This is a genomic window from Chryseobacterium sp. KLBC 52 (assembly GCF_003347605.1).
Classification (GTDB): Bacteria; Bacteroidota; Bacteroidia; order Flavobacteriales; family Weeksellaceae; genus Chryseobacterium.
Genome location: NZ_QDFZ01000012.1, coordinates 57,672 through 115,342 on the forward strand (window position 1 = coordinate 57,672; position 57,671 = coordinate 115,342).

55 protein-coding genes (2 of these 55 cut by a window edge) are annotated in these 57,671 nt (G+C 36.9%); 25 read left to right on the forward strand and 30 right to left on the reverse strand.

What is annotated here, in order from left to right:
* The 4 genes from DDF69_RS13795 to DDF69_RS13810 form a co-directional block, all read left to right on the forward strand.
* Positions 1-559, forward strand: the 3' portion of a protein-coding gene (locus DDF69_RS13795) for a PH domain-containing protein (RefSeq protein ID WP_114821298.1). It extends 290 nt beyond the left edge of the window; only the last 559 of its 849 coding nucleotides appear in the window; the start codon falls outside the window, past its left edge; its stop codon occupies positions 557-559.
* An 18-nt stretch (positions 560-577) separates the two neighbouring features.
* Complete coding sequence (locus tag DDF69_RS13800) at positions 578-1,225, forward strand: GNAT family N-acetyltransferase (RefSeq protein WP_114821299.1); 648 nt, start codon at positions 578-580, stop codon at positions 1,223-1,225.
* A 64-nt stretch (positions 1,226-1,289) separates the two neighbouring features.
* Complete coding sequence (locus DDF69_RS13805) at positions 1,290-1,826, forward strand: PH domain-containing protein (protein ID WP_114821300.1); 537 nt, start codon at positions 1,290-1,292, stop codon at positions 1,824-1,826.
* Positions 1,827-1,875: 49 nt separating this feature from the next.
* Entirely contained in the window at positions 1,876-2,667 is a 792-nt protein-coding gene (locus DDF69_RS13810; protein ID WP_114821301.1) for a class I SAM-dependent methyltransferase, read from the forward strand.
* 145 nt (positions 2,668-2,812) lie between these two features.
* Here DDF69_RS13810 and DDF69_RS13815 read toward each other — a convergent pair whose 3' ends face one another.
* From DDF69_RS13815 to DDF69_RS13825, 3 genes are all read right to left on the reverse strand, one after another.
* Positions 2,813-3,049 (reverse strand): YtxH domain-containing protein, encoded by a 237-nt coding sequence (locus tag DDF69_RS13815; RefSeq protein WP_034695510.1) that lies wholly within the window; start codon positions 3,047-3,049, stop codon positions 2,813-2,815.
* Positions 3,050-3,148: 99 nt separating this feature from the next.
* Positions 3,149-3,991: an isoaspartyl peptidase/L-asparaginase gene (locus DDF69_RS13820; RefSeq protein WP_114821302.1), complete on the reverse strand. Its 843-nt coding sequence runs from the start codon at positions 3,989-3,991 to the stop codon at positions 3,149-3,151.
* A 276-nt stretch (positions 3,992-4,267) separates the two neighbouring features.
* On the reverse strand, positions 4,268-5,155 hold the full coding sequence (locus DDF69_RS13825; protein WP_114821373.1) for a cyanophycinase: 888 nt from the start codon (positions 5,153-5,155) through the stop codon (positions 4,268-4,270).
* Positions 5,156-5,356: 201 nt separating this feature from the next.
* Between DDF69_RS13825 and cphA the strand changes: the two genes are divergently transcribed.
* Positions 5,357-7,987: a cyanophycin synthetase gene (cphA, locus tag DDF69_RS13830; protein ID WP_114821303.1), complete on the forward strand. Its 2,631-nt coding sequence runs from the start codon at positions 5,357-5,359 to the stop codon at positions 7,985-7,987.
* A gap of 379 nt (positions 7,988-8,366) precedes the next feature.
* Here cphA and DDF69_RS13835 read toward each other — a convergent pair whose 3' ends face one another.
* On the reverse strand, positions 8,367-8,576 hold the full coding sequence (locus DDF69_RS13835) for a hypothetical protein (RefSeq protein WP_162800934.1): 210 nt from the start codon (positions 8,574-8,576) through the stop codon (positions 8,367-8,369).
* A gap of 272 nt (positions 8,577-8,848) precedes the next feature.
* On the opposite strand from DDF69_RS13835, the gene DDF69_RS13840 reads away from it, so the two are divergent.
* Both DDF69_RS13840 and DDF69_RS13845 read left to right on the forward strand, forming a co-directional pair.
* Positions 8,849-8,998 (forward strand): bacteriocin-like protein, encoded by a 150-nt coding sequence (locus DDF69_RS13840; RefSeq protein ID WP_162800935.1) that lies wholly within the window; start codon positions 8,849-8,851, stop codon positions 8,996-8,998.
* Positions 8,999-9,226: 228 nt separating this feature from the next.
* Positions 9,227-9,637, forward strand: a complete 411-nt coding sequence (locus DDF69_RS13845) for an N-acetylmuramoyl-L-alanine amidase (protein ID WP_185144351.1) — start codon at positions 9,227-9,229, stop codon at positions 9,635-9,637.
* A gap of 245 nt (positions 9,638-9,882) precedes the next feature.
* Here the strand turns inward: DDF69_RS13845 and DDF69_RS13850 are convergent, their stop codons facing one another.
* The 9 genes from DDF69_RS13850 to DDF69_RS13890 all read right to left on the reverse strand — a co-directional run bounded on the left by DDF69_RS13850 (position 9,883) and on the right by DDF69_RS13890 (position 19,567).
* On the reverse strand, positions 9,883-10,341 hold the full coding sequence (locus DDF69_RS13850; RefSeq protein WP_114821307.1) for a hypothetical protein: 459 nt from the start codon (positions 10,339-10,341) through the stop codon (positions 9,883-9,885).
* Positions 10,342-10,364: 23 nt separating this feature from the next.
* Positions 10,365-11,543, reverse strand: a complete 1,179-nt coding sequence (locus tag DDF69_RS13855; protein WP_114821308.1) for a hypothetical protein — start codon at positions 11,541-11,543, stop codon at positions 10,365-10,367.
* Between the two features lie 207 nt (positions 11,544-11,750).
* The gene (locus DDF69_RS13860; protein WP_228412000.1) at positions 11,751-12,572 is read right to left on the reverse strand and encodes a type 1 glutamine amidotransferase; all 822 of its coding nucleotides are present in this window, start codon (positions 12,570-12,572) and stop codon (positions 11,751-11,753) included.
* Between the two features lie 32 nt (positions 12,573-12,604).
* Complete coding sequence (locus tag DDF69_RS13865) at positions 12,605-13,726, reverse strand: carboxylate-amine ligase (protein WP_114821309.1); 1,122 nt, start codon at positions 13,724-13,726, stop codon at positions 12,605-12,607.
* A 31-nt stretch (positions 13,727-13,757) separates the two neighbouring features.
* Positions 13,758-14,711 carry a RimK family alpha-L-glutamate ligase gene (locus tag DDF69_RS13870; RefSeq protein WP_079241894.1) on the reverse strand — a complete coding sequence of 318 codons (954 nt, stop codon included), beginning with the start codon at positions 14,709-14,711 and terminating at the stop codon, positions 13,758-13,760.
* A gap of 53 nt (positions 14,712-14,764) precedes the next feature.
* Complete coding sequence (locus DDF69_RS13875) at positions 14,765-15,478, reverse strand: alpha/beta hydrolase-fold protein (RefSeq protein ID WP_114821310.1); 714 nt, start codon at positions 15,476-15,478, stop codon at positions 14,765-14,767.
* Between the two features lie 112 nt (positions 15,479-15,590).
* Positions 15,591-16,805, reverse strand: coding sequence for an acetyl-CoA carboxylase biotin carboxylase subunit family protein (locus DDF69_RS13880; RefSeq protein ID WP_114821311.1), 1,215 nt, complete (start codon positions 16,803-16,805; stop codon positions 15,591-15,593).
* Positions 16,806-16,946: 141 nt separating this feature from the next.
* On the reverse strand, positions 16,947-18,362 hold the full coding sequence (locus DDF69_RS13885; RefSeq protein ID WP_114821312.1) for a leucyl aminopeptidase family protein: 1,416 nt from the start codon (positions 18,360-18,362) through the stop codon (positions 16,947-16,949).
* Between the two features lie 83 nt (positions 18,363-18,445).
* The gene (locus DDF69_RS13890; RefSeq protein WP_114821313.1) at positions 18,446-19,567 is read right to left on the reverse strand and encodes an alpha/beta hydrolase; all 1,122 of its coding nucleotides are present in this window, start codon (positions 19,565-19,567) and stop codon (positions 18,446-18,448) included.
* Between the two features lie 199 nt (positions 19,568-19,766).
* Between DDF69_RS13890 and glgB the strand changes: the two genes are divergently transcribed.
* From glgB to DDF69_RS13905, 3 genes are all read left to right on the forward strand, one after another.
* Positions 19,767-21,713 carry a 1,4-alpha-glucan branching protein GlgB gene (glgB, locus tag DDF69_RS13895; RefSeq protein WP_185144352.1) on the forward strand — a complete coding sequence of 649 codons (1,947 nt, stop codon included), beginning with the start codon at positions 19,767-19,769 and terminating at the stop codon, positions 21,711-21,713.
* A 3-nt stretch (positions 21,714-21,716) separates the two neighbouring features.
* Positions 21,717-23,123: a glycogen synthase gene (locus DDF69_RS13900; RefSeq protein WP_114821315.1), complete on the forward strand. Its 1,407-nt coding sequence runs from the start codon at positions 21,717-21,719 to the stop codon at positions 23,121-23,123.
* 94 nt (positions 23,124-23,217) lie between these two features.
* Positions 23,218-24,486 carry a glucose-1-phosphate adenylyltransferase gene (locus DDF69_RS13905; protein WP_114821316.1) on the forward strand — a complete coding sequence of 423 codons (1,269 nt, stop codon included), beginning with the start codon at positions 23,218-23,220 and terminating at the stop codon, positions 24,484-24,486.
* 116 nt (positions 24,487-24,602) lie between these two features.
* Here DDF69_RS13905 and DDF69_RS13910 read toward each other — a convergent pair whose 3' ends face one another.
* On the reverse strand, positions 24,603-26,063 hold the full coding sequence (locus DDF69_RS13910) for a S41 family peptidase (RefSeq protein WP_114821317.1): 1,461 nt from the start codon (positions 26,061-26,063) through the stop codon (positions 24,603-24,605).
* A gap of 157 nt (positions 26,064-26,220) precedes the next feature.
* On the opposite strand from DDF69_RS13910, the gene DDF69_RS13915 reads away from it, so the two are divergent.
* The 4 genes from DDF69_RS13915 to apaG all read left to right on the forward strand — a co-directional run bounded on the left by DDF69_RS13915 (position 26,221) and on the right by apaG (position 31,966).
* Positions 26,221-27,261: an SRPBCC domain-containing protein gene (locus tag DDF69_RS13915; protein WP_114821318.1), complete on the forward strand. Its 1,041-nt coding sequence runs from the start codon at positions 26,221-26,223 to the stop codon at positions 27,259-27,261.
* Positions 27,262-27,386: 125 nt separating this feature from the next.
* Entirely contained in the window at positions 27,387-30,203 is a 2,817-nt protein-coding gene (locus DDF69_RS13920) for a 2-oxoglutarate dehydrogenase E1 component (protein ID WP_114821319.1), read from the forward strand.
* 39 nt (positions 30,204-30,242) lie between these two features.
* Complete coding sequence (odhB, locus tag DDF69_RS13925) at positions 30,243-31,496, forward strand: 2-oxoglutarate dehydrogenase complex dihydrolipoyllysine-residue succinyltransferase (protein WP_114821320.1); 1,254 nt, start codon at positions 30,243-30,245, stop codon at positions 31,494-31,496.
* Between the two features lie 95 nt (positions 31,497-31,591).
* Positions 31,592-31,966: a Co2+/Mg2+ efflux protein ApaG gene (gene apaG, locus DDF69_RS13930; protein WP_228412001.1), complete on the forward strand. Its 375-nt coding sequence runs from the start codon at positions 31,592-31,594 to the stop codon at positions 31,964-31,966.
* Between the two features lie 68 nt (positions 31,967-32,034).
* Here the strand turns inward: apaG and DDF69_RS13935 are convergent, their stop codons facing one another.
* The 3 genes from DDF69_RS13935 to DDF69_RS13945 all read right to left on the reverse strand — a co-directional run bounded on the left by DDF69_RS13935 (position 32,035) and on the right by DDF69_RS13945 (position 34,666).
* Positions 32,035-32,589: a 3'-5' exonuclease gene (locus tag DDF69_RS13935; RefSeq protein WP_114821321.1), complete on the reverse strand. Its 555-nt coding sequence runs from the start codon at positions 32,587-32,589 to the stop codon at positions 32,035-32,037.
* 208 nt (positions 32,590-32,797) lie between these two features.
* Positions 32,798-33,775: a glycosyltransferase family 2 protein gene (locus DDF69_RS13940; RefSeq protein ID WP_114821322.1), complete on the reverse strand. Its 978-nt coding sequence runs from the start codon at positions 33,773-33,775 to the stop codon at positions 32,798-32,800.
* A 6-nt stretch (positions 33,776-33,781) separates the two neighbouring features.
* Positions 33,782-34,666, reverse strand: coding sequence for a lysophospholipid acyltransferase family protein (locus DDF69_RS13945; RefSeq protein WP_114821323.1), 885 nt, complete (start codon positions 34,664-34,666; stop codon positions 33,782-33,784).
* Between the two features lie 81 nt (positions 34,667-34,747).
* On the opposite strand from DDF69_RS13945, the gene DDF69_RS13950 reads away from it, so the two are divergent.
* Entirely contained in the window at positions 34,748-35,314 is a 567-nt protein-coding gene (locus DDF69_RS13950; RefSeq protein ID WP_114821324.1) for a thioredoxin family protein, read from the forward strand.
* Positions 35,315-35,356: 42 nt separating this feature from the next.
* Here the strand turns inward: DDF69_RS13950 and DDF69_RS22530 are convergent, their stop codons facing one another.
* Together DDF69_RS22530 and DDF69_RS13955 are read right to left on the reverse strand one after the other, a co-directional pair.
* Complete coding sequence (locus DDF69_RS22530; RefSeq protein WP_410494291.1) at positions 35,357-35,554, reverse strand: bacteriocin-like protein; 198 nt, start codon at positions 35,552-35,554, stop codon at positions 35,357-35,359.
* A gap of 69 nt (positions 35,555-35,623) precedes the next feature.
* The gene (locus tag DDF69_RS13955) at positions 35,624-36,985 is read right to left on the reverse strand and encodes an aldehyde dehydrogenase (protein ID WP_114821325.1); all 1,362 of its coding nucleotides are present in this window, start codon (positions 36,983-36,985) and stop codon (positions 35,624-35,626) included.
* A gap of 190 nt (positions 36,986-37,175) precedes the next feature.
* Here DDF69_RS13955 and DDF69_RS13960 point away from each other — a divergent pair, with 190 nt between their 5' ends.
* Together DDF69_RS13960 and DDF69_RS13965 are read left to right on the forward strand one after the other, a co-directional pair.
* Positions 37,176-38,855 (forward strand): hypothetical protein, encoded by a 1,680-nt coding sequence (locus tag DDF69_RS13960; RefSeq protein WP_162800936.1) that lies wholly within the window; start codon positions 37,176-37,178, stop codon positions 38,853-38,855.
* Between the two features lie 17 nt (positions 38,856-38,872).
* Positions 38,873-39,382, forward strand: coding sequence for a hypothetical protein (locus tag DDF69_RS13965; protein WP_114821327.1), 510 nt, complete (start codon positions 38,873-38,875; stop codon positions 39,380-39,382).
* 2 nt (positions 39,383-39,384) lie between these two features.
* On the opposite strand, the gene DDF69_RS13970 is transcribed toward DDF69_RS13965, so the two are convergent.
* The 3 genes from DDF69_RS13970 to DDF69_RS13980 form a co-directional block, all read right to left on the reverse strand.
* Entirely contained in the window at positions 39,385-40,947 is a 1,563-nt protein-coding gene (locus DDF69_RS13970; RefSeq protein WP_162800937.1) for an MFS transporter, read from the reverse strand.
* 297 nt (positions 40,948-41,244) lie between these two features.
* Positions 41,245-42,291 carry an HlyD family secretion protein gene (locus tag DDF69_RS13975; protein ID WP_114821329.1) on the reverse strand — a complete coding sequence of 349 codons (1,047 nt, stop codon included), beginning with the start codon at positions 42,289-42,291 and terminating at the stop codon, positions 41,245-41,247.
* Between the two features lie 5 nt (positions 42,292-42,296).
* Positions 42,297-43,553 carry a TolC family protein gene (locus DDF69_RS13980; protein ID WP_114821330.1) on the reverse strand — a complete coding sequence of 419 codons (1,257 nt, stop codon included), beginning with the start codon at positions 43,551-43,553 and terminating at the stop codon, positions 42,297-42,299.
* 214 nt (positions 43,554-43,767) lie between these two features.
* On the opposite strand from DDF69_RS13980, the gene DDF69_RS13985 reads away from it, so the two are divergent.
* A complete protein-coding gene (locus DDF69_RS13985; RefSeq protein ID WP_114821331.1) occupies positions 43,768-44,571 on the forward strand; it encodes a helix-turn-helix domain-containing protein in 804 nt (267 codons plus the stop codon).
* 302 nt (positions 44,572-44,873) lie between these two features.
* On the opposite strand, the gene rplI is transcribed toward DDF69_RS13985, so the two are convergent.
* The 7 genes from rplI to DDF69_RS14020 form a co-directional block, all read right to left on the reverse strand.
* The gene (gene rplI, locus DDF69_RS13990; protein WP_047429787.1) at positions 44,874-45,371 is read right to left on the reverse strand and encodes a 50S ribosomal protein L9; all 498 of its coding nucleotides are present in this window, start codon (positions 45,369-45,371) and stop codon (positions 44,874-44,876) included.
* A gap of 110 nt (positions 45,372-45,481) precedes the next feature.
* Complete coding sequence (rpsR, locus tag DDF69_RS13995) at positions 45,482-45,784, reverse strand: 30S ribosomal protein S18 (RefSeq protein WP_002979091.1); 303 nt, start codon at positions 45,782-45,784, stop codon at positions 45,482-45,484.
* Between the two features lie 32 nt (positions 45,785-45,816).
* The gene (gene rpsF / locus DDF69_RS14000; protein ID WP_034695444.1) at positions 45,817-46,158 is read right to left on the reverse strand and encodes a 30S ribosomal protein S6; all 342 of its coding nucleotides are present in this window, start codon (positions 46,156-46,158) and stop codon (positions 45,817-45,819) included.
* A 113-nt stretch (positions 46,159-46,271) separates the two neighbouring features.
* Entirely contained in the window at positions 46,272-47,645 is a 1,374-nt protein-coding gene (locus DDF69_RS14005; protein ID WP_114821332.1) for a chloride channel protein, read from the reverse strand.
* Positions 47,646-47,686: 41 nt separating this feature from the next.
* Complete coding sequence (locus DDF69_RS14010) at positions 47,687-48,310, reverse strand: hypothetical protein (RefSeq protein WP_114821333.1); 624 nt, start codon at positions 48,308-48,310, stop codon at positions 47,687-47,689.
* Positions 48,311-48,581: 271 nt separating this feature from the next.
* Positions 48,582-49,889 (reverse strand): dihydrolipoamide acetyltransferase family protein, encoded by a 1,308-nt coding sequence (locus DDF69_RS14015; RefSeq protein ID WP_114821334.1) that lies wholly within the window; start codon positions 49,887-49,889, stop codon positions 48,582-48,584.
* Between the two features lie 63 nt (positions 49,890-49,952).
* A complete protein-coding gene (locus DDF69_RS14020; protein ID WP_114821335.1) occupies positions 49,953-50,780 on the reverse strand; it encodes an S-adenosyl-l-methionine hydroxide adenosyltransferase family protein in 828 nt (275 codons plus the stop codon).
* A gap of 133 nt (positions 50,781-50,913) precedes the next feature.
* Between DDF69_RS14020 and DDF69_RS14025 the strand changes: the two genes are divergently transcribed.
* The 6 genes from DDF69_RS14025 to DDF69_RS14050 all read left to right on the forward strand — a co-directional run bounded on the left by DDF69_RS14025 (position 50,914) and on the right by DDF69_RS14050 (position 55,859).
* Positions 50,914-51,873 carry a PhoH family protein gene (locus tag DDF69_RS14025; protein ID WP_002979097.1) on the forward strand — a complete coding sequence of 320 codons (960 nt, stop codon included), beginning with the start codon at positions 50,914-50,916 and terminating at the stop codon, positions 51,871-51,873.
* A gap of 119 nt (positions 51,874-51,992) precedes the next feature.
* The gene (locus DDF69_RS14030) at positions 51,993-52,655 is read left to right on the forward strand and encodes a porin family protein (protein ID WP_114821336.1); all 663 of its coding nucleotides are present in this window, start codon (positions 51,993-51,995) and stop codon (positions 52,653-52,655) included.
* 132 nt (positions 52,656-52,787) lie between these two features.
* Entirely contained in the window at positions 52,788-53,288 is a 501-nt protein-coding gene (locus DDF69_RS14035; protein WP_114821337.1) for a hypothetical protein, read from the forward strand.
* 459 nt (positions 53,289-53,747) lie between these two features.
* Positions 53,748-54,404 (forward strand): outer membrane protein, encoded by a 657-nt coding sequence (locus DDF69_RS14040; RefSeq protein WP_114821338.1) that lies wholly within the window; start codon positions 53,748-53,750, stop codon positions 54,402-54,404.
* Positions 54,405-54,479: 75 nt separating this feature from the next.
* Entirely contained in the window at positions 54,480-55,142 is a 663-nt protein-coding gene (locus tag DDF69_RS14045) for an outer membrane beta-barrel protein (RefSeq protein WP_114821339.1), read from the forward strand.
* 63 nt (positions 55,143-55,205) lie between these two features.
* Positions 55,206-55,859 (forward strand): porin family protein, encoded by a 654-nt coding sequence (locus tag DDF69_RS14050; RefSeq protein WP_114821340.1) that lies wholly within the window; start codon positions 55,206-55,208, stop codon positions 55,857-55,859.
* A 71-nt stretch (positions 55,860-55,930) separates the two neighbouring features.
* Here the strand turns inward: DDF69_RS14050 and ffh are convergent, their stop codons facing one another.
* On the reverse strand, positions 55,931-57,292 hold the full coding sequence (gene ffh, locus DDF69_RS14055) for a signal recognition particle protein (RefSeq protein ID WP_114821341.1): 1,362 nt from the start codon (positions 57,290-57,292) through the stop codon (positions 55,931-55,933).
* 176 nt (positions 57,293-57,468) lie between these two features.
* Between ffh and DDF69_RS14060 the strand changes: the two genes are divergently transcribed.
* Positions 57,469-57,671, forward strand: the 5' portion of a protein-coding gene (locus DDF69_RS14060) for a hypothetical protein (RefSeq protein WP_034695426.1). The gene runs 169 nt beyond the window's last position; only the first 203 of its 372 coding nucleotides appear in the window; the start codon lies at positions 57,469-57,471; its stop codon lies off the right edge, out of view.

Below are 57,671 nucleotides of genomic sequence, written 5' to 3' on the forward strand. Positions count from 1 at the left end.
AAGACATCAGAAAATAAAGAATGAGCTGGAAATGCTTCATGCTAATCTGTCCATGTTTACCAAAGGAGAAATCAAAGAGCTTCCTTATCTGATTTCAGAAGATGAACAGATCACAGCAATTACCGATGCTCAGTTTGTCAATACATTGGATGCCGGAGTGTTGGTGGCAACACCCAAAAGGATGATTTCTGTATCAAAAGGAATGTTTGGTGCCGCAAAGATTAATATTTACCCTAATGAAAACATACAGTCTGTGAGCTTTGTAACCCATCCTAGATCTCCTATTATTAAACTTCATCTGGAAGAAAGAATAGTGGAGTTTGAATGCTATATGGATAAGGAAGACGCAGAGAAGTTCTATGATACCATAAAAAATATTTACAACAATTCTCAGGAAGAGTCTCCAAAACAAATCGGTACAGCAGGCAAAAGTGTTTCGGTTTCATCAGAAGAAGTTTTTAATCAGCTTGAAAAATTAGGAAAGCTGAGAGAGAACGGAATTTTAACCGATGCGGAATTTGCAGAGCAAAAAAAGAAATTATTGGAGCAATTAAAATAAAACCTTTAACACCAAATTATGAAGGATAAAGTATCTTCAAAAATTGTAGAAAGCTGGCTGAAAGGATGGTGCCTGTCAAGAGAAGTGTCTTTTCCTGTACTCTATAAATCCGGATTTCATGTGAACGTAGGAGATGAAAATCAGAAAGAACGTTTTGTATTTCCTGAGCTTAATGATGATTTTTTCCAGCTTGCCGAATCCATTGATGAACCCTGGATTTATCTGAAAGTATCCACTTCTCCTGACCAGTTTATAGAGAAAATTCCTGAAAGATGGCAACTGCAGTCACAGGGATATATGATGACCTGCTTTCATCCCATGAAATTTCCGGAAACCAGCCTTGCAGAAGGGTATCATCTTGAGTTTTCTGAATATAATACAACCTTTGTGATCGGAATTGTAGCTGAAAATGGCGAACAGGCTTCCATAGGCCGTGTCTCGCTTATAGATGACTGTGCTATTTATGACAGGATCATTACCGAAAAAAATCATCAAAGGAAAGGACTTGCCCGTTTTTTATTGAAAGAATTGGAGAAAACCGCTTTGTCCAAAGGATTTTCAAATAATCTCTTAGTAGCCACGGAAGAAGGAAAACTATTGTATGAAACCTTAGGCTGGAAGTTGTACAGTCTGCATACTTCCATTGTGATACCCTCAGAAGACTAAATGTTTTTATTGAATTAAATTTTTATTCTTAATAAACAGTAAATTAGACCTATAACCTTATGCTATGAGTGAAAAATCAAGACTTAACGAAATAAGAGAAGAACTTAAAAATCTCGATATCAGTCCTACCATATTTGCCCGGAAAGAAATTCATGAATTGCCGGATATTCTTTCACCGGAGGAAAGAATTGTCTATCTCGTAGAAGGTAGAAACAAACTGAACGACCATCATATTATTTTAGTAGCCACCGACAGACGGTTGATTTTTGTAGATAAGGAATTCATGTACGGATTGAAAGTAGAAGACTTTTCTTACAGTAAAATAAGCTCCATCCAATATGAAAAGGAATTCTTACTCGCCTCTATAGATATTCAGGTTAGTGATGATGTTGTAGAGATTGACGGAGTAGGAAAGTATCATGCTGAGCTGTTTTGTGAAAAAGTAAGAGATTTTATGTCACATCCGGAAACACATTTTGAGAGTAAAGTTGAACCTAGTGTTTTAGATCAGCTGGAACAATTGGGAAGATTAAAAGAAGCAGGGGTTTTAAGCGAAGAAGAATTTCTTGAGCAAAAGAAAAAATTGATGGAAAAATTATGATTGGTGTATACTGAATAATAAAAATCACTAATACATTTAAACTAAAATCATGGAAAATTACTTAGAAATTAATAAAAAATCATGGAACGCTAAAGTAGAACCTCATCTGAAATCGGATTTCTACTTTGTAGATGAATTTTTAAAGGGAAGAACTTCCCTGAACTCAATAGAATTGAATCTTCTTGGAGATATAAAAGGAAAAACCATTCTGCATTTGCAGTGTCATTTCGGACAGGATTCTATCTCCCTGTCCAGAATGGGAGCTGAGGTTACGGGAATAGACCTTTCCGACAAAGCGATTGATGCAGCCAGAGAGCTTGCAAAGCAATGTAGTACGGATACAAGATTTATCTGTTCAGATGTATATGACTTGCCAAATGTTCTTGATCAGAAATTTGATATCGTTTATACAAGTTACGGTACTATTGGTTGGCTTCCAGATCTTGAAAAATGGGCTGGAATTATCAATCATTTTTTAAAACCGGAAGGGCAATTCATTATGGCAGAATTTCATCCTGTTGTCTGGATGTTTGATGATGACTTTACAAAAGTAGCTTACAATTATTTCAATGAGAAGCCGATTGTAGAAACCTATGAAGGTACTTATGCAGATCAGTCTGCTCCCATTATACAGGAATATGTGATGTGGAATCACTCGTTAGCAGAAGTTCTTGATAATTTGATACAAAAAAATTTACAACTGAATGTTTTCCGGGAGTTTGACTGGTCGCCATATCCTTGTTTCAGACACGTAGAAGAATTTGAAACAGGAAAATGGAGAATTCCACAGTTTGGAAATAAAATACCTCTGGTATTTGCACTGGCAGCACAGAAAAGATAAAAGAATCAAAGACTACTCAGGTTTATAAGTCTATTCTGTATCATTTCAATTTATTAACGGTTATATACAATAAAAAGTCATCGCAATTACTATTACGATGACTTTTTCCTATATATGAATGTTAAAAAAAACTGCTCTGTGTTGGTTAGCTTAGGGAATCCTCAGCTTTTGTTTTTACTTCGTCCACTTTATTCTGAACCTGGGAAGCAACATCATTCGCTTTGCTTTTAAGGTCATTTCCCCACTTATTAAGATTGTCTTTTGCAGTATTGATTTTATCTTTTACAGCTTGTTGATCTTCAGGGCTTGAATTCTTATATTTCCAATAAGCTAATGCACCTAATCCTAGTAAAGCTAATAAACCTTTTGTCTTGTTTCCCATGATTTCTATTTTTTTATGTATTAATATTAAAATTTGTTGTTATGAATAATGTAAAATACGTGCCAAAAAAATAACTGGACTTATAAAAAAATGTTAAATTTAAGAAAAGACTTCAATTTTTTCACCATCAAAACTGGCAAAAACCATAGTGGGATACGAGTCCTGATGATAGATATTTCCCTCTTTATCAATAGCAATGGCACCTGCAAACCCATCGATGGTTTTAAGTTCATCAAACGTTTTGGTAAAGGCCTGTTCAAGGCTCATACCGTCAGTAACTCTGGTTACAATTTTTGCAGCAGTAGCATTGCTTACAATGTCTTCACCTACACCGGTACAGCTTACTGCACAAAAGGCATTGGCATAATTTCCGGCCACAGTGGCAGAGTCTGAAATTCTTCCGGGAATTTCAAAACCTTTCCCTCCGGTAGACGTGGCAACAGCCAGTTTTCCTTCGTGATCTATCGCTACACATCCTACAGTTCCTTTCCCTCCATTGGCTAGTTTGGCTTCGTATTCTTTTCTTCTTTGAGGAATTTCTGTAGAAAAATTTTCAAAACCATTTTCCGTAGCATAGAGTTTAGCGCCATTTCCTCCTAAAACTCTGTCATCTTCATTGATGAGGTCTTTAGCAACAAAAATAGGGTTCTGCACATTTTGAATATTAATCACACCGCTTAGTCTCTGAGTATTTCCATTCATAATGGCAGCACTCATACGGATAACACCATCGCTCTGGATTTGAGACCCGATTCCTGCATTGTATAGCGGATCATCTTCTAGTAGAGAAACGGCATAGGCAACGGTATCAAAAGCCGAGTGAGTTTTAAGGTAGTCGAATGCCTTTTGAGCAATTGCTTTTAAAGAATTCTGTTTTGCTGTTTTTACTTCGTGGCTTTGGTCGCTTTCCGAGAAAAAGCCTCCGTGGATGATGATTTTCATAGAATAAGAGTTGATGAATATTTTTACGAAGGTAATTTATTAATAAAAGATAAAAGATAAAAGATAAAAGATAAAAGATAAAAGATAAAAGATAAAAGATAAAAGATAAAGTTGGTAAACAACCATTATGAATCTGGATATCAACATCAATAGAGGTGGGCTTTAGCCCGCCTTACAATAAACAGATTAAATCCATTGGCTTTAGCCAAACTTAAAATATGAATATTAAATAAAAAACGGAACCGAGGTCCCGTTTGTATAGCTGTATTTATTGTTTTATTTATCCTGTGGTATCGGATTAAATTGAGAGTTTTCAATAGTCAATTTCTTTGTTGTAAGATCATAGTGATCGTTCATAGACATCACATGTACCGTTAAGTTATCAATAGAGATCGGTTCTCCCAGATTGATATTCGTAAGATTAGTGTCTTTGATAAATCTTCCGTCTACCAGAATTACAAGACCTGATCCTACAGCAGTCATCACGTCATTATGAATAAAAAGTCCTGTATCTTCACCCAATCCGATTCCCAGGGTTCTTGGATTGTTGACCACCGCCTGGAAGAGACGCCCGATTCTTCCCCGTTGTACAAAGTGCGTATCAATTATGACATTATCAATCAGTCCCAGCCCTTGAGTGGTTTTGATTTCGCCTTTTAATAAAGCTTCAGAGCTGCTTCCCTGATAGATCATATTTTCAGAAGCTGCAGCGGCACCTGCAGAAGTTCCTGAATAGATAAAATCCTGTTCCTGATATTTTAATAAAACCGTATCATGAAATCTTGTTCCTCCAAGAATAGAGGTCAGTCTCAGCTGATCTCCTCCGGTGAACATCATTACATCGGCGGCGTTTGCCCTTGCTACCATAGCATCAGAATTGGCTTCCTCACGGTTGTGGATATCCAGAACATTCACATTTTTTGCTCCCAGGAATTCAAATGCTTTTTTATATTCAAAACCAACGATCTGGGGAATTTGAGAAGCAGTGGTAACGATTTCAATGACAGAATTTTCCTTTAGTTTTGATTCGTTGATGATCTTTCGTAAGATCCCACGTTCAAAAAAATTAAGATTCTTTTCGATATTCTGATCATAATCGGTTTCAGCAAAACTTCCTTTGTTTACAGCGCCTCCGATAACTATTAATTTTCCAACAGGTTTCATCATGGTACAAAATTAAAAAATAATTCACATTCTTTGGCTAATTTCATGCCATCTTTACTTGATTTTTAATGTTTTAGGAATGTTAATTAAAATTAATTTTTTTTTGACGAATCTTTAAATGTGGTATAGTTTCGTTTAGGGTTTTACATTATCTTTGGTTTTGAAAGGAGTTATTGTTAACTGTTAAAATGCCAATAGACTATGAAAATCGAAAAGATTCAGGCACTAAGAGGTCCTAACATCTGGAGTATCAGAAGAAAGAAGCTGATACAGATGAGGTTAGACTTAGAAGAAATGGAGAATTATCCTACCAATAAAATTGAAGGATTCCGGGAAAGGATTGAAAAATTACTTCCCTCATTAATTACACACCGATGCTCGGAAGGAGTGGAAGGAGGCTTTTTCCATAGAGTGGAAACGGGAACCTGGATGGGACACGTCATTGAGCATATTGCTTTGGAAATACAAACCCTGGCAGGAATGGATGTAGGGTTTGGAAGAACCCGTGAAACAAAAACTCCTGGAGTATATAACGTAGTATTTAATTATATTGAAGAAAATGCAGGAATTTATGCTGCAGAAGAATCTGTAAAAATCGCAGAGGCTCTGGTTGAAGGCAGAGAATATGATTTGCATGCATGTATTCATAAATTAAAAGAAATCAGGGAGCGTGTCCGTCTTGGGCCTTCTACCGGAAGTATTGTGGAAGAAGCTGCTTCCAGAAGGATCCCATGGATAAGGTTGGGAACCAACTCATTGGTACAGCTTGGTTATGGTGTGAACCAACAAAGATTTCAGGCTACCATCACCGGAAAAACAAGTTCTATTGCAGTAGATATTGCGTGTAATAAAGAACTGACGAAAAGAATGCTTCACGATGCAGCGATTCCGGTACCGATTGGAGATCTGACGGTTGATGAAGAAGGATTAAATGCCGTGATCAGAAAAATCGGGTATCCTATTGTTATCAAACCTTTGGATGGAAACCATGGAAAAGGTTCTTCTATTAATGTCAACGATTGGGATGCGGCTAAGATCGGCCTTGAGCATGCTCAGAAATATTCAAGAAAAGTAATTGTTGAGAAATACATCACGGGATATGATTTCCGTATCCTGGTGATCAACAATAAAATGGTGGCTGCTGCCAGAAGAGTTCCTGCTCATGTTGTAGGAGATGGAGAAATGAACCTTCAGCAGCTTATAGAGAAAGAAAATAAAGACCCAAGAAGAGGCTATGGCCATGAAAATGTGCTTACCGAAATTGAAGTAGATAAAGACACTTTAGAATTACTTGATAAACTTCAATATAATTTGGAGACGATTCCTCAAAGAGGAGAAGTGGTTTATCTGAAATCCACAGCCAATCTTTCTACCGGTGGGACTTCCATTGATGTAACAGATATGGTACATCCGGAAAATATCACAATGGCAGAAAGAATTTCCAAAATTATCGGATTGGATGTCTGCGGGATTGATGTGATGGCAGAAAACCTTACACAGCCTTTAAAGGAAAGTGGAGGAGCTATTATTGAAGTCAACGCTGCGCCTGGATTCAGAATGCATCTTGCACCAAGTGAAGGACTGCCAAGAAACGTAGCAGCGCCGGTAGTTGATATGCTGTATCCACCGGGAAAGCCTTTTACCATTCCGATTATTGCAGTAACAGGAACCAATGGAAAAACAACCACAACAAGACTTATTTCTCATATTGTAAAAAGTAATGGTTACCGGGTAGGATTTACGACATCAGATGGAATTTATATTCAAAATACCATGCTGTCAAAAGGAGATACAACCGGACCACTTTCCGCAGAGTTTATCTTAAAAGATCCTACCGTAGAATTTGCAGTTCTGGAAACAGCAAGAGGTGGAATTTTACGTTCCGGACTTGGTTTTTCACAATGTGATATCGGAGTTTTAACCAATATTGAGGAAGATCACCTGGGAATGAATGACATTCACAGTTTAAAGGATCTTACCAAAGTAAAACGTGTGGTACTGGATAGCGTGAAAAAGAGCGGCTGGAGTGTTTTGAATGCCGACAATGATTATTCCATGAAGATTGTGAGTGATCTCGACTCTAATGTGGCTATTTTCAGTATGGATGAAAACAATCCTCATATCGTAAAATTTGCCAAAGAAGGAAAAATCACCTGCGTGTATGAAGAAGGTTTTGTCACCATCAAAAAAGGAGACTGGAAAATCAGAATAGGAAAAGCCAAAGACTTCCCGATTACGATGGAAGGAAAGGCCAGATTTATGATCGAAAACGTGCTGGCAGCCAGCTTGGCAAGTTATCTTTACGGATTCGGAATTGAGGATATTTCGAACTCTTTGAGAACCTTTATTCCAAGTGCTCAGCTGACACCAGGAAGACTGAATGTTTTTAAATTCAAAAACTTTAAGGTGCTGATTGACTTTGCTCACAACCCTTCCGGATACGAAGCGATTGAAGATTATCTGAAAAATGTAGAATCTACCAAGAAAATCGGTATTATTTCCGGTGTCGGAGACCGAAGGGATAATGATATCAGAGAGTGCGGAAAAATTGCCGGAAGAATGTTCGATTATATTATTATCCGAAATGAAAAGCATCTTCGCGGAAGAACGGAAGAGGAAATCAACGGATTGATTATTGACGGCATTAATTCTGCTGGCAGAAACGTAAGCTATGAGATCATTCCTAAAGAAATTGAAGCATTGAAACATGCTATTGGAATGGCAGAAGAAGGAACATTTATCACAGCTTTAAGTGATGTTATTTCCAATGCCATCGATCTGGTTCAGGAATACCAGGCCAAGGAATTGCTGGAAGACGATAAAAACTTATAAATACATCCTTATAAAACTTATAAAAATTGCAATACGGAATAAAAAACGTATTGCAATTTTTATTTTTGCTGTGCTGTAGTTGTTTTATCTCAGGAAATATGCACAATTAAATTCTTTTATTACGGTTTCCCGTAGGGTTACCAATATATTCTGTCCTTATATTTACGGAGTTTGTATAAACTAAAAGTACAAGAAGTTTTTTTAATGCCTTCCCTTTTGGGAAGGTTTTTGTTTTTTTATGACTGTAGTCGTATTTCCGAATTGTAGTGCATATTATATTTGAATGCTTGAAAATTTCACATGAAAAAAAAGCCACACATTTCCTCCCGGTGATCCGGGAGGTTTTTCTTTGTATTCGCTGCAGACAAAGTATGGCGGCTTATTTTGGCAGAGTGATTCGGGTAGTGTTTAAAGGTTTAAGATAAGCGATCTTTTTCTCAGCTACCATTTTTTCGAACAGTTTGTTTCTTTCAGGAATGGATAAATTAATTATTTTATCCAGTTCATTGATATCTGAACCGTTCCAACCTCCATTCTTCTTATGATCTTCCCTTATTTTCTCTATTATTTTAGCTTCTATTTCTTCCATGTTTTCCATGGTTCAAATATACTACTTAATAAACATTTGATAAACTAAAACAATCCATCCGAGTCCACATGTCCAGGTAATAAATCCAATCAGCTTCAATTGCCAGTCCGGGCTTTGAAATAGCAGGCAATCTTTAATAAAATCTTTCATCTTTCTAAGATACTTTGATTGAACGTTTTTTGTTTACGGAAATCCGTAACGATTATTTTTTTATGTTAAATCTCTTATTGGAGAATAATATTTATATTTGGTTTCTAACTAAAATCAAAACCATGAAAAATTTAAAAAAAATTTCCAAGGAGAAATTAAGAAGTATTACAGGAAATGGAGGGTGTCCTCCAGGCTGGCATGATTGCCCGCTTCCATGGAATGAAAAAGTGTGCATTCCACATGATAATGAAATGGCATGTCCCGATTTATAAAATGGTCCCTCGCTAAGAGGGATTTTTTGTTCTTATATTTTAAAGTTTAGACATCGTCGCCCAGAATCTATAGACTTCTTGCAGAGATCTACTGTTTTCTAAATAATTTTTATCAGCTTTCCCCGGTTTTCAGGCGTCCTGCTGCTCAATTTAAAATAGGGTGTTTTTCCCTCACTATTTTGGGAGTTACAGATTTAATTTTGCTCAACAATAAATAAAATGAAATCCATGAGAACAATCAATTACATCGTTATACATTGTACAGCAACACAGCCAGATGTTAAAATAGAAAGCATTAAAAGGTATTGGAAGGAAAACCTGAAATGGAAAAATCCAGGGTATCACTATATGATAAAAGCGGATGGAGAAATAGTGAACACTTTGCCCATCGGTCAGGTATCCAATGGAGTTGCAGGCTGGAATTCTCAAATTATCAATATATCATACATTGGAGGTATTGATAAAAGCGGTAATCCAGAAGATACAAGAACGGAAGAGCAAAAAAAATCTATTATCAAACTGTTAAGAGAATTAAAATCAACATTTCCTAAAGCTAAAATTCAAGGACATACAGATTTTCCCAATGTTCATAAAGCTTGTCCTAGTTTTGATGCTAAGAAAGAATATGCTGGGTTATGATAAGGTGAAGTACTGTAAGGCGAATTTTAAATAGCATTACGGGAAACTTAATATACAAACAATTAAAAACCAGTCCTTACGGTTTCCCGTAGTGTATCCCTGCACTATATCCGTATATTTACCATGTTTGTGAAAACACAGCGTACATGTCAATTTTTTTATCCTCCTTCTTGGGGGATTTTTTTATGATGGGAGAGGTCTTCAGGAATAAAAAATAAAACCTCCGGAATTTCGGAGGTTGGTTTCTATAAGTTTTCCCAGGTTTTCTTTATACTCTGCATTTTTTTAAGATAAAAATACAAAGGAATAAGTTCTAATCTAAGGGTGAAGCTGATTGTTGGATTGATGAACGGAATAATAGCCATCATTACAAGACAAATACTAATTCCTATGATTGCATCAATTATTGCTGCCTGTGGTGCCCAATCTTGTTCAAACCAAAGTCCGTAGGCTACAATCCCTTTAAATAAAAACAAGACACAGATCAAAAGTCCGGTCATTGAATAGGGATGATTGGCATTCATTCCGTATAATGATAAAGAGACATGAGTCATCAGAGAGCCTGCCATCAAAAAAATAGCAGCCAGTGCGCCTCCGATTAAAAAGATCCACAAGAAAACTTTAATCCAGGTGGGTAATAAATTTCTTCTTCGTGTTAAAGTGTGGTTTTCAAATTCTGCAAAAGCGGTTGGCTTTTCTTCCATGGAGTATTAGTTTTATAAGGTTTTTATCCGAAAAAAGCATTGGAACTACCGATCCAGATGGCATCTTTTTTATTGAAATCTACATTTACCATGGCGGCTTTTGTCATTCTTCCAAGATTTTCCAATAGGATAGGACGTTCGTCATTTTCCCGCCAAATATACAACAAACGGATCTCTGCTTTTGAAAAATCTCCGTTGATATCTTCAAAAATGGGTTCATAGTACACTTTTCTCTGCAAAATATAATTTTCCTTATCCTGAATAGCCTCTGTAATTTCCTTTGTAGGGTTTAAATTAACACCGCTTCCCGCGAATGAAAATAAAGGCTTTAATACAAAATCATCCAGGTTTTCATGTTCCGGGAATTCGTGCAGGAAATAACTCGTTGGAACAAACTGATGCTTCAGTAAAGGCAAAAGGAACTTTGATATTTTAAAGAACCAATTCGGGTGAGTGATCCATTTGACATCCACTTCCTCGCGGAAATCAAATTCTGTAGTAAGATCAGGAATATTATCCAGTTCATCAAATATAATACGGTTGTAGATTCTTTTGATTTCAGTTAGCTTACCATTATTTTCATAGTATAGCTTTCGTCCTTCTTTCTTTACTTTCGTCAGACATACGGTCTTGATGCCTATTAATTTTTCTGTCAGAGCAAAATCAATAGCCGTTTTCTGTCTTTCCGGAAAAATTTCGAGCAAGATGACATTTTCAGGATTTTCATCTCCTACAATCAGTTCTTTTAAATAGTTTTTAAAAGTTTCATGCGGCATAGGATTTCTGATCTCTGCAAGAAAAGGATAAACTTCACAATAGGTTTCCTCATATACTTTCTGAAAAGCATACAAAGAAGGAAATGCCTGAAGTTCTATCAGCTGAGGTTCTATTACTCCGTCTTTACTTTTACAGACTCCAAAATCTATGGTAAAAAAATGGGGTTGATGGGTATCATTGGGAACTCTACAGTTTTCAGGAATGGCTTTTTGAAGAAGTTCTGCCGGCATTGCCTTAATCTGGCTGATGATACTCTCGCTGGCGTCTATAAGCTTATTCTCAAATTCTTTAGTCAAAAAAATAGGACTTTCTGAAACTCTGAACGTAGGTTCTGTTCCTCCTTTTTCTGCCAGGATACTTTTGAGCTGACTGTATTTTTCCTCCGAAAACTCCTGATTGTACTGTTTTCTGTATTTTGGAATCATATTTTTTTCTTTTGTGGTGTTAAAAAAATCGGACGTTTATGCCCGATTGTTATAGGTAGCTAGAAGCTGTGAGCTGGGAGAGGGAAGTTCTTATAAACATTAAAATATTTACACGATCAGTTCATGAATAAAAGGATATCTAGTAGTCCCAACTCATAATAACTTCCGGCATCCTTCTTCCAGCTTCCAATCTTTTAAGCCAAAGATTCAGCTTTTTTCAAAATGTTTTTTTTTTGCAAACTGAAGGAATCGCGGAAGAATCTGATGTCTGGTCAGAATGATTTTATCTTCATCGTCTATTCTGTCCATGGTTTCAAGATATTTTTCCATTCCGAAGCTTTCAATCATGGCTTCCTTGTTTTTTTCATCCTTCAGGTTTTCGATCAGAGATTCAGGATTGGCTTCAGGGTGAAACTGTGTCCCGAATATTTCCTCCGAAAAACGAACGGCCATTACCGCTCTTTCAAGATTGATATGAGGTCGGAATTTTTCAATTGCCATAATCGTCATTCCCAGTTCTTCAAAACGCTCATGATCCGGTTCAATAAACTGGTAGGCTCTGGAATCTACCGCATAAAAAGGATCCTGAAGATTTTTGAACAAGAATTCTTCTTTACCTTCCTCTGTTTTATGAACAGGCATTACTCCAAAAGAATAAGACTTTCTTTTGCAGATATTTCCCAGATTCCAGTGAATACTTGCCAGCTGGAATGAATGACAGATCAGGAAAAGGTACTTTTTATCTTCATGGTCTTTGTTATGCTCAAAAACAGAGTCCAAAAAATTTGCAAACCGGTCTTCCCAGGCAAAACCTTCACGATGTGGGTTTCCCGGACCGCCTGAAGAAATGAAAATATCAAAATCTCCGATCTCCGGCATTTCATCTTTAAACCTCACGTCAAATGTCCTGATCACCACATTTTCTTCAGAGTTCTGCTGAAATGAGTCAGAAATTTCTTTAATGTTTCTGAAACCTTGATTTACATGATTGTTGTTCATGTCCAGCAGAGCAATTCGAATATCTTTCATTACATCATATTTTTTGCAAAGTTACCAAAATATTATGAAGCAGGTTCACCATGGGTGATGCCATATTCCGTTTCAGAGATCATATAATCAACCACTTTCGTCAGATCGCCTGTTTCCTTAAAGATCTGAAGCTGCCGGTCTGCGCCGGTTCCGTTTTCAAGAATTTTCCAGGCATATTCCACTTCGTGGCGGCATCCCAGATCGTCTACCACATCATCAATAAACTCTAAAAGTTCTTTCAATAAATGAGGATAAGGAACGGATTCCTCTTTCCCAAAATCGATGAGATGGGCTTCTATACCGCTTTTGGAGGCACGCCATTTATTTTCGTTCAACAGGAGTCTTCTGTAGCTTCTGAAACTCAGGTTTTGCTGGTGAAGTTTATAGATTTTGGCAACGAGACTCTGCATGATGGCAGCAAGACATACGGTTTCATCAATTCTTAACGGCATGTCACAGATTCTGAATTCGATTGTTGGATAAAACGGATGTACCCTTAAATCCCACCAGATTTTCTTGGCATTGTCGATGGTTCCTGTTTTTACCAGAAGATCTACATAGCTGTCGAATTCCGCCAGAGAGTTAAAGTAACTCGGAATACCGGTTCTTGGGAATTTTACGAAAATTTCCTGTCTGTACGATTTAAAACCTGTATATCTTCCGATCCAGAAAGGTGAATTGGTAGAAAGGGCATACACGTGAGGCAGGAAATACCTCATTACATTCTGAATTCTTACACCTTCTTCACGGTTGGGAATTCCAATATGAACATGCAGTCCGAAAATAAGATTTTCACGGGCTACATCTCCCATATCATCAACGATTTTAATATATCTTTCTCCCTGAGTGATATTGTTGTCAGACCAATGAGAGAATGGGTGAGTGCCACCTCCGGAAACACGAAGTCCCTGTTCATGGGCGATATTGATGAGGTGACGCCTTAAATTCGTTAATTCTGTTCTGGCTTCCTGGATATTCTGGCAGATTCCCGTTTCCATTTCAATCATGGATTCGTGCATTTCGTGCTTTAAGTTCTCACTTAAAACCGCTTTGCCGCCTTCAATGATTTTTGAAACGTGAGAAACCAGATCTCTGCTTTCAACATCAATGATCTGATATTCTTCTTCAATTCCAATAGTAAACTGATGATGCATTTATTTTGTGTTTTTTAATTCTTTTTCAATGTTATTTTATGGAATCTTTCACAAATGTTCCCCAGGCAATGTTAGGTTTCCCCGGAACATATTCTTTAGCTTTTTCAATAGCCAGTTTGGCAGCGTGCTCTATGATCCATGCAAAATTTTCTTCTCCTACAGAATTGCGGTCTGCGTCAGGAGCAGGATTACAGAAGTCGATAGCATAAGGAATACCGTCTCTTACTGCAAATTCCACGGTGTTGAAATCATATCCCAACGCTTGATTCATTTTAATGGTATAATCATGAATGGTTTTCAATAGCTTTTCAAGTTCTTCACCTTGTGTCTGATGGGTGGTGGCATATCTCAGATGAGGTGCATTTCTCGGCTCATAAGGCATAATGTGGACATATTTTTGGCCCAGACAATACACTCTGTAATAATCATCAAAGATAATTTCCTCCTGTACCATCATCACGAGCTGTTCCGTTTCACCCAGTTTGTTCCAGAGATCATCCGGATTTTCTACTCTGTACACGTTTTTCCAGCCGCCACCGTCGTGAGGTTTCATGTATGCCGGAAACCCTACATAATTGAAGATATATTCCCAGTCATGAGGGAATTTCAGGTTTCTGAATGAAGTTTCTGAAGTATTATCCGGCCTTTCGTGCGATGGAAGCAAAACTGTTTTAGGAAGTGGAATTCCCAGTTTAGACATCAGTGCATTGTTGAAAAACTTCTCATCAGCACTCCACCAGAACGGATTATTGATTACATAAGTACCGTTAAGGGCTGCATTTTTTAAATAAGCTCTGTAAAAGGGAACGTCCTGTGAAATTCTGTCGATAATCACCGCATAACCATAATCTGCACCCTGTTCCAATTTATCAATCGTAACGGGTTCAGCGATGATATCTCCACCTCCCATTTCATTTACTTTGTCTATAAATGCCCAGGGAAATGTGTCTTCCATACCGAAAAGAATTCCTACTTTTTTTGTCATAATTTTTGTTTTTAAGGTGGGTGTATATTTTTTCTATTTGTCTTTTTATTGCTTTAAGAGAAAAAGGCTCCTATAAAAGTTGGGAAGACCATTCTCCACAACGGCCAGTCGTGGCCAATCCATTTTCTTTCATCATACCAGAAATCTATGCCTTTTATCCTTAGTATTTCGGACATTTCAACATTTTTATCCTTGCAGATATCCTGATCGGAAGTACTAAGGACAATGTGCATATGTTTGTATTTCCAGGCTTCATCATTTCTTACAAATTCTCTTGGACAGTTAAAGTATACCAGATCATCAGAATAGCCATCCATAAAATTCCTTATGCTGAAAGCTCCCGAAAGACAAAACAGGTGAGAAACCACATCCGGAAATCTGAAAGCGAAATTAGCAGCATGATATCCTCCGAAACTAGCACCTGCCACAGCAACACGATGGGTCTTGTGAAGTTTTTGAATATAAGGAACAAATTCCTTGATCAGAAACTGTACATACCGTTCGTAGTTTCTTATTCTTTGCTGAGGAGATATGTTGTCATCGTAAAAACTCCAGCTGTCGATGGTCTGTACATTGTAAAGTTTTACTTTTCCCTGTTCTATAAACCAGTTGATACTTCCGTTGAGATGAAAATCATGATTCTGGGTATATTGTCCCTGGGAAGTTGGAAACATGATGATAGGGTGGCCGTAATGTCCGGTCACTTCTACTTTGAGGCTTGTTCCCAAAATATTTGAATAATACTCTGTATGTTCTATATGAGGCATTTTTCCTTATTTGGTTTTATCTTTTCTAAATTACATTTTAGTAGGGAATCTTGGTACAGATTGTATATTATGAATTCAATAACATTTTGAATATCAATGTCTCGGTTCATTGTTAAGAACTTAATTTATTGCTTTTCGGTGGCAGAATGTTCAGCATATCCGCATGAATCATTTCAGCAGCAGAATCCAGTCTGTCCTGTACAACGGAGGCGTCTCCGGATCTATATACAATTCCGACATGATAATCTATGGGAAGAAATTTGACAACTTCTTCGCATTCAAAATTGGTGTAGTTGGGTTCTTTATCTTTAATCAGTGCCACAATTAAGCCTGAATAATAGCCTGTAGGAGGAGAAACACTGTAATCGTGTCCTCTCAGAAGAGCATCTTCAATTTTCGCCCATTCTCTCCAGATATTGATCCCGCTTGAGGCTTCAACCAGGTCTGGAATATGAGCCCCGCCAACTCTTGATGAAGTTTCAAGGAAATACCATTTTCCATCTTCTTTTCCACGGATAAATTCTGTGTGGGTGGCTCCGTTGATCAGTCCGAAATTGGATAATACTTTAGCATTTATTTCCTCCAGTGCTTTAAATTCTTCAGAATATCCTCCTAAAGTTTTGGACCGGAATACTCCGCCTTCATGAGATACCTGCATAGGAGGAGCAAGGTATTTTGAAGCAGAAGTGAATACTATTTTTTTGTTGAAAGTAAGGCTGTCTACATGGTAAACGTCTCCTGATTTAAAGCTTTCCAGTAAAAAAAGATGACGTTCCTCTCCCAGAGTTTCCAGTGCTTCAAGAAGCTGTTCTTTGGAAGTTATTTTTTTGATTCCTGATGCGGATGCTTCGGAACGTGGTTTTAGTACCCATGGAGCAGAAACGCGGTCTGTAAATTCATCCACTTCATGATCATTGAAAACAGCGGTGAATTCAGGGACGCTGATCCCGGAATCTTTTGCTTTTTGGCGCATCGCCAGTTTATCTCTGAAATAGCGGTGGGTAGTCTGTCCCATTCCGGGAATACGGAAGGTCTCTCTGATTAATGCTGCTTTTTCAACATCATAATCATCCAAAGCCACTACGGCATCTACTTTTCTGGTTTTCATCAGGTGGGAAAATCCCTGAATCAAATGTTCCAGATTCCATACGGAAGGCTTTACCTCAGGCATATAGAATGCCTCATCAATAGCATGCCAGGGCCAGTTTTTTTCTTTGAGGTTTTCGGAGGTTACAAGGATGATTTTATTGCCGATCTTCTTCATTTCGTCCATAAAATCGTAGCCTTTGTAATAGCACGAAATACACACAATAGTTTTCTTCTCCATATAATGTTTTTTAATATTTAGTGGATTTTCAAAAATAAAAGCATTTATTTATTATTTTATTAATAGTAAAAAATGAAATATCATGAGTTTTTGAAAATCCACTAATCAATTATACAGAGTTTTTTTGTAAAAAACTAATTTTTAGTGATAATTTTCAATTAAATTCACCAGGAGTTGAACCCCAAAACCGGTAGCTGCTTTTTCTTTAGCATAGCCTACACTTCCAAAGGCTACTCCGGCAATGTCCAGATGAGCCCATTTAGGGTGATTTTCAATGAATTGTTCCAGAAATTTAGCCGCAATAATACAGTCTCCTACAGGTTTCAGAGAGATGTTTTTCATATCGGCTACATCAGACTGAATATCGTCTTTCCAGACATCCCATAAAGGCAGATTCCATACCCTCTGATTGGTCTGATCTCCCGTTTTGATCAGATTATTTTTCAGTTCCTCATTATTGGAGAACATGGCGGCACAAGTGTCACCGAACATTCTTACTGAGCTTCCCGTTAACGTCGCCAGATCAATCAGGAAATCTGTTTTATAGTTCCTGGAAAGATAAGATAAACCGTCTGCAAGAATCAGTCTGCCTTCCGCATCCGTGTCAAGAACTTCAATGGTTTTTCCGTTGTAAGCAGTGATCACATCACTTGGAAGGAGAGCCTTTTCTGAAACAGCATTATCAGTAATAGGAAGAACAGCAACAATGTTTACCGGAAGCTGCATTTCAGCGGCATAGATCAACGTTCCCAAAACAGCGGTCGCTCCACCCATATCAGATTTCATATAATGCAGGTTTGCAGAGCTTTTTATTGATATTCCTCCGGTGTCAAATAAAATACATTTTCCTACCAGTCCGAAAGTTTTGGCGTTTTTAACGGTAGTTTTATATTCTAAAATAGTGAAAGCAGCATCGTAAGCACTTCCTTGGTTTACAGAAAGATAAGCGCCTAATCCAAGTTCTTCACATTTCTTCCTGTTAAAAGCAGTGTACTTTAAGTCATATTTTTTAGCCAGATTTTTAAGGTAGGCACTTAAGATATCCGGTTTTTTCAGATTGGCTGGTTTGTTAAGCCAGTCCTGGCAGGCAGTCTGTCCGTTGACCAGTGCTTCAGCTTTCTGATTGATATGGTCTAGTTTTTTCTGGCTTAAATTTTCAAAATGCAACTCAAATTTTGCATTCCAGAACACATGTTTTTTATCAAAAGGATAGTTATACGTTCCAATCAAAAGTCCTTTTACAAATTCTTCGAACTGTTTTTCGTTCATGAAATCGGCAAGAGCCAACGTAGGCACTGCCTGCAGCTTTTCTTTCTGTGTCTGTGAAAACTTAGCTGCTACCTGCTGAATTTCGAAATTTTGTAAAGTAGATTTCCCTAATCCAATGAAATAAGTAATTCCTTCTTCATGAGCATTGACAAAAACTTCATGTTTCTTTCCTGTAAAAAAAGTGGAAATGTTTTTATTGAAATTTTTACTGGTTTTTGTCCATTCTTCCTCGGTAAACAGGTGGAGAACCTGAGTGTAATTTTTGTTTTTTTTATTGATTAGTTTCATAAATAGAGGTTATATTTTCTAAATTCATAAACATTGCTGTCTTCATTGGGTTCTGTCTGAAATTTTCTACAGCCATTTTAGATTTAGTTTTTTATGCTTTGTTGTTGTGGTTTTACTTCAACCGGATTTTCTGTATTATCATAGAAGAGCCATTCTATAGCCCTTGGAAACTCCTGTGACCAGTAAAATTCATTGTGAGTGCCTTCAGGATTGATATTGGTTTTAAATTCAAAATCAAAAAGTTTTTTCTCTTCCCATCGCTTCAGATATTCTTCAAAAATATGAATTCTTTTGACCATTTTAGAGCCTTCCTGACCTCCGCCGTAGAGATAAATTTTGGTTTTAAACGGAACTCTGAAATTCATCATCGGAAAGTTATTATTCGGTTCTACCCAAAGAGAAGGCGAGAAGATCAATAATTTGGAATACACTTCAGGATAAAGAAATCCACTGTATATGCTAATAAGTGCGCCCAATGAACTGCCCCCGATTCCGGTATTGTCGCGGTCTTTTTGGGTTCTGTAATTTTCGTCCACAAAAGGTTTTAAAGTGTCTGCAATGAAGCGGATGTATTTTTTTCCTTCAGAACCGTTCGCTACATGATCATTATCAAAAATATATTCTTTGATTCTTTCCTCGCTGCCATGTTCTATCGCAATGATGATAAGATCACCACGTCCGTACTCTGCAAGGATAGACAGTTTTTTATCAATCTCCCAGTTTCCGAAGCCGCTTCCTTCATTGAATAAGTTTTGTGCATCCTGAAGATATAAAACAGGATACCGTTTATCTGTGTTATGATAGTCGTACGGAAGCAGTGCCCAAACCTTACGGTAACGGTCAAGCTGCGGAATGTAAAAATTTTCGGAAATAACTTCTGCTATAGGATAATATTCTTCTTTGAACGGTCCCCAGTTCAATCTCCATTTTTCTACAGAATCTGAAGTTTTACCGGCATTCTTTTTGATTTTCCGGTTGGGCGTGATATTTCCATACTGATCCAGTTCTACATTCTCCCATCCGCCTTTTGTAAATTTATATTCAATATCCTCAGGAAGTACCTGATCTTCGATTTCTATACAATAATTGGAAGCATCAAGTTGTTGAAGCTGGAAATTATAATCTTTAGGGTTCCATATATTGAAATTTCCGGTAATAAATACCGGTCTGTCGTCTTTTTCTTCTGTATAAAGTTCAAACCTCATCGTTGTGTTTAATAAAATATTGATGTTAAATGTATAAAAAAAGATTGTTTTGAAATCATAAAAATGTGCGGTAAAAAATGATATATTTGATAGATAGACAAAACACGGAATGATGTTGACAATTATTTGATGAATAATTCATCGCTATTGTCAGTATTTTTCGTAGTTTCAGGGAAAATATAAATATAAACTGATCTTGATGAATTCTGTTAAGACCTACACGCTTTTCACCGATCATGATGTGTACCTTTTCAAAGAAGGCAGACATTATAAGCTGTATGGTAAATTTGGAGCACATTCTGCAGAAAAAGAGGGCGTAAAGGGCGTATATTTTTCCGTTTGGGCACCCAATGCAAAGAAAGTTTCCGTGATCGGAAATTTTAACAACTGGAATCACAAAGATCATATTTTGTTTCCGAGATGGGATGAATCAGGAATTTGGGAAGGGTTTATTGAAGGATTAACCTGGGGAACACTATACAAATATGCTATTGAAACCCAAGGGGGCGAAATTCTGGAAAAAAGTGATCCTTATGCGGTAAGCTGGGAACAGAATATTCAGGCCGCTTCTCTGGTTTCCACCACCTGGTACGAATGGAATGATCAGAAGTGGATGGATAGCCGCTGGGAAAAAAACAGGCTGGAAGCTCCGCTATCGGTATATGAACTGCATTTGGGTTCCTGGGTAAGAGAAGAAGATCAGCCCCAACGTTTTTTAAACTACAGAGATATTGCTAAAAAACTGGTCCCTTATATCAAAGAAATGGGGTTTACCCATGTGGAATTCATGCCCGTGATGGAATATCCTTACGAACCGAGCTGGGGATATCAGATTACCGGTTTTTATGCAGCAACTTCACGTTTTGGTTCACCACAGGATCTGATGTTTCTTATTGATGAACTTCATAACAATGACATAGGCGTTATTCTGGATTGGGTTCCATCGCATTTTCCCGGAGATGCTAACGGACTACACCGTTTTGATGGATCCTATCTGTATGAACATGAAGATCCTAGAAAAGGCTTTCATCCCGATTGGAAATCGCATATTTTCAATTATGGACGAAATGAAGTGAAATCCTTTCTGATCTCAAATGCCATGTTCTGGCTGGATCGTTATCATGCAGACGGATTGCGTGTGGATGCGGTCACCTCAATGCTTCATCTTGATTATTCAAGAAACGAAGGCGAGTGGGAACCTAATATCTACGGTGATAATGTAAATCTGGAAGCGAAAGCCTTTCTGCAGGAATTCAATACGGCTGTTTATAAAGAATTTGGGAATACTATCATGACCATAGCAGAAGAAAGTTCAGATTTTCCTATGCTTACAAAGCCTGTACATGACGGTGGTGTTGGATTTGGAATGAAGTGGATGATGGGATGGATGCATGATACGCTGGATTACTTCAAAGAAGATTTTGTTAACCGCAAATTCCATCATCATAAACTGACCTTTGCTTCCATGTATATGTATAATGAAAATTATATGATGCCTTTGTCACATGATGAAGTGGTACACGGAAAAGCAAGCCTTATTTATAAAATGAAAGGCGACGAATGGCAGAAATTTGCCAATCTCCGTACCTTATATGTATATATGTATACCCATCCAGGAGCCAAGCTGCTTTTTATGGGTGATGAATTCGGGCAGACCAGTGAATGGAATTTTACCCGAAGCCTCGACTGGCATTTGCTGAAATATCCTGTTCACAAAGGAATGCAGGAGATGGTAAAAGAACTGAATCACCTGTATAGATCGGAAACCGCTTTTTACGAAAATCAGTTTGACAAACATGGTTTTGAATGGGTAGAAGCGGATGATCTGGAAAACTCAGTGTATATATACCTCAGAAAAGGAAAAAGAAAAGATGATGTCCTGATGGTAGTTTTAAACCTCGCACCAAAAGTATTGGATTATAAAATCGGAATTCCTGCAGGAACCCATTGGGAAGTTGTTTTAAATTCTGATGATGAAAAATACAGTGGAAGTGGAGTAGAACCCGAAATTCTGGAAGAGAAGTATGAAGAATGGAGAAATTATCCAAAAACAATGACCGTGAAATTGCCGCCATTGGCTGGAATTGTTTTACGTCAGAAGAAAGATAAAAAATATAAATTACATAGAATTAAACACAAGAGATAAAGAATGGTTGTTTATCATTTAAGTACAGAATGTTATCCTGTCGCAAAAGTAGGGGGCCTGGCAGATGTGGTGGGAGCATTACCAAAGTATCAGAATAAAATAAAAGGAATAGAAGCTAAGGTCGTGATGCCATGGTACAATAAACCTTTTATTCACGATCACGAATTTGAAATTGTTTTTGATGGATTTATTCATCAGGGAACGAATATGCTGCAGGTTCAGGTGTTGAAAGAAAAGAGCAATGTGTTGGGATTTGAACTGTATATGGTAAGAATTCCGGGATTATTGGACAGGGAAAACCCTTATGGATACCAGGATGAAAACTTCCAGTTTCTGGCATTCCAGCATGGCGTTTTGCATTGGCTTTCTGCGATGAAAATCCGCCCTGATGTACTTCATTGCCATGATTACCATACGGGTCTTGTTCCTTTTATGGTAGAAAACTGCCATGAATTTGAATTCTTAAAAGGAGTAAAAACAATAGGAACGATTCATAATGGCGAATATCAGGGCATGATGAGCTGGACAATGGCACAATATATGCCTTCTTTTGACCATTACAAATGGGGACTGATGGATTGGAACGGATTCATGAATCCTCTGGCGAGTATGATTAAATGTGCCGATGCTTTCACTACTGTTTCGGAAGGATATCTTGAAGAACTTTTCATCAGCTTCCGCGGACTGGAAAGTCTGGTTCGTCAGGAATTCGGAAAAGCATACGGAATTATCAATGGTATTGATACTGAAGTCTGGAATCCTGAAACTGATCCGATGCTGGATTTTAATTTTAACAGCAAAAATGCAGTAGTTCAAAAGAAGAAAAATAAAGAAAAGCTTTGCAAAGAATATGGATTAAAACCTGAGCTTCCTTTATTTGCTTTTATCGGAAGATTTGCTACGGAAAAAGGTGCAGACCTGCTGCCTGATGTGGTGTGGCGAAGCATTAAGCAGAGCTATGGTGCTTTAAATATTATGATTCTCGGATCAGGAAATACCTATATTGAAAATAAACTGAAAGAGTACGACTATACCTACACCAATTTCGCATTGGATCTTGGATATAAAGAACATCTTTCCCATAAGATCTATGCTTCAGCAGATTTTCTTTTGATGCCTTCAAGGGTAGAGCCCTGCGGATTGAATCAGATGTATTCCATGAGATACGGAACCGTTCCTGTGGTAAGATATACGGGAGGTCTCAGAGATACCGTAGAAGATATTTCAACAGGGGGAGCAGGACTTAATTTTACGTATCCCGGTGTAGATGATGTTGTACATGCGATGAACAGGGCGATGGCGATTTATAATCAAAAAGGCGTCATGGATGATCTTATTCATGCCAACATGAATTTTGACTTTGCATGGGAGAAATCTGCAGAAAAATACATAGCTTTATATAATAGCTGATTTGAATGTAATATGAAAACAAAGAATGTTTTAAAGTAGCAGTAAACACTAAGAACAGAACAGTAAACTTAATAAAATAAAACGCAAGATATTTATGAATCGAAATGTAATCTCTATTGTTTTAGGAGGAGGCAGAGGAACAAGATTATTCCCGTTAACGTATACCAGATCAAAACCGGCTGTTCCTATTGCAGGAAAATACAGACTGGTAGATATTCCTATTTCAAACTGTCTGAACTCAGGATTGAATAAAATCCTGGTGTTAACGCAGTTTAATTCTGCTTCCCTCAATTCACATATTAAAAATTCTTATCACTTTGACATCTTCAGCAAAGGCTTTGTTGATATTCTGGCAGCCGAGCAGAATGTGGAAAATGACAGCTGGTATCAGGGAACAGCAGATGCCGTACGCCAGTCGATGAAACATCTTGAAAAATATGATTATGATTATATCCTTATTCTTTCAGGCGATCAGCTCTATCAGATGGATTTCAGGGAAATGCTGGATTTCCATATTGAAAACGGGGGAGACCTTACCATTGCTACCATTCCTGTCAATGCAAAAGATGCCACAGGTTTCGGGATCTTAAAATCCGATGATGAAGGAAATATCACTTCTTTCTATGAAAAACCGGATTTTGATACGCTGTCAGGCCTGAAGTCTGAAGTTTCAGAAGAAAATAAACACACCGGAAAAGAGTTTCTGGCTTCCATGGGAATTTATATTTTCACCAAGAACATCCTTAAAAAGATGTTTGATGAAGGCGCAGGAGATGATTTCGGAAAAGATATCATTCCGAGTTCTATCGGAAAGTACAAGACACTAAGCTATCAGTATGAAGGCTATTGGACGGATATCGGAACCATAGAATCTTTCTACGAAGCAAATCTCGACCTTTGTCTGGATCTGCCACAGTTTAACCTTTTCTCTTCCTCACCGATCTATACCAGAGCCAGAATGCTTCCGCCTTCAAAAATCAACGGTTCCTATGTAAGTAAAGCTGTTTTTGGAGATGGATGCATCATTATGGCAGATAAAATTGAAAATTCCGTGATCGGAAACAGGACCAGAATTGATAAAGGAAGTACCATTGTGAATTCCTACGTCATGGGAGCTGATTTCTACCAAAATACTACTGAAATTGTCATCAATGACAGAGGTGGACGTCCTAATATGGGAATTGGAAAATACTGCTACATAGAAAAAGCAATTCTTGATAAAAACTGTTACATTGGTGACAATGTGAAAATCATCGGCGGAAAACATATTCCGGATGGTGATTATGGAACCTATTCTGTTCAGGATGGGATTGTGGTAGTGAAGAAAGGAGCAGTGATTGCTCCGGGAACACATATTGGGTAAGAATTCTTAATATGAAAATACAGGTATAAATTTGTCTTATAAAATCATACACCTTATAATAAAGTATATGGAAAAAAGAAACCTAACCAGGTTTCTTTTTTTTGTTTATCATGATTTTATTTAGAAAATAAGGTCAATGAATATTCCAGGTCTGGATCTTTGTGTTCTTTTAATGATTGTAAGAAAAATTGGGTGTTCACCGTATGATCAGGAATTACCCCCTTACAGTTAGCAACATTCTCCTTATCATCACTGTTGAAGAATATTTCCGTTCTGGGAATAGAAATAGTGGACTTGGTATGAGGAAGTCTGTACGTAAGAAACCATGCTGCAGTCGTAAAATTGCTGCAGGAACCCGTTTCCTTTCCTACAATTGCGCCTCTTTTTTCACTTTGAAATAGAGAAGCAAAATAGGTGGCTGCAGAAAAAGTACGGTTATTGATCAATAAAACAATTTTTCCGTCAAAAAATGCGCCGTCTCTGGGATAGCTTTTTATATACGTATTATCCAGTCTTGAGTTTCCAAAATAATAATCTCCTTTTTCTGCTTTATCGAACCGCTGTCTCATGAAATTATTCTGGTCGGCAATATCCTTATCAGAATAATAACGGTTGGTCTGGGGATCTACCAGATGATCGTTGTAATTGATGTCAACAACTTTAGTTCCGTATTTGTATTCATTATTGAATGTTTTATCATTAGCAATGAAAGAATACAGTAGGGGAACATTACTGATGGCTCCTCCCGGGTTGTTGCGGATATCCAGAATAAGGTTTTTAATTTTCAGATCTTTTATTTCCTGGAAATATTTCTTTAACCTTTCATAAAAAAAACTTTCATCATAAGAAAACGATTTCACAGATAAATAGTAAGTGTCAGAATCAATTGTATAACCATAAATTCCAGCGTTTTCTGAAATCAGATCAACAGGCAATACAGAATGCCTGCTTTCATAATAGAATCTGGGATATTTAATACCTTTTACTTTCATGGTTTTCTGTTCCCTGCTAGATGTTTTGTATCGTAATGAGAAATCATTCGTACGATTTTTTAAAATAAAAGGAATATAAAAAGACACATCTATATCTTCCACTTTGATATTTCCGTCTGCGGCTTTAGGAACGGCCTGTAAAAGTTCTTTAGAGCTTATACCATTAATCTCCATAATCTCACTGCCTACTTCAATAGCGTAAGGATTGGATCCGTTTACAAATAGTTGCCCATTCTGTACATAAATCTGCAAAGGAAAAAAATGTAGGGAGCTTAAAATATTTTCAAAATAATTGGAATCTGCACTGAAGGAACTGTGTCCGTCCCCAATGATTCTAGTAGGATTGTTCATAAGCAGGCTGATATAGCTTGGATCTTTTTTAACAATATTACGGAGAGAATCTATTTTTTTTGCAATGATTTCCTTGCTGTGGAATCTGTAAGGATTGGGATGCTGTTTCTGAATGATATCAACTGCAATATCGAAGTCTTTCAGGTATCCATCCTGTGGGATTTCAGAAATTGAGTATTGGGAAAATACAATTGATGATAACAAAACCAATGGAAATGTACATAACTTCTTCATAAAAATAAAATTAAGTTGTTCCAAAAAACAATATGCATACCATATATACCACAGATTATTTGATATTAATCATTAAATCAATATTTTTTAATGCATTATTTTTTTTCAAAACAATCTGTATATTGTTCACTCTTTTTATTTGTATTATTTTTGTGCGATGCGTATTTTTAAAATCTTAGCGGTAATCATTATTCTTTTGGGGGGAGCTTATGCTGCGTCCATGTATTATTTTGTGGATGAAAGTAAAAACTTTACGATTGAAAAAGAGATCGATTATCCCGTGGATAAGGTTTTTTCCCAGTTTAATAACCTTCAGAATTTTACGAGATGGAATAACTTTTTTACCAGCTCACCATCCATAGATATTGATTATTATACGCCGTATGAAGGGCAGGGAAGTGCCATCAGCTATGTAGATCCTAAAAATGATACCGATGGAGAAATGTTCATCAGGTACGAGAACCTCAATAAAACATTGAAATATCAGCTTTTTGAGGATGAAAATGAAAATCCGACATTGGTTGACGTTAAATTCAAACCGGTTTCCGCTGAAAAAACAAAGATTACCTGGTATGTTCATACCCCGAAACTGTCTGTCTGGAAAAGAGTGGAAAACTTCTGGACTGAAGACCGTTTTGCGGAAAATATCAATAAAAGTATGGTAAATCTTAAAAACTCTTTAGGAAATAAAGTGGAAAAAGATAACCAGATGGCAGCCATCAAATATGACAGTTTAATAGTGGAGAATGAAGAAGATAAACTGTTATTGGGAATCAATGTAAGTACCTCAAACAAAAAAGATGCGCTGTACAAAAATATCGTGATGAATTATAACAAAGTCTATAATTTCGTGACGATGGACCTTGGGAAAAGAGATGATGAATTCGGATATCCGGTCTTGATTACGGACGCCGATAATTACAAAGACAAGGAGGTTTCTTATTTCCTCGGAATTCCACTTTCTAAAAAGATTGGAGTTTCTGACAATAATTTCAATTTTAGGTCCGTAAATCCGTCTCAAAATTACGTAATGTACTACAAAGGGAACTACGAGGGACGAATTCGGGCAATTCAGCAGCTTATTCAGAAAGCCAAAAAAGACGAGATGCGCTTCGGAGATATCCGTGAGACCTTTATTGAACGTCCGATGGAAGGTCAGGAGGTGAACGTTAAGCTCTCATTATCAGTGTATAAGTAAATTTTTTTTATTTTATTTTTTCTTAAGTTTTTTTAACGGTTTCAGACTGTTCTAACTCGGTTTTTTTTATTAAATTTGAAGATTAATTCTACAAATAAATTTTAATAAATAGATAAACTGTAATAATGGACAGATTTTCATTCCTAAACGCAGCTCATTCTCAGTTAATTGAGGATTTATACCAACAGTACTTAAAATTCCCGGACTCTTTAGAACCATCATGGAAAGCTTTCTTTCAAGGCTTCGATTTTGCTTTGGAGAACTACGGAGATGACGATAACACCCAGTTTATTCAGGCTTCAGCCAACGCTGCCCCGGCAGTTCAACAACAGATTTCTCAGGCAGTATCCAACGGAGAAGTTCCTGAGCATATCAAGAAAGAATTTAAAGTAGTAAACCTTATCGAGGCTTACAGAACAAGAGGACACCTTTTCACAAAGACTAACCCGGTTAGAGAAAGAAGACATTATACCCCTACTTTAGACATCGAAAATTTCGGTCTTTCTAAAGAAGATTTAAATACAAAATTCAACTGTGCTGTTGAAACAGGAATGAAAGAACCTGCTACTTTGGCAGATTTGATCAAGCACCTTGAAAGCATCTACTGTGATTCTATCGGAGTAGAATATATGCACATCAACAATGTTGAAGAAAAAGATTTCATCAAAAGATGGCTTCAGGTAAACGAAAACCACCCAAGTCTTTCTGCGAACGAAAAAACAGAAATCTTATTAAAATTAAACCAGGCGGTTGCTTTTGAAAACTACCTTCACACAAAATTTGTAGGACAAAAAAGATTCTCATTAGAAGGTGGTGAAACATTAATTCCTGCTTTGGATCAATTGATCTCAAGATCTTCTCAGCTAGGAGTAGATGAAGTAGTACTAGGGATGGCTCACAGAGGTAGACTGAATGTTTTGACTAACATTTTCGGAAAATCTTACAAGCAGATTTTCTCAGAATTTGAAGGAAAAGAATTCGAAGAAGATGTATTCTCTGGTGACGTTAAATATCACTTAGGATCTTCTAAAAAGATCAAAACAGCTTCCGGAGAAGAAGTTTGTATCAACCTTACACCAAACCCGTCTCACCTTGAAACGGTGGCTGCTTTGGTAGAAGGTATCTGCCGTGCAAAAGTAGACGACAAATACAAAGATTATTCTAAAGTATTGCCAATCATCATCCACGGTGATGGTGCTATTGCCGGACAGGGTATCGCTTATGAAGTGGCTCAGATGATGACTCTGGAAGGATACAGAACAGGAGGTACAGTTCATATAGTTGTGAATAACCAGGTTTCATTTACAACGAACTATATGGATGCAAGATCTTCAACATACTGTACAGACATTGCTAAAGTTACAGAATCTCCTGTAATGCACGTCAATGCTGACGATGCTGAAGCAGTTGTTCACGCTATCCACTTTGCGGCTGACTTCAGAGCAAAATTCGGAAAAGACGTTTATATCGACCTTTTAGGTTACAGAAAATATGGTCACAACGAAGGGGATGAGCCAAGATTCACCCAGCCTAACCTTTATAAGACTATTTCAAAACACCCGAACCCAAGAGAAATTTATAAAGATAAATTGCTTAAAGACAGCGTTACTTCAAACGACGTAATTGCTAAAATGGAAACAGAATTCAAAGCTCTTCTGGATAAAGATTTTGACGCTTCTAAAGAGATTGAGAAAAACGTAATGGATGTGTTCATGGCTGAAGATTGGGTAAACTATCCAATTGGTAAGAGAGGAGCAGTTCAGTTACCGGTAGATACAAAATATGACCTGGCGAAGCTGAAAGAATTGGCGCTTAAGATGTCAACACTTCCTGCAGACAAAAAGTTCATCAATAAAATTACAAGACTTTTCGATAACCGTATCAAAGCGATTGAAGGAAACTCATTAGACTGGGCGTTAGGAGAGTGGTTAGCATATGCAACCCTACTTGTAGAAGGTCATAATGTAAGAATTTCCGGAGAAGATGTGGAAAGAGGAACATTCTCTCACAGACATGCTGTGGTAAAAACTGAAGATACAGAAGAAGAATACATCCCGTTAAGACATGTTTCTGAAAACAGATTTGATGTATTCAACTCTCACCTTTCAGAATATGGTGTTCTAGGTTTCGATTACGGATATGCAATGGCGTCTCCAAATACATTAACCATCTGGGAAGCTCAGTTCGGAGATTTCGTGAACGGTGCTCAGATTATTGTTGACCAGTATTTAGCTGCTGCAGAAGAAAAATGGAAAATTCAGGACGGATTGGTAATGTTATTGCCTCACGGTTCGGAAGGACAAGGAGCAGAGCACTCTTCGGCAAGATTGGAGAGATTCCTTACTCTTTGTGCTAACGAAAACATGGTAGTAGCTAATATTACTTCTCCTGCCAACTACTTCCACTTATTGAGAAGACAGTTGAAATGGGCGTTCAGAAAACCATTGATCGTAATGAGCCCTAAATCTTTATTGAGACATCCTAAAGTGGTTTCTCCGCTTGAAGATTTCGCAACAGGTTCATTCCAGCCAATCTTGGACGATCCTACTGCAGATCCTAAAAAAGTAGAAAAAGTAGTTCTTTGTTCAGGTAAACTGTACTTCGAATTACTGGCGAAGAAAGAAGAACTGAACTGTGAAAACATTGCTTTAGTAAGATTTGAGCAGTTATATCCGCTTCAGACAGATGCTATCGAAGCCATCTTCAACAAATATGAAAACAGAAAACAACTCGTGTGGGCTCAGGAAGAACCTGAAAATATGGGGGCTTGGTCTTATATCCTGAGAAACTTCAGAGATACAGGAATCCAGGTAGTAGCTCCGGTACCAAGCGGTGCACCAGCTCCAGGTAGCCACAAAATGTTTGAGAAAAACCAAAATGCAGTGATCAACAGAGTTTTCGACAGAGATGATGCTCCTGCAAAAAGACCCGTTACAGCTTAATTTAAATAATAATCAATTAAAAAATAAAAAATACTCGATATGTCAGTTTTAGAAATGAAAGTTCCTTCACCGGGCGAATCAATTACAGAAGTTGAAATTGCAACTTGGCTTGTAAAAGATGGTGATTATGTAGAAAAAGATCAACCTATCGCCGAAGTGGATTCAGATAAAGCAACTCTTGAATTGCCTGCAGAACAAAGTGGTGTGATCACTTTGAAGGCAGAAGAAGGTGATGTAGTACAAGTAGGTCAGGTAGTTTGTTTAATTGATATGGATGCTGCAAGACCAGAAGGTGCTGCACCTGCTGCTGAAGCTCCAAAACAGGAAGAAGCTCCGAAAGCTGCTGAGCCTGCTAAACAAGAAGCTCCAAAACCAGCTGCTCCGGTAGCTGCTCCACAAACTTATGCAACAGGAGCTCCATCTCCGGCTGCTAAGAAAATCCTTGACGAGAAAGGAATGGATGCTGCTCAGGTTTCAGGAACAGGAAGAGATGGAAGAATCACTAAAACTGATGCTGAATTAGCGGCAGTTCCTGCATTAGGAGGAAGCCCTATGACTGCTACAGGTGCAAGAACTACCACTACCACTAAACTTTCAGTTTTAAGAAGAAAAATCGCTCAGAGATTGGTTTCTGTGAAGAACGAAACAGCAATGCTGACGACTTTCAACGAAGTGGATATGTCTGAAATCTTCAGATTAAGAAAGCAATATAAAGAAGAATTTGCTCAAAAACACGGAGTAGGACTTGGTTTCATGTCTTTCTTTACAAAAGCAGTAACAAGAGCACTACAAATGTATCCGGATGTAAACGCATCTATCGACGGAGACTTCAAAGTAAACTATGATTTCTGCGATATTTCAATTGCCGTTTCAGGTCCTAAAGGATTAATGGTTCCGGTATTGAGAAATGCTGAAAATATGTCTTTTGCAGGTGTTGAAGCCAACATTAAAGATCTTGCTACTAAAGTAAGAGACGGTAAAATTACGGTTGACGAAATGACTGGTGGTACTTTCACCATTACAAACGGAGGTACTTTCGGATCTATGATGTCTACACCAATCATCAACCCTCCACAATCTGCAATCTTGGGAATGCACAACATTATCCAGAGACCAGTAGCGGTGGACGGACAGGTAGTAATCAGACCAATGATGTACGTTGCCATGTCTTATGACCACAGAATTATCGACGGTAAAGAGTCTGTAGGATTCCTTGTAGCGGTAAAAGAAGGTATCGACAATCCTGTTGAAATTCTAATGGGAGGTGACGAAAGAAAAGGCCTTGGATTATAGTTTTTGATAAAATTATAACATAATATATGATCTCGCCTTAAAAAAGGCGAGATTTTTGTATTTATTAAGAAAATACTACAATGATGTTTTCAAAAATGACTTCTAATATCAAAGTTTCAGTAATACCTGAATATGATAGTAAAAACAGTTATCCTTCCGAAAACCGTTACGTTTTTAAATACAATATCACGATAGAAAATGACGGAAGCTTTCCTATCAAAGTATTGAAAAGAAAATGGTTGATCTTCGATGTCGGATTCGGATACACAGAAATTATAGGCGACGGAGTGATTGGATTGACTCCCGAGATAGGAACCAATGAAAATTTTGCTTATTTTTCCAATGTAATGCTTCGTTCCGGAGTAGGAAATATGAGCGGAAAATACCTGGTTAAAAACATGGAGACACAGGAAACTTTTGAGATTGATATTCCAAAATTCAATCTGTTGTCTGAAGTGTTGAGTAATTAATAACAGATGTTCTGTACCAAGTACAGGTTTTTACAAAGGAACCCGGGTTCTGTTTGTTTGTAAGATGACTAAAGCTTTTTAATTTTTGCTTTCATATACTCATTTACTTCATCATTGCTGGTGAGGAAGAGCTTTTCAAATGCCAGTAAAGATATTTTAGCACAAACTTCTGCATCAGCTCCTGCTCTGTGATGGGTAAAATCAATTTGATGATATTCTGCTAATGGCTTAAGCCCGTATTTCGGAAGGTAGTTCCATGATTTCTTGGCAAGCTGAATACTGCACAGATAGTTCAATTTTGGGGTAAACATTCCGTAGTGCTCCAGACATCCTCTTAAAACAGAAGCATCAAATCCCGCATTGTGAGCAATCATAAGACTGCCATACATCATATCCTGAGCTTCATACCAGATTTCATCAAAGGTAGGGGCATCTTTTACATCTTCCGGCTGAATTCCGTGTACAGCAATATTGAATTTACTGAAATAAGGAAAACTCGGAGGTTTGATCAGCCAGGTCTTTGTTTCTACAATTTTAGAATCCTGTACCACACAAATTCCCATCTCACAAGCGGAACTTTTCTCATGAGTGGCCGTTTCAAAATCTATTGCACAGAAATCCATTGTTTTTTATTATAAGTTGTTGGTTGTTATTCAGTTGCTGGTTCTATAGTTTAGAGTTTAATGTTCAGGGTTTAAAGTTTAAGGTTTAAGGTTTTGAATTTAAGATTAATTGAAGTTATAAATTTTTACCCTAATGAATCCTTAGTTCATGATAAGTAAAGAAAGTTGTAGTTTTCCGTAATCCCTATTACCTGCAACCTATTACCTATCATCTGCCACCCAAAAAATGTTTAAAAATCAGCCATTTCGATTGGTAGAACTGACTCTTCTGATGTTTCTGGCGAAGTTTCCATGTTCCGGGAAGCTGGGCATAAAATCCAAAATGGGCTCTTACTACAGCCCACAGATGGGGGAAACCTTGCTTTAAACCGAAATAAATTCCGGCAATTCCATCCAGACATAATCTGAAAAATATCAGGAAGATCAAGCGGGGGAAAGGAAGATTTTTAAACATCATAGAAAGATTATTTCTGATGTTTAAATACGTTTTCTGTGCACTCTGCTTGTTGAGCGTTCCACCTCCTACATGATAAACTTTGGATTTCCCGGTGTAATAAATCTTTTTTCCTGAATTGATAAGCCTCCAGCAAAGGTCAATCTCCTCCTGGTGAGCAAAAAATCTTGCATCAAAACCATTCTGTTCCCAGAAATCTTTTGAACGGATGAAAAAGCAGCATCCTGATGCCCAGAAAATCTCCGTTTCGTCATTATATTGGCCTTTATCTTCTTCCAGATCATCAAAAACCCTTCCCCTGCAATAAGGATATCCAAGATTATCTATCAAGCCCCCGGCAGCACCTGCAAACTCGAAATAACTTTTTTTATGATAAGATAAAATTTTAGGCTGTACCGCTGAAATAGAAGGATTTTTTTCCAACAGTTCCAATACAGGTTCTGTCCAGTTCTCAGTAACTTCTACATCGGAGTTCAGAAGACAGTAATATTCATTGGGAATGGATTTCAATCCTTCATTATACCCCCCTGCAAACCCATAGTTCTGATCATTTTGAATAATATGTACGGTGGGAAAATTCCTTTGTAAAAACGCAATGGAATCATCCGTAGAAAGATTGTCTATCACATAGATATCCGCACTCTGAGAAAATTGTACCACACCCGGAAGAAATTTCTCAAGCCAATTTCTGCCATTCCAGTTTAAGATGGCAATTGCCAGTTTTTTCTGCATGTCAATCTATTTTTTTTCAGAATCAAAATTCTTAATGGAATCCTGATATTTCCATTTTCTGTGTGACCAAAGATAGTTGTCAGGATATTTGTGCAAAGTGTTTTCCAATAATTTATGAAATTTTCTCACAACTTCATTTTCTGTAAACTTTTCACCATCCGGATATATTCTGTGATAATTAACCTGATAATAACCGCGTTTTACCTTTTTCATTTCACAATAGATGAAAACAAGATCCATCCTTGTGGCAAGCCTGTCATAGCCTATAAAAGCTGGAGTACGCTGGTTCAAAAATTCCAGTCCGTAAGTGACATGAGCGTGGTGAGGCGTTTGGTCAGCTACAAACATATACGCTGAATCTCCGTTATTTTTAGATCTGAAAATATTCAGAATAACTTCATTGGCTTCCAGTGCTTCATTTCCAAATTTGTTTCGGACTTTCTTCATCTGATTTTCCCAAAAATCACTGTTTACCTTTCTGTAAACGGGATGGCAGTGCGCCTGAGGAATAATTCTTGCCAGTGCATTGATCCATTCCCAATTGAAAACGTGCCCTGCCAGAAGAATAATATTTTTACCTTCTTCTTTAGCTTCGTGAAATAAATGCTGATTGATATGCTGCATCCTCACCCGGGATTCTGTTTCCGAAATGCTGAAAGATTTGATGGTTTCTACCAGATAATCTGAAAAATTAAGGTAGAATTTTTTTCTGATGTCTTTAATCTCTTCCTCAGATTTATCAGGGAAAGAGTTTTTAAGGTTTTGCGTAATAACCTCTTTTCTGTATCCTACAATATAATAATTCAGGAAGAAGATGACGTCCGAAAAAACATATAATATTTTCAGCGGAAGCTTGGAGATCAGATATAATATTTTGATTAGAAAATTCATAAAACACGCAAATTTAGTGATAATAAAATTATGGTTCTATTTTTGCAGAAGGATATATATTATTTTTTTTACTTTTATATTATGAAAAAATTGATAATATTCGCTTTCCTGGGTTTAAGTACTTTTGCTTTTTCGCAGGATGTAAAGAATTCGACTGATAAAGGAAAACAAAAAGCAGCTCTTATAGTTCCTGCAGAGCAGGCTAAATTAGAGGCTCAGAAAAAGGCAGCTGAAGAAAAGGCTAAGCTTCCTAAACCTTATGATCCAAAAGCTGATGCTCAGGCAGATATTAATAAATTAGTGGCCCAGGCTAAGAAAGAAGGCAAAAATATAATGATCCAGGCGGGTGGAAACTGGTGTATCTGGTGTCTTCGTTTTAATAATTTCGTACAAACTACTCCTGAACTGAAGGAATTAGCAGATAAAAACTATGTATATTACCATCTGAACTATTCTCCAGACAATAAGAATGAAAAAGTTTTTGCTCAATATATCAATATTAAGGAACAACAGTTTTATCCTTTCTTTATCATATTAGATAAGGACGGCAAAAAGCTTCATGTTCAGCAAAGTGAAGTTTTAGAATCAGGAAAAGGCTATAGCAGAGAAAAAGTAAAAGAATTCCTGGAAAAAGGAAAGATTCTTTAAAAAGAAACCCGTTCGTCAGGAACGGGTTTTTGTTTTTTTATATTAAGAAGCAGCACAAAATTCCATGCGTATTACACCTCTTCCATTAGCATCATAGCAAGCTGCGGCGCCTGAATACTGAATACACGAAGTACAAGAACTGATATATACCATACTTCCATCCGAGCAAGATGAAGCACATGATACTCCTCCTGTTAGTTTACTTAATTTCTCTCTTGATAATTTTTTCAAATTTTTCATGGTTATTGATTTTAGTTTTAGGTCGTAAATATATTGTTTTTTTAATTAAAATCCCTTTTCAGGGAGAAATTATAATAATTTTTTAATCCAGTTCAACTTTTTCTCAGAATAGGGAGGATATTTGATATTCGGTTCACCCCATGTTGCTTTTTCAAGAACTGCTTTTTGGTGAGAGAAGGTTTCAAAACCATACTTTCCGTGATAATTTCCTATTCCTGAGTTTCCAACACCTCCAAACGGAAGATTATCATTGCTTAAATGCATCACGGTATCATTGATACATCCTCCTCCAAAAGAAAGCTTTCGGGTAAATTGATCTTTCTCTTCAGCATTTTGGGTGAAAAGATAGGCGGCCAGAGGTTTTTCGAGTTCTACAATGGAGTTGAGTGCTGCATTGTAATTTTGAAAACTGATAACCGGCAGGAGAGGTCCAAAAATTTCCTCCTGCATGATGTCGTCATTCCAGTCTATATGATTCAGAATTGTGGGCTCGATATAGCGTTTTTCTTCATCACAATAACCTCCGGAATAGACTTTTTCTTTATCAATAAGACGTACCAGGCGTTGAAAATTCCTTAGGTTAATAATTCTTGTATACTGTTCAGAATCCTGATCATATTTGGATTCTTTAATATATTTCCTGAGCATTTCCAGAAACTGTTCCTGAATGGTTTCTTCCACCAGGAGATAATCGGGAGCTACACAAGTTTGCCCTGCATTGAGGAATTTACCCCAGACAATTCTTTTAGCTGCCATTTCGAGATGGGCATTTTTCGTGACAATAGCCGGAGATTTCCCGCCGAGTTCAAGGGTTACCGGAGTAAGGTGCTCTGCAGCTGCTTTGTACACAATCTTTCCGACTTTTGTACTTCCGGTAAAGAATATTTTATCAAACCTTAGTTTTAAAAGCGCGGTTGTCTCCTCAATACCTCCTTCATACACATACAGATATTCAGGCGGAAAGTTTTCATTGATGATGGCTGACATTGCTTTCATGGTATTTTCCGCAATTTCACTGGGCTTCAGAATGCAGCAGTTTCCGGCAGCTATTGCCGCAATAATGGGAGAAAGTGATAGTTGATAAGGATAATTCCAGGCTCCAATTACCAGAATACAGCCCAATGGCTCTGAGTAAATTCTGCTGTTTCCCAGCTGATTGACAAGGTTGGTACTTACTTTTTTAGGCCTGGACAGAGATTTTAGGTTCTTGAGATAATAATTAATATCATTCAGAATAAAAGATAATTCCGTAGTGAAAGTATCAAATTTTGATTTTCCAAAATCCTTGTTAATAGCTTCATATAGCATATTTTCATTGGAAATAATAAGGTTTTTAAGCTTTTCAAGATACATTTTCCGAAAAGCAATGCTTTTGGTTTGCTGTGTTTTGAAAAAATCTCTTTGCTTCAGTAGAATGCTCTCAACTTCCATTGGTGACTTTTATAATATTAAACGTTCTTATTTTCAGGATCGTATGGATGGGAAATTTATTAATGATAATTAAATATTGATTTAAATAAAATCATTTTATATTATTTTTTAATTAATTTAATCATAAATATTGTGAAATTCATTGTTTGGTGATAAAAATGTTGTAGTTTTATTTGTATAAATTTTGCGGATGAGAAAATTGTTCTATTTATTTCCCTTATTCTTTTGTTATTTCAGTTACGCACAATGTACAAGCTGCGACGTTCAAAACCCTACAGATCCCAACTATCATTTTCCGGATAATACTACGGTTTGTTTTACTTCGGATATGACATTTAATAATCCGACATTCGGAACAAACGCTAAAATCTGCATTGCTTCCGGTGTTACCCTGCAGTTTCAGAATAATATCAGTGGAGTAATTAATGCTCCGTTGAGTTTTGAAGTTCATGGAACGCTTAATTTTAATCAGACATTGACAGCTGTTGCCGATCTTGATGTACATGTTTATAATACCGGAAATATAACGGTTGGAGGAGGCAATGGTAACCTTACGATGGACGGGCAGGTGAATAACATTATTAATGAAGGACTTATTGAACTTGGCGTTTTACAGTTAGGTGATAACACCAATAATACTATTGATAATTATGGGAATCTGAATATCAACGGAAACCTTAATATGAGCAGTTCTGCAACTACTTTGTTCAGAAATGAAGGAGGCGGACTGATATTGCTCAGTGGAAATTATGGAAATAGTGAACAGAGTGTCTATGTGAATTGTGGAACTATTATTTCTCAGAGCGGATTTAATATTAATGGCGGTAAAATTATTAACACAGGATTTTTTACCGTGGGGGGAGATATTAATTTGTCCGGAAGCAGCAGCGAAATTTACAATTTTGGTCTTTTTACCTCCACGGGAAATATGAATAATGCCCCTGCTGATGCTGTTATTTATAATGAAGGAGAACTGGCACTGAACCAATATCAAGGGGGGAATGCTGCCATTCAGGGACCTGCTTCCTCTACAAAAAAAGGATATATCGTTTTGCAAAATCCTATTCAGGTGGGAAATGTCGTGATTGGTCCTAATCTCGATTTCCGAAGAACTACTGGCGTATCTGATCCAGGCACGGTTTTCATGAACAGTAATCCAAGTTTTCTGACGAATGTTACCTATGATTGTGCTTCTACCAACAACTGTAGTGCACCCTTGATCATCAACCCTGGATTTTGTCCTGCTATTAATGGAGATTTGCCCCCAATGGCGGTAGATGACACCTATACTATTGTTGCAGGAGGATCTTCTGCAGGAATTGTTCTGGATAACGACTTTGAAACGTATGGCGGAGCACAGGCAACCCTTTCCAATGTTATTTTATCTCAGATATCAACATCAAATCCCAATATTTCATTGAATACAAATGACGGACATATTCTGGTAGCTCCGGGAACTCCTCCTGGCAATTATACTTTAGTCTATCAGATCTGCCAGACCGCTTCTCCGTCAAATTGTGATACGGCAACGGTAACTGTTACGATTCAGGGGAATGTACCTTGTTATAAACCTGCAGTGACAGCAGGAACCGTACTTGCTGCGGATTTTGGAATTACTTCATTAAGCAGAGCAGATAAAGGAGGAAGTAACTGGCCGGGAGTAAGAACAGGAGCGTGGGCTGTACTGGAATCAAAGAATAAAGGTTTTGTTCTTAACAGGCTTACCGATGCTCAGGTTGCAGCCATCCCACAGGCAGACCTTAAAGAAGGAATGATCGTTTACAATACGACACAAAATTGTCTGCAGGTTAATATTGACGGAACTGCCACAGGCTGGAAATGTTTCAATACCCAAACCTGTCCGGATTAACAAAAAACTGAATCGTTATGAAAAAAATAGCCTTAATCATTATAATAACAGCTTCCGGAATCTTTAATGCCCAGGTTGCTTTAGGAAAAACGACATTAGAATCAGCTTCATCATCTGTTGAGTTTGGAAATGAAAACCGCGGTATTGTTCTTCCTTGGGTAATAGATACTTCCGGTATTCAAAATGTGGTGAATGGCACATTAATATTTGATACTTCAGATATGAAAGTGAAAGTCTATCAGAATAATGTTTGGAAAGACCTTTCCGTGGATGCTGCAGGCGTTGCTGATACGAGTCTGCAGGATAGTCTGGCAGATCAGCCTGATGCAAAGGTTTCTATAGGAACACCATCATCTGTTTCCGGAATTCTGGTGCTCGAAGACAATAATAAAGCCATGATTTTACCGAAAGTAGCTTCTCCCCATCTCAATATTATTTCTCCTGCCGCGGGTATGATGGTTTATGATACCCAGAAAAAGCAATTGGCAGTTTTCAACGGAACAGTCTGGTCTTTTTGGGGAGAATAATTCTACATGATATTTCTTACCGCAATTTTTACAGGATGATACAACAGCAGTCCAATTGCCGTAACAAGTGCCAGCCAGAATAATCCCGTGAAAATTTCCATATTGGAAAGGAGGATAGACTGAGCGTTTATTTTAGCTTTAAAAGCTCCTGCCGTCATGGATAAAGAATCATTCACTGACAGTTTGGAAATATTAGCTCCGAAAATTTGACTCCATTGATTGTAAAAAACAGGATTGGTATCTGTAAAATTAGCACTGAGGGTATCAGCATGTTTTAATGTTAAAAAAAGCATCAGGTTTTGCATCAATGCATATCCGATAGCGGTTGTCCAGAAACGGGTTGTCGTTCCTAACGCTGTAGCATTGGATACATATTCTTCCGGAGTTCCTGAAATCAGAAAGAAAACAAGGGGGGTAAATAATAAGCCCTGCGCAACTCCCTGCAGAAATAATGGCGGACAGATGGTAGAAAGGGTAGTGTCAGGATAAAAAGTATAGGTAAACCATGCACAATCTATGGCCAGTAACAGAAATCCTGTGAAGAAAACAATCCTTGAAGAAATTCCACGAACCAGGCAGATTCCTGATAATAGTATTCCCAAAAGAGTTCCTGCCACATTCCAGTACTGGATGTTCACAATATAATCCCAGGGCCATTTCCATACGGTAGCCATGATGCTGTAGACATTATTCAACCCGGAACGGATCAGATAAAAAATGAAAAACAGAATCATTCCTGCAATCACATTTTTGGAGCTGAAGACTTCAAAATGGAACAACGGTCTCTTGGAATTTCTTTGTTTCAACATAAATAATCCTCCTGAAAGAAGAAATATAAACAGGCACATAATAATGGTATCAGACTCAAACCACATGAGTCTTTTGCCATAAATAATAGCATAACCGCCAGCCTGGAGACATACCCAAAGCAAAAACCAGCTGGTAATATCCAATTGGTACAAAGGTTTTTTAGGAAAGAATCTGTTTCTGTTGAATAAAGCAATACCAATAATCAGGACAAATACATGGAAATACACCATCATAAGAATCATATGCTGAAAATCGTAATCTTCAATACTTGATTTCAACAGGGAAGTGGTAATCGTTCCTCCGGTAAGCATGATCGTATACATGAAGAGATATGCTAAAACTTTGGCATGTTTTGTTTTTAATTCAGCAATAATTAAAGGCAGAAAAATAGCGCCTTCCAGCAACCCGAAAATTCCTTCTAAAAACCTGATCACCAATATGACATGATAATCATGGGTGACTGATAAAACGTAAAGAATGATTACGGAAATGGAAGCCATCAGCAGTACATAATATTTGACGCTGAAATAGGCCATAAACCGCTGTAAAACTAAAAGGGTAACCACAAATGTCCCGTACATCAAAATCATTAAATACTGGATGTCATCTGAATCTACATCCATAAAAGAAGATGTGAAGGCGCTGTTCGAATGTAAAAGCGACAACAACATCAGGTGGGGAAACAATGCCAGTATAAGAAGAGGCAGTTTCAGCCATTGTGGTACCCATTTATGATAAACTGTATTGTGTTGCATAATTTGTAAGCATTAAGCTTAGAAAAGGATATGGTAAATGAACAAATCGTCATTGAACCGGATTTAAAAATGCGAAAAGACAAAGGGCAAAGGTGTAAATAAGTAAAAGGTAAAATGGCAAATATGCATAAGAAAAAATTGGCAGATTCGCTATTTTGCAGTTTGCCTTTTCGCTAAAAAAATAATTTAATTTGAAAATTTGAAAATGAGAGAATTTGAAAATGATAATAAAACCGGATATTTTTATACTCTAAAACTCTAAAACTCTAAAACCCTAAAACCCTCCCACACTCAAACTCATATCTTCTTCGCACTCACCAGAACATTCATTCCGGAAAGCAGTTTTTCGTTGTCTTTATTGTTTTCCAGAATAATTTTCACAGGAAATCTCTGTTCAATTTTCACAAAATTTCCCGTTGCATTATCAGGTTTTACCAGGGAAAACTGAGAACCTGAAGCTGGAGAAACGGAAAGAATTTTTCCTTTAAACTCAACATCGGGATAAGCATCCGCAGTAATGATTACTTCCTTGCTCTGATCAATCTGTCCAAGCTGTGTTTCTTTATAATTGGCAATGATCCATTTTTCTTTGCTGACAATCTGAACCAGAGCTTGCCCTTCCTTAATCAGTTGCCCTTCCTGAATGGTCTTTTTTCCAACCCACCCGTCATAAGGAGCCGTAATTACAGTATAGGAAAGGTACAGTTTAGCATTATTAAGACTTGCAGAACTCTGCTGGATCTGGCTTTTTACAGGAGCAACTTTGGTTTGTTGTTCGTTCGCTCCGGCTTTTACTGCGTTTTTCTGCTGTTCCAATGCTAAAAGATTGGCTTTTGATTGTTCATAAGAAGCCTTTACATTTTCAAATTCCTGCTCTGTAGCTGCATCTTCTGACAACAGGTTTTTATATCTTTTAAAATCCTGTTCCGTTCTCCATATATCAATTTTTGCAGAAGCAATTTTAGCATCAATAATCTTTGTATCACTTTCTTTGGTGTTAACACCGCTTTCAATAGTACTGATGGTTGCCGTATTGGCATGAAGATTCGCTTCAGCCATATGTACCTGATTCACAAACTCTCTGTTGTCAATGACGATTAATGTATCACCTTTATGTACAAACTGGTTTTCGTTAAACTTTATCGTTTTGATAAACCCTGAAACCTTACTGGATACAGGCGTAATATATTGCTCGATCTGCGCATCATTCGTCGTCACATTTTTTCTCGAAAAAAGATAAAAGCTTACCATTCCTGTGATTCCGCTGATGATCAGGATCCAGGCCAGTAAAGTAATGGACTTGTTGATTCTTTTTTCCTTTTGTGTCAATTGTTTCTGTGCCATAGTTTTTATAAGTTCCCAATAGTATATTGGAGTTGGTAGTATTTAAGTTGTCGGTTAATTTTTACGGAAATAAGATTAGATTCAGCTTCCAGATACGTGTTGTCTGCATCTATCAGTTCAGTGATAAGACTTAGTTTATTGGCGTATTTAGTTCTTACAATACGGTAATTTTCCTTAGCCTGATTAATCGCTTCTTCAGCAATTTTTACCTTCTGGTCTGTCTCTTCAAACTTTTTATACGCTTCGTAAACATTGTGTCTTACATTTTCCTCGTTTTCTTCAATCTGCAGTTTGGCAAGATCAATATTTTCCCTTGCTTCCTGCATTCTGTACTTATTTTTGTACAGATTCTCGATAGGATAGGTAAGGTTTACCCCCACCATTCCCAGGCGATATGCATAGGGTTCAGGAGGAAAGAACATCATATTCGGATATTTTAAAAAATATTCTCCCCCAGCTGTAATTTTGGGTAAATAATTCGCTTTGGTAATCTTTTGATCCAGTTCTTTCAGAGAAAGATTCTTATGGGTGATTTCAACAGACTCATTTTTGCTTAAAGCTGTTTCTGTCAGTTCATCAACATAAGGAATGGCAGCATTATCCGAAATAAGATCTTCTGTATTGACATGCATTTCCTGATTTTCAGGAAGTGAAAGAATCGTTTTCAGTTTATGTTCTGCAATCTGAATATCATTATCCAGTTCTGTCCAGCTCATTTTATGATTGGAAAGCTGTAAAGAAGTTCTTAAGACTTCATTGACCGTTACAACACCATTAGCTTTCAACGCTTTTACCTGCTTGATGTTGACGGAATCTTCCTTCATTTTATCATTAATAAGACTCTGTTGCTCTTTTAAATGATGAATCTGTAGAAAAGCAGTAATGATGGCCATTTTAAGCTGTCTTTCGTCCAGATGGGTTTTTAAAGTTGAAATTTCAGTGTCTATCGCCGCTTTTTTCTCTGTATTTTTAATTTTTCCTCCCATGTATACCGGAATGGAAGCGGATAATGTAAAATCATACATTCCATTAATCACATCGTACTTGGTCGCATTATTAAATACGCCATTCTGATGCTGAAACAGGTTGGTGACCTGATTGTAGCTTGTATGAAATTCAATGTCCGGAAGTTTTTCCATTTTGAGATCTTTCTCTTTGGTAACGGACATTTCCTGTTTCAGATGACTGATCTGGATGTTTTTGTTGTTTTTCAAACCAATCTCTACAGCTTGTTGTAAGCCGAGATGCTGGTAATCGATCATCTGTGAATGTAAAAAGTTGCTCAATAATAAGCACAACGCAATGCACATATACCGGCATGCGTTCAATATGATATTCATAAATTAATTAAAGGATTTTTGCTAAAATGATTTTGATGCAGCAAAGTTACGATGAGAAGCTACAGACCCTATTTGTGAAAACAGAAAAAGATTTGCTCATTTACGCCAATTTAGAAATTCTTCTTACCTTTATGGAATGAACAACAGCCATTTTAAAGAAGTAGAAGAAGATGATACCGAATTTTACGTTTATCACGTCCTTACCGGAAATGTAACCACAGAGATTCATTATCACAGTTCTGCACAGTTAGTCTATGCAGAAGGCGGTATTGTACATGTTTTTACAGATCAGAAACACTGGTATCTTCCTGCCAGGTGTTTTATGTGGATTCCGGCCGGAACTCCTCACTATATTTTTTCTACCAGTCCGAAGGTTGATTTATATAACTTCTATTTTAAAAAGGAAGAAAATGAAAGTGGCTTTTTTGATGAAATTAATATTTATTCCGTAAATAATTTACTTCGGGAAATGATTTTATATACTAAAGAATGGGATGGGAAAATCACAAAAAATGATACGTCTAAATATTTTTTTCTCAAAGCTCTTAAAGGTGTTTTACAGGAGAAAAAACACAAACATCTTGCCTTTCCCATACAACATCCTTTTCCCAAAGATGAAACCTTACTGAAGATTGCAAGATATATCCATGCTAACCTTGAAAAGCCTCTCACGATCGAATCTACGGCAAAAGAATTCGGAATGAGTACAAGAACCCTTTCCAGGAAATTTAAAGAGATTCTGGGCATGAATTACATTCGTTTTCTACGGGCGTTGAGAATTACCCGCTCGCTTGAGCTGATGCTGGAAGGAAAATATAATATGTACGAAATTGCCATGATGGTAGGGTACAACAGCCTGTCGTCTTTCAGTAATATTTTCAAAAAGGTAATTGGTATTGCCCCTACGGAGTATCAGCATAAACTGAGAGGGGATAAGTAGTGAGTGGGAGGGTTTGAGGGTTTGAGATTTGGTTTACGGGGTGCGTGTTACGAGGTAACGGGTTTTATAGTGCGGGATAAACTTTCTTGCCTGTTCCTACGTATAAGGTTGTTAAAAAGCTAATTTAACGAGTAATAGCAGATAAGCTTTCCTATATTCCCCTTCCCTGAAGGGGTGGATTTTTGCAAAGCAAAAAGACGGGGTAGTTCATATCAATCTTACTCCAACGTCACCCTATACAAAAGAAAAACCACCTCAATAAATTGAAGTGGTCTGTATTTTGAGAAATTCTCAGTAGCTTATTAAGCTTCTTCAGTTTTAGCTTCTTCTTTTTTAGGAGCTGCTTCCACTGGAGCATCAGATACGATATCAAACTCGTAGTTGTACTCAACATTTCTGTGAAGTCTGATAAGAGCTGCGAATTTACCAGTTCTTTTGATCGTGTTACCAGGAATCTTGATGTATTTTTTCTCTACAGAAACACCAGCTTTTTCTAAAGCAGCAGATAGATCAGCATTGTTGATAGATCCGAATAATTTGTCACCAGCACCTACTTTTGCAGGGATCGTGATAGAAGTTTTCTTCAATTGCTCAACTACAGCGTTAGCAGCAGCGATTAATTTAGCTTCTTCTTCTTTTCTAGCTTCTAATGTAGCTTCTAAAGCAGCTTTGTTTTTAGGTGTAGCTAAAAGAGCAATTCCTTGAGGAATCAAGAAGTTTCTAGCATAACCTGGCTTTACGTTTACTGTATCAAACTCAAGTCCTAAGTTTTCTACGTCTTTTTTTAGGATAATTTCCATTGTTGTTGTCCTTTTTAAGATTTTAGTTTATATCTAAAATCAAGTTAGAATTAATGATGTATTCAGCAACAAAAGAAGAGGAATACCTCTTCTTTTATTTATTTTTTGTCTTATTTCAATAAGTCAGCTACGTATGGTAGTAAAGCAAGGTGTCTTGCTCTTTTGATAGCAGCAGAAACTTTTCTTTGGTATTTTAAAGAAGTTCCAGTGTATCTTCTTGGTAAAATTTTACCTTGCTCGTTTACAAATTGTAATAAGAAATCAGCATCTTTGTAATCAACGTGCTTAATTCCGTATTTTTTGAATCTACAATATTTCTTTTCAGATTTTGTATTGATATCAAGTGGAGTAAGGAATTTTACTTCTGATTCTCCTCCTGCTGAGGCTTGTTTAGCCATTTCATCTATTGCCATGTCTTGTCTTTTTTAAAAAATAGGGTTAATAATTAAGCTTTAGCTGCTTTTACTTTAGCTCTTCTTGTTACAGCGTACTCTACAGCGTGCTTGTCAAGTTTTGTAGTAAGGTAACGGATTACTCTTTCGTCACGCTTAAATGCTAATTCTAAATCAGCAACTACAGTACCTTCTCCTTTAAATTCGATTAAAGTATAGAACCCATTCTTTTTCAATTGAATTGGGTAAGCTAATTTTTTTAATCCCCAGTTTTCTTTAGCAACGATTTCGCAGTTCTTTTCTTTGATTAGATCTACATACTTGTTCACTGCTTCCTCTACCTGTGCCTCAGATAGAACGGGAGTTAAAATGAAAACAGTTTCGTAATTGTTCATAATGTTAAAAAATTTGTTAATTATTTCGAGGTGCAAAAGTAGAAAATATATTTCTTATATGCAAGAGGATTGGTGAAATAGTTAGCGTTTCCTGAGAATGTCTATTCATCTTTTTATAGATTTCTGGATTCGGTTTCATCTTTGGATCTGATCTCCGTCAGAAAATTCACCTTCAAAACATCATACAAAGAATGTCTGCTTACAAGGATAGAGGCAATAGAAGATACCATTCCGGCAAGCATCAGATGGAATATCAGGGAATGTCTGTCCGTCATCTCCAGTACAATAATGGCGGAAGTAAACGGAGCTCTCGTAATGCCGGTAAGAAAAGCTACCATTCCGCCCAGAATTACCACATTGGTTTCGTTGGGTGTTAAATGAATAGCTCCAGAAATAACAGAGCCTATACTTGCTCCCGCTGTAAGAGCCGGAGCAAAAATTCCGCCGGCACCTCCTGAAGTAAAGGAAAGTGCAGGGCCCAGCATTCTGAGAATGGGAACATACCAGTCTTCATGTTTATCTTTAGTAAAAAGAACACGCTCCATAATTTCTTTTCCCGATCCCAGAACTTCTCTGTTGATGAAATAAGCGATGGAAGCAATAATTAAAGCACAAATGATCAGAAAGATTACATTGGCTTTATCTGTCTTCAGTTTTTTCTTCTTCCAGCTATTGATTGTAAGCATGATAACCGATAACTGACTCGCCAGAATGCCGGCAGTAACCGCAACCAGTACAATCGGAAACATAACCATTAAAGAAACATCATTGGTTTTCGGATATCCCAGATATAAATAAGATCCTGCCAATGTTTGAGCGGTAAGGCCTGCAATAATTACTGCCGTAAACAAAGCCGTTTTAAAGTAATTGATATGGGTTTTTGACAACTCTTCAACCGCAAAAACAATTCCTCCAAGCGGAGTGTTGAATGCTGCTGCCAGTCCGGCTGCCGCTCCTGTCATAATCATGTTTTTCTTTGAAATTTTCGGCCACCATTCGGGAAGGTATTCATTCACTTTTCTGAAAACGGAACCCGCAATCTGAATAGTAGGACCTTCACATCCTACCGCACCTCCTCCGATTACGAGGATCACGGAAGAAAGTATTTTGAAAAAAATAATTTTAATACTTAACAGATTTCGAATCTTTCTATGTTCTTTTGGGTTGGCCAGTTCTACAGCTGCCATCACCTGTGGAATACCACTTCCTTTGGCATTGGGCGCAAATTCTTTCACCAACCACCATGATAATACAAATCCTATAGGAGCAATAATGAAAATCATCCATGCATGCCAGTCGAAAATAAAATTCATGAGATGTTCACCCCATGCAAATACCTGTGCATACATCACAGCAAAAAAGCCTGTAATTACAGATCCTATCCAAAAGGGAATAGCCTGAAGCAGATTGTGTTTCAGTTGTTCATTCCGTATATTATCGAAGGAATTTTTGAGAGATCTTTTTATGAGGGCGAAAATTTTCAGCATCTGCAGATTTTGAGGGATGAAATTACGGTAAAATCTGGAAATTATATTTCATTTAAAAACTTTGAGATGATTTCGGCACTTTCAACCGTAAGAATATCAGGAATACCAAAGCTTAAAATACTGTTTCTCACTTCAAGTTTAAAATTTTCATTGGGAAAACTTTTGATAATTTCTTTTCTCTTTTGAGTTAAAAAATTCATGGTTTTATATTGATCATTTCCTACTACATAAAAATCTTTAAACTCACGGTCTTTAAAATTAATATTGAAACTGCTGAAAATTCCTGCAACCTTATCCATTAATTTCTTTTTATTGAGGGAAATATATCCAAAGTTTTCATCTAATTCTTTTAATCCCCAAAGTTGAATGGTATCATATTTACGTCCTAAACGTGCACCTCGGGAAGTCATGCCAACTTTACTGACAATAAAAAGATAGAAAGTACTTTTTTGGTTTTTGTCTTTTACTAAATAACAGATTTGCGGGATAAATAACGGATACATATCATGAGAGCTGAATCGTTCATAAGGAGATTCTTTATTATCAATCACTGAAATATCATATGACTCAGAAAGGAGATCAAAAACCTCAGTAATTAATTTTTCATCTTCCTCTGTGAAATCAAAAAATCGTGTAATGTCATATTTTCTGTAATCCGGATCCATTTTCGCAAATAATATTTGTTTAAAAATAATGCTAATCAATCTAATTTCCAAAAAAGTTAGCACAGTATATAAATATTTTAAATAATTATTGATTTGATTTATAATTGTTGTTTTTGTTGAATATTTGATATTTATTTGGTAGGATAATTAGTCTTTTGGAGTATTGTTAAGCTTGGTAATGAAAAAACAAAAAAGCCCCCGATTTAATCGAAGGCTTTCATTTTATATGATCAACAATAAGCAAAATTACTTATTACTGATTATTTATTACTTATATTTCTGTGTTCAGATCCCAGTTTTCAAGGTAGTCGTGAACGTGCTTCAGCATCATTCCTCCTAGGGAACCGTCTACCACTCTGTGATCATAAGAGTGAGACATGAACATTAAGTTTCTGATAGCGATTACGTCTCCATCAGCTGTTTCAAGAACTGCAGGCTTCTTAACGATTGCTCCGATGGCTAAAATAGCTACCTGAGGCTGAGGAATGATAGGTGTTCCCATAAGGTTTCCGAAACTTCCTACGTTAGAAATTGTATACGTTGCCCCTTGAGTATCTTCTGGTCTCAATTTCTTGTTTCTTGCTCTGTAAGCCAGGTCATTGATTGCCTTTGCAAGACCTGAAAGAGATAACTGATCAGCATTTTTGATCACAGGAACAATAAGGTTTCCGTCCGGAAGGGCAGTAGCCATACCGATGTTGATGTTTTTCTTTTTGATGATGTTTTCACCATTTACAGAAACATTGATCATTGGGAAATCCTGAATGGCTTTCACTACCGCTTTTACGAAAATAGGCATGAAAGTCAGTTTTTCACCTTCACGTTTTTCGAATACAGCTTTGTTTTTATTTCTCCATTTTACAACGTTGGTAACGTCTGTTTCAATGAAAGAAGTAACGTGTGGGGCAATTTGTTTTGCTTTTACCATGTTTTCAGCGATGATCTTTCTCATTCTGTCCATTGGAATGATCTCATCACCTGCACTTACCGGAATGGTAGCTGCAGGAGCAGATACTGCCGGCTGTGGAGTAGATGCTGCTGGTGCCGGAGCCGCCTGCTGAGCTGGCTTGCTTCCTCTGTTAGCAACATACGCTAATATATCTTCTTTGGTAATTCTTCCTTCTAAACCGCTTCCCTTGATAGTTTTCAGTTCAGTTTCAGAAATGTTTTCCTGTTGTGCGATAGATTTTACGAGTGGAGACAGATAAAGATCTCCTGAGAATTCTACGTTTGAAGCAGCCATTGTTTGTAAAGGCTCTTCAATCGCTTTTAAAGTTTCAGCATCCGGAGTAGCCGCCGGAGTTTCAGTTTTTACTTCTTCTGAAGCTGTGCCTTCTCCTTCAATTTCTAAAATAGCAATGGCTTCACCTACTTTTGCAACTTCATCTTTTTGCTTTAAAATTTTTACAATTTTCCCCGAAACTGGTGTCGGTACGTCTGAATCTACTTTATCTGTTGCAATTTCTACTACGGAGTCATCCTCCTTTACGTTATCACCTTCATTGAATAACCAAGTGATAATTGTCGCTTCCATAACCCCTTCTCCCATGGATGGAAGCAATAATTTGTATTCTGCCATTTTTGATTTTTAGATTTTGACAAATATATAAAAAAAATCGGTTTTTTTAAGAAATATATAATCTTAGCTAAATTCGATATAAATATTTTCGCCTACATTCAGTCCAAACAGGCTTTTAGCACCGTTTTTCTTGCTTCCTTTGTAGATGGTAAGCTCCAATAACTGACTATCATTGAAGATAGCAGCAGACTGCCCGTGGAATTCGGTCTCCCTTTTCCAGTCTGAAACCACCTCTGTGTGGCTTGAAAATATTCGTGAAAGGCTTAAATTTCTGAATTTTATCGTAAAACTGCTATAGCCTTTACTGATGTTTTCAAAAAAATCTTTATTGATATTTGATATTATATTTCCGAAATTGTCAATATAAGTCACTTCACCAATAATCATTCCTTCCGATTCATTATAAACCGCTCTTGGAAACATGAGTTGTTTTGCAGTGTTTATTTTTCTTCCTATAACTTCAGGAAGTCCACCATTGGCAAGATGCACTGCTGCAGGAACAAAAATGTCTGTAGAAGTGAAGTTGATAACGTCATCAAAACGATTGTTCAGTGTAAGCTCGTAGATCGCTTCCGGTTTAATATCAAAAAATATGAGGCTTAAAAGGCCGTTATCTGCCGCCAGGAAGTAAGATCCGTCAGCTTTATAAATAAGATTCTTTCTCGATTTGTTGTAAAAACTGTCTACGGAAAGAATGTGGATGCTTCCTTTGGGAAAATATTTATATGCATTTCTTACAATATACGATGTTTGTATAAGGTTGAATGCCTGGATTTCGTGGGTGATATCAATAATATTAACCTCAGGGTTTAGAGACAGAATTTTGCCTTTCACAGCGGCAACTCTGTAATCTAAATTTCCGAAATCCGAAGTAAGGGTAATAATTGACATGAGCAATTTATAGAATAGTGTAGTATTGCAAAGTTATTTAAAATAAAAAGAAAGCCCGAAAGATTGTTGAAAAGAATTTGATATAAATTTGAAAAAAAGCTTTAATTTTAAAATCTAAAAATAAAAATACTGCATGTTTGAATTAACATATGATTTGGAAGATATCGATGCGAAAATCTTCTATGGAGTTAATAACCAATATTTCAACTTAATAAAATCAAGCTTTCCAACCATTAAAATTACAGGAAGAGATCATTTTATCTTTGCCATGGGAAATCAGGAAGCTTTAGACATACTGAAACAAAAACTGGACGATATTGTCAGTTTTATCTCCAAAAACAATTCAATAGGGCTGAAAGATGTTGAAAATATATTGAATATTAAAGACGAAAATGAGAAGCAACTGGTATTCGATCAGGATATCATTGTAAAAGGAGTTAACGGAAAAGTAATTAAAGCTAAGACGACCAATCTTAAAAAGCTGGTCAAAGAGACGGAGAAAAAGGACATGGTTTTTGCCATTGGGCCTGCAGGTACCGGAAAAACTTATACCAGCGTTGCATTGGCGGCAAGAGCTTTGAGAGATAAAGAGGTGAAAAGAATTATCCTGACAAGACCGGCCGTAGAAGCAGGAGAAAGTCTTGGATTCCTTCCTGGTGACCTTAAAGAAAAGCTGGATCCGTATTTACAGCCTTTATACGATGCGCTTCGTGATATGATTCCGCATGAGAAACTGGAAGGTTTCATGGAGAAGAAAGTGATTGAAGTAGCACCATTGGCTTTCATGAGAGGGCGTACTTTGGATGATGCTTTTGTGATTCTGGATGAAGCACAGAATACCACTCATGCACAGATGAAAATGTTCCTTACCAGAATGGGAATGAATGCTAAGTTCATTATCACAGGAGATCCGAGTCAGATTGATCTTCCTAAGAACCAACAATCCGGACTGAAAGAGGCTATGAGAATTTTAAATGGAGTAAAAGAAATCGGATTTGTGCATCTTACAGAAGAAGATGTAGTAAGACACCCGGTAGTAAGAAAGATTATTCTGGCGTATAACGATGAGGAGAAAAGACTGAGAAACGACTAGTTCTGAATTTGTAAAAGTTTCTGTTAACCTTTTGTTAACTTTAAAATAGTTAGTTAAAATTTGTTAATTTGAAAAAAATAGTTAGTTTTGCAGACCTTAAATGTAAAAACTAACTAAACATGAAAAAACTTTTACTTGTTGCAGCAGTCGCTGCTATGGGAATTTGTGCCAACGCACAGGAATTTCGATTTGGTCCAAAGGCTGGTTTCGCAATGTCTACTATTAAACTAGACGATAAGCAAGATGATCTTGACGGAAGAAAAATGTCTCCTAAATATACCTTCTATATTGGTGGAATGGCTGAGTATAAATTCAATGATAACTTTGCTGTTCAGGGAGAGGTTTTGTATTCACCACTTGGAGCCAAGGAGAAAATTGATGGAGTAAACGCCGGAGGAATGTATTTTGGTGAATCAACTAAAGTAACTTTTGGAACTCTTTTGGTTCCTGTTTCTGCGAAATACTTTATTACAGAAGGTTTCTCTGTAGCTGCAGGTCTTAACGTAGGAATCATTCTTACTGCCAAACAAAAGACTGTAATAGGTTCAGATTTCCTTGACGTAGAAATGGAAGGAGATGCCGGTGATGTAGATATTAAAAAAGATATCAAGTCTTTAAATCTTGCCCCTTTCTTAGGTGTTGAATATATGCTGGAAAACGGACTTTTCTTTGATGCAAGATACAGCTTGGGAGTATCCAACCTATCCAATGACAACAGCGGAGGTACTGTAAAGAATAGCTTTGCTCAGGTAGGTGTAGGCTTTAAATTCGGAGGAAACTAATTCTGAAAAATTTACTTTCAAATGATAATAAAAGCAGGACAAATTTTGTCCTGCTTTTCTGTTATAAGGCAATTTTATTCTAATGATGAAAATAATTAGTATTTTTGCAGGGTAAAATTTAAACTTAAAAAAATGAAAAAACTACTATTACTAGGTGCTTTTGCACTTTTAGGAGGTGCTGCTCAGGCACAGGAAGGTTTTAAATTGGGTGGACATATTGGTGTTCCTGTATCTGACGCAAGTGATGTATCTTCGTTTACATTAGGAGTGGATGCAGCTTATATGTGGAATATTGCTAAAGGTTTTGACCTTGGGGTAACCACAGGATATTCTCATTTCTTTGGAAAAGATCACTTTGATGATTTCGGATTTGTTCCTGTAGCTGTTTCCGGGAAATACAGATTTAAGGGTGCTCCTATTTTTGTAGGGTTAGACCTTGGATATGGTATTTCTACAAAGGATGGAGTAGATGGAGGTTTCTATGCACAGCCTAAATTTGGATATCAGATGTCTAAAGGAGAGTTGTACATCGGTTACCAATCTATCAGTAATAAGCGTGACCTGCCAGGATGGGGAAGATATAGCTGGAATGTAGGAGCGGTTAACCTAGGTTATAATTTCTTTTTGAAATAAGAAAAAACAAGTGCATATGAGAACTCCGGCCGAAGGCCGGAGTTTTTTCATTACTTATATATAAATGTACAGAGTGTTAATCATAAATTTTTAATAGAGTAGATCTGTAACGATTAGAAATACGTGAAAATAGTCTTAAATAATAAACAATTGTTTAAATTTTAAGAGTTAATAACTTTAAAATTAGTAATTTAGGTTAATTAATTTTAGCATTTTTCCAGAATTTATGGGGTTTTGCAAAAAATGGTAAAATTTAAAAAGTTAAATATATTTGTGTCTTGTTGAAAAAAAGTGATTTTTTTATTCATAATATTGTGAAAAACTTAATAAGTCTTCTTAACTAGGATTTATTTTTATAAAACTCCAAATTTTAACAATGATATTAATCACATTAACAAATTTTAATATTAGTGGGGACCACTGTAAATTTGCCCTCAGAAAGTATTAAAATTTTTTACAATGAAAAAAATATTATTAGCGGGTGCTGTTGCACTTTTTGGTTTATCAAACGCTCAGATTGCTAAAGGAACTACATATTTATCAGGATCTGTTGGTTATTCTCAAGTAGAAACGAACAACGGTAACCTTAAAACTGAAAACTTCAACGTATTACCTACAGTTGGATATTTCGTTAACACTAACTTAGCAATCGGATTAGGTGTAGGATACCAAACTGAAAAAACTACAGCTACTACGACTACTACAATCGGAAACGCTACAACTGTAAGCGAAAATGTAGTTAAGCAACCAGCTTTCGTTGTTGCTCCATTCGTAAGAAAATACTGGACTTTGTCTGACAAGTTGTATATCTTCGGACAATTAGCAGTTCCAATGCAGTTCGGAAAAACTGAAACTGAAACTAGCTCTGTAACTACAGCTGGAAATACTACAATTTCTAACTCTACTTCTACTGAAGCTAAATACACTCAAATCGGTGTTACTGTTAAGCCAGGTTTAGATTATTTCTTAAACAAAAACTGGTCTATCGAAGCTACTATCGGTGAGTTCGGTTATAACAACTACAAGCCAAAAGATGGTGATGCTACAAACAACTACAACTTCGGATTGAATTTATCTTCTGTAACTTTCGGAGTTAAATATGTATTTGCAAAATAATAAACAAAGCATATAGCAAGAAAGCCCTGAGAAACCCTTAGGGCTTTTTTTCTATACAAAACTAATATAAAAATCATGAAAAAAATCGTATTGATGGGTGCTGTGGCGCTTTTCGGTTTATCAAATGCACAGATCGCAAAAGGAACTTCTTATCTTTCAGGTCAGGTAGGATATTATCACAATGAGAAAAACGAATTTGAAACCAATAGAAAGGATGACGTGATCAGAATCCTTCCTACGGCAGGGTATTTCGTTACTACTAACCTGGCTGTGGGACTTGGCGTAGGCTATAAAAGCTCTGTTACAAAATATAAATTGGGCAACCCTGCCATAAGTAATGTATTTGAAGTTAAATATACAGATAATGCTTTTGTGGTAGCACCATTCGTGAGAAAATACTGGACTTTATCTGATAAATTATACATCTTCGGGCAGTTACAGGTTCCATTGGAGTTTGGTAAGGAAAAAATGAATGCAAACAGTAATATTAATGATGTGGATCCTTTGCTTACAGCTGCCTTGAACAGAGAAAATAACTATACCAATATTGGAGTGAATATCAAGCCGGGTCTGGATTATTTCGTGACTAAAAACTGGTCAATTGAAGCTACAATTGGGGAATTCGGATACAATACTTACAAAAGAGATATTGATGGGGCAAAAAGAACGGATGATTACAAATTTGGTATCAGTTTAAGTTCCGTGACTTTTGGAGTTAAATATGTATTTGCAAAATAAAATAGATATATTAGTCCTAAGATAGCTATCTTAGGGCTTCTTTATTTTAAAACTATTTTAATCATGAAAAAAATCTTATTAGCATCTGCAATTGCTTTATTTGCAGGATTGAATGCGCAAACTACATTTGGAATAAAGGCAGGTTATGCTTTATCAACATTAAATTCTGATGCAAACAGTGTCGATTTTGGCGGAATTGGAGCAAGTCTTGAATCTAAATCCGGCTTTTATATCGGTGGTTTGGTTGAGCATAAATTGAACAGTAAATTTGCATTACAGGGAGAAGTGGAATACGCTAACCTTGGAGGTAAAGCAGTGGTGAAGGTTTCCGGAGTTACTGTAACGGAAAAACTGCATTTTAACAGAATTGTTATTCCTGTATCCGCAAGATATTATGCAACTCCCGAACTGGGGCTTTATGCCGGCCCATATGTAAGTTTCAGAACCAATACAAAAGCTAAAATTGAAGTGAGCGGAGCTCAGTCGAATCCAGCTGCTATCAACGAAGGTGAAAAATATCTTGAAAACTATTTTGATAATGGACTGAAATCGACAGAATTCGGTTTGTTCCTTGGTGCTGATTATAATGTATATAAAGGACTATTTGTAGATGCCCGTTACAGTTTTGGTCTTACCAATATGATCAAAAATCCTGTAGATGGAGAAAAACTAAAGATGAATTTCTTCCAGTTAGGAGTAGGATACAAGTTTAAATAAACAAATTGTAGTATAAAAACAAAAAACTCTCAGAATTTCTGAGAGTTTTTTTATGAATGATTTTGTCTTTCTTATTTTCCAAACATTCCACCCATTCCAGGCATGTTTGGCATTTTGCTCATCATCTGCATCATTTGCTTTCCTTGAGGTCCTTGCATCATCTTCATCATTTTACCCATCTGATCGAATTGTTTCATCAATTGATTCACGTCTTCGATTTTTCTTCCGGCTCCTTTAGCAATTCTACTTTTTCTCTGTGTATTGATAATGGAAGGCCTTCTTCTTTCTTCAGGAGTCATAGAGTAGATGATCGCTTCAATGTGTTTAAATGCATCATCACTGATTTCTACGTCTTTAATGGCTTTTCCAACTCCAGGAATCATTCCCATCAAATCCTTCATATTACCCATCTTCTTGATTTGATTGATCTGCTTAAGGAAATCATCAAAACCAAACTCGTTTTTAGCAATTTTTTTGTGAAGTTTTTTAGCTTCCTCTTCGTCAAACTGCTCCTGAGCTCTTTCTACTAAGGAAACAACGTCTCCCATTCCCAGGATTCTGTCTGCCATCCTTTCCGGGTAGAAAAGATCTAAAGCTTCCATTTTTTCTCCTGTAGAGATAAATTTGATTGGTTTTTCAACAACAGAACGGATCGTCAGTGCAGCACCCCCTCTTGTATCACCATCCAATTTCGTTAAAACAACCCCGTCAAAGTTCAAAGCATCATTGAATGCTTTTGCTGTATTCACAGCATCCTGACCTGTCATTGAGTCAACAACAAATAGGGTTTCATTTGGTTTAATGAAATAATGTACAGATTTGATTTCGTTCATCATCTGCTCATCAATCGCTAAACGACCAGCTGTATCCACGATTACTACATCATGGTTGTTGGCCTTTGCAAAATTGATCGCGTTTTCAGCAATGGTAGATGGGTTAGTAGCACCTTCTTCAGTGTAAACAGGGACATTAATTTGTCCTCCCAATACTTTCAGCTGGTCAATCGCTGCAGGACGGTAAACGTCACACGCTACCAATAAAGGTTTTTTATTTCTTTTTGTCTGTAAATAATTAGCAAGTTTTCCTGAGAAAGTAGTCTTACCAGATCCCTGAAGACCTGCAATAAGGATTACAGAGGGTTTTCCTGAAAGATTGATTCCTTCCTGAGAACCTCCCATAAGGTCTACCAATTCATCATGAACAATTTTCGTCATCAACTGTCCCGGAGTAAGGGAAGTAAGAACGTTTTCTCCTAATGCTTTATCCTGAACTCTCTTTGTAAGATCTTTCGCAACTTTATAGTTAACGTCGGCATCCACCAATGCTCTACGGATCTCCTTTACGGTTTCCGCCACATTGATTTCAGTAATTTTTCCTCTTCCGGAAATATTGTGTAATGCCTTGTCTAATTTATCCTGTAAACTATTAAACATATTTATTGTAAATTATAGGTTTGCAAAAATAAGGAATTTTTAGCATATCCAAAGTGTTTAATCACGTAATATTATATATATACGTAATATTATTATAGACAAGAAAAATGATAAATATCAAATCATAGTATAATCCGATAGAAAAAGTCTATTTTTGCGATCAATTAAAATATAGAATGAAAATTAATCCCAATATTCTTGTTGTCATTTTATTCTTTCTGACCTTCCTAGTGCATTTCTCCCTTTGGAAATTTGTTTTTCACCTGGATGAAATTGTGATCATTAAATTTTACCTTTTTCTAAGCGTCATGTTTATGATGATGATCACCCTTATTATCTTAATCAATAGAGTAGCGCCGGAATTTTTAGGATTGTCTGT

Coding starts and splice junctions, on each gene's coding strand:
- DDF69_RS13800 (WP_114821299.1), top strand. CDS start 578: ATGAAGGATAAAGTATCTTCAAAAATTGTAGAAAGCTGGCTGAAAGGA.
- DDF69_RS13805 (WP_114821300.1), top strand. CDS start 1,290: ATGAGTGAAAAATCAAGACTTAACGAAATAAGAGAAGAACTTAAAAAT.
- DDF69_RS13810 (WP_114821301.1), top strand. CDS start 1,876: ATGGAAAATTACTTAGAAATTAATAAAAAATCATGGAACGCTAAAGTA.
- DDF69_RS13815 (WP_034695510.1), bottom strand. CDS start 3,049: ATGGGAAACAAGACAAAAGGTTTATTAGCTTTACTAGGATTAGGTGCA.
- DDF69_RS13820 (WP_114821302.1), bottom strand. CDS start 3,991: ATGAAAATCATCATCCACGGAGGCTTTTTCTCGGAAAGCGACCAAAGC.
- DDF69_RS13825 (WP_114821373.1), bottom strand. CDS start 5,155: ATGAAACCTGTTGGAAAATTAATAGTTATCGGAGGCGCTGTAAACAAA.
- cphA (WP_114821303.1), top strand. CDS start 5,357: ATGAAAATCGAAAAGATTCAGGCACTAAGAGGTCCTAACATCTGGAGT.
- DDF69_RS13835 (WP_162800934.1), bottom strand. CDS start 8,576: ATGGAAGAAATAGAAGCTAAAATAATAGAGAAAATAAGGGAAGATCAT.
- DDF69_RS13840 (WP_162800935.1), top strand. CDS start 8,849: ATGAAAAATTTAAAAAAAATTTCCAAGGAGAAATTAAGAAGTATTACA.
- DDF69_RS13845 (WP_185144351.1), top strand. CDS start 9,227: ATGAGAACAATCAATTACATCGTTATACATTGTACAGCAACACAGCCA.
- DDF69_RS13850 (WP_114821307.1), bottom strand. CDS start 10,341: ATGGAAGAAAAGCCAACCGCTTTTGCAGAATTTGAAAACCACACTTTA.
- DDF69_RS13855 (WP_114821308.1), bottom strand. CDS start 11,543: ATGATTCCAAAATACAGAAAACAGTACAATCAGGAGTTTTCGGAGGAA.
- DDF69_RS13860 (WP_228412000.1), bottom strand. CDS start 12,572: ATGAAAGATATTCGAATTGCTCTGCTGGACATGAACAACAATCATGTA.
- DDF69_RS13865 (WP_114821309.1), bottom strand. CDS start 13,726: ATGCATCATCAGTTTACTATTGGAATTGAAGAAGAATATCAGATCATT.
- DDF69_RS13870 (WP_079241894.1), bottom strand. CDS start 14,711: ATGACAAAAAAAGTAGGAATTCTTTTCGGTATGGAAGACACATTTCCC.
- DDF69_RS13875 (WP_114821310.1), bottom strand. CDS start 15,478: ATGCCTCATATAGAACATACAGAGTATTATTCAAATATTTTGGGAACA.
- DDF69_RS13880 (WP_114821311.1), bottom strand. CDS start 16,805: ATGGAGAAGAAAACTATTGTGTGTATTTCGTGCTATTACAAAGGCTAC.
- DDF69_RS13885 (WP_114821312.1), bottom strand. CDS start 18,362: ATGAAACTAATCAATAAAAAAAACAAAAATTACACTCAGGTTCTCCAC.
- DDF69_RS13890 (WP_114821313.1), bottom strand. CDS start 19,567: ATGAGGTTTGAACTTTATACAGAAGAAAAAGACGACAGACCGGTATTT.
- glgB (WP_185144352.1), top strand. CDS start 19,767: ATGAATTCTGTTAAGACCTACACGCTTTTCACCGATCATGATGTGTAC.
- DDF69_RS13900 (WP_114821315.1), top strand. CDS start 21,717: ATGGTTGTTTATCATTTAAGTACAGAATGTTATCCTGTCGCAAAAGTA.
- DDF69_RS13905 (WP_114821316.1), top strand. CDS start 23,218: ATGAATCGAAATGTAATCTCTATTGTTTTAGGAGGAGGCAGAGGAACA.
- DDF69_RS13910 (WP_114821317.1), bottom strand. CDS start 26,063: ATGAAGAAGTTATGTACATTTCCATTGGTTTTGTTATCATCAATTGTA.
- DDF69_RS13915 (WP_114821318.1), top strand. CDS start 26,221: ATGCGTATTTTTAAAATCTTAGCGGTAATCATTATTCTTTTGGGGGGA.
- DDF69_RS13920 (WP_114821319.1), top strand. CDS start 27,387: ATGGACAGATTTTCATTCCTAAACGCAGCTCATTCTCAGTTAATTGAG.
- odhB (WP_114821320.1), top strand. CDS start 30,243: ATGTCAGTTTTAGAAATGAAAGTTCCTTCACCGGGCGAATCAATTACA.
- apaG (WP_228412001.1), top strand. CDS start 31,592: ATGACTTCTAATATCAAAGTTTCAGTAATACCTGAATATGATAGTAAA.
- DDF69_RS13935 (WP_114821321.1), bottom strand. CDS start 32,589: ATGGATTTCTGTGCAATAGATTTTGAAACGGCCACTCATGAGAAAAGT.
- DDF69_RS13940 (WP_114821322.1), bottom strand. CDS start 33,775: ATGCAGAAAAAACTGGCAATTGCCATCTTAAACTGGAATGGCAGAAAT.
- DDF69_RS13945 (WP_114821323.1), bottom strand. CDS start 34,666: ATGAATTTTCTAATCAAAATATTATATCTGATCTCCAAGCTTCCGCTG.
- DDF69_RS13950 (WP_114821324.1), top strand. CDS start 34,748: ATGAAAAAATTGATAATATTCGCTTTCCTGGGTTTAAGTACTTTTGCT.
- DDF69_RS22530 (WP_410494291.1), bottom strand. CDS start 35,554: ATGAAAAATTTGAAAAAATTATCAAGAGAGAAATTAAGTAAACTAACA.
- DDF69_RS13955 (WP_114821325.1), bottom strand. CDS start 36,985: ATGGAAGTTGAGAGCATTCTACTGAAGCAAAGAGATTTTTTCAAAACA.
- DDF69_RS13960 (WP_162800936.1), top strand. CDS start 37,176: ATGAGAAAATTGTTCTATTTATTTCCCTTATTCTTTTGTTATTTCAGT.
- DDF69_RS13965 (WP_114821327.1), top strand. CDS start 38,873: ATGAAAAAAATAGCCTTAATCATTATAATAACAGCTTCCGGAATCTTT.
- DDF69_RS13970 (WP_162800937.1), bottom strand. CDS start 40,947: ATGCAACACAATACAGTTTATCATAAATGGGTACCACAATGGCTGAAA.
- DDF69_RS13975 (WP_114821329.1), bottom strand. CDS start 42,291: ATGGCACAGAAACAATTGACACAAAAGGAAAAAAGAATCAACAAGTCC.
- DDF69_RS13980 (WP_114821330.1), bottom strand. CDS start 43,553: ATGATCGATTACCAGCATCTCGGCTTACAACAAGCTGTAGAGATTGGT.
- DDF69_RS13985 (WP_114821331.1), top strand. CDS start 43,768: ATGAACAACAGCCATTTTAAAGAAGTAGAAGAAGATGATACCGAATTT.
- rplI (WP_047429787.1), bottom strand. CDS start 45,371: ATGGAAATTATCCTAAAAAAAGACGTAGAAAACTTAGGACTTGAGTTT.
- rpsR (WP_002979091.1), bottom strand. CDS start 45,784: ATGGCAATAGATGAAATGGCTAAACAAGCCTCAGCAGGAGGAGAATCA.
- rpsF (WP_034695444.1), bottom strand. CDS start 46,158: ATGAACAATTACGAAACTGTTTTCATTTTAACTCCCGTTCTATCTGAG.
- DDF69_RS14005 (WP_114821332.1), bottom strand. CDS start 47,645: ATGCTGAAAATTTTCGCCCTCATAAAAAGATCTCTCAAAAATTCCTTC.
- DDF69_RS14010 (WP_114821333.1), bottom strand. CDS start 48,310: ATGGATCCGGATTACAGAAAATATGACATTACACGATTTTTTGATTTC.
- DDF69_RS14015 (WP_114821334.1), bottom strand. CDS start 49,889: ATGGCAGAATACAAATTATTGCTTCCATCCATGGGAGAAGGGGTTATG.
- DDF69_RS14020 (WP_114821335.1), bottom strand. CDS start 50,780: ATGTCAATTATTACCCTTACTTCGGATTTCGGAAATTTAGATTACAGA.
- DDF69_RS14025 (WP_002979097.1), top strand. CDS start 50,914: ATGTTTGAATTAACATATGATTTGGAAGATATCGATGCGAAAATCTTC.
- DDF69_RS14030 (WP_114821336.1), top strand. CDS start 51,993: ATGAAAAAACTTTTACTTGTTGCAGCAGTCGCTGCTATGGGAATTTGT.
- DDF69_RS14035 (WP_114821337.1), top strand. CDS start 52,788: ATGAAAAAACTACTATTACTAGGTGCTTTTGCACTTTTAGGAGGTGCT.
- DDF69_RS14040 (WP_114821338.1), top strand. CDS start 53,748: ATGAAAAAAATATTATTAGCGGGTGCTGTTGCACTTTTTGGTTTATCA.
- DDF69_RS14045 (WP_114821339.1), top strand. CDS start 54,480: ATGAAAAAAATCGTATTGATGGGTGCTGTGGCGCTTTTCGGTTTATCA.
- DDF69_RS14050 (WP_114821340.1), top strand. CDS start 55,206: ATGAAAAAAATCTTATTAGCATCTGCAATTGCTTTATTTGCAGGATTG.
- ffh (WP_114821341.1), bottom strand. CDS start 57,292: ATGTTTAATAGTTTACAGGATAAATTAGACAAGGCATTACACAATATT.